Genomic DNA, 57,671 nt, shown 5'->3' on the forward strand with positions numbered 1-57,671 from the left:
GACCCTGTTGTTAATGTAACTGCTAAGTCATTAACAGTTTTGGCTTCATTGACACAAAAGGTCTGAGATGAAGCAGTTGGAGCTCCTGGCACATTATTAATTGTCACAGCGACTAAAGTTCTTGCACTTTCTGCACAACTACCTGCCGTTTGACTTACATAATAATTCCTTGTAACTAATATTTCAGTTCCTAAATATTGTGTTCCTCCTGTGGATTGATTATACCATTTTAAGTTACTTCCTGAAACAATTAAATCGCTAATTTTTTTATTCTCAGCAGCACAAAATGTCTGAGCTGAAGCAACTGGTGCAGAAGAAGAACTTATTGTTACTTGCACAGAGCTTCTATCACTTTCACATCCATTTACACTAGTTTGACTCACATAATAGGTGCCTGCACTTAGAGCTGTATTTGCATTATATTGTGTTCCTCCTGTGGATTGATTATACCATTTTAAATTGCTTCCACTTGCTACCAAATCACTCACTTTTTTATTTTCAGAAGCACAAAACGATTGATTAGTGACCACAGTTGGAGATGCTGGCTTAACAGTCACTGCTATTGCATTAGAGCTATCACTAATACATCCCGAACTATTAATTATTTTTAAAGAATAAGTTCCATCATTTGTAATTGTAATACTTCTTGTATTCTCTCCTGTTGACCATAAGTAAGTACTTCCAGTCCCTCCAAGTGTGTTTGCAGAACTAGTCGATCTCAAAACTATATTTCCTGAAGTCCCACAAGTCGCTTGGCCTGAATTTACATTAATTGTTGGAGTGGTTGGTTTAGGGTTTTGATTCACCACAACAGGTTTTACAAACACACATCCTTCAGACGAAACTGCCTTTATATAATAAGTTCCAGCACTTGCTGTAGTTGGTGTTGAATATGATGTTGTTGCCAATGAATCTGTCCAATACGAAAGAGTTAAATTCGTACTACTTCCAGCCGTAATAGCTGAAGCTGTCAAATCAACTGTAGACGGTGAACAAACTGCTGCAGGATTTATGACAATAAGATTTGACACCTTTGGATTTACTGCAGCACTCGCCGAATTATTTGCCGAATTTATATCTATTGAAGCTGGCAATGACGCCGTATTTGTATAATTACCAGTTGCTTTTACAGTCGCCGTAATTTTTAATGTAACCGATGTCTGAGCATCAACATCACCAATACTCCAAGTACCCGTTGAAGAATCATAAATACCTACAGATGGAGTTGAACTTACATAAGTATATCCTGAAGGAAGCAAATCGTTTACTGAAACTCCAGAAACATTATTCCCTCCTAAATTACTCACTTTGACAGTAAATTCTACGTTGGTTCCTATACATGGCGTTGCATTATCAACTGTCTTTGTAATTCCTAAATCGGTACATAAAGTAACCGTAACTGGCTTTGATTGAGTTTGAGCACCACAAGCCAAAGTTGATGATACTGAATAATTACCCGTTTTAGTAGCTGTATAAGTTGATGAATTAGCACCACTGATAGCCGTTCCATTAAAATACCATTGGTACGGAGCAAAATTTGGTAGAGTTGTAAGTTCTGCTGTATTGTTAGTACATCCACCACCTGAAATATAAGTTAAAGTTGGTTCATCAGGCTGAGCGGCAAAATTAGAGAAAAAACCTGCCATAGAAAATCCTCCTGCCTGCTGCACGATCGAAACAGTGAGTTTGGCGTCACTGGCAATAGAAAGAACATCTGGACTTCCTATTTGTACACTATTAAAATTAATCAAATACCATCCTGTTGTACCTATTTGGTAACGAGCACCAATACCAGATATGTTTGCAATATTATTACCATTGACAGTTACAATTTCTGTAGCGCTTCTTAAAAGAATATACCCAAAGTAATCTAGTGTTCCCTCCTGGTAATTTTTAAATTTTGCAGTTTCTATAAAATTAGACCCCCCACATTCAGAGACTGGTGCAATTGTTGAAATATCAACCTCGCAAGATTGTGCTGTACCTGAATAAACTGCAACTCTCTTATCTGCAAACACACGTGATGATGTGAAACTTGTAACAGAATTACCATTATTAGGAACACCATTTTTAAAAGTATAAAACTTACCTGCTTGTGGTAAATTTACATTAATAGTAGATACTAATGCTCCTGTAGTTGAATATCCATTTATTGTTAAATTTGTATCATCTTTTGTAGCAACAACTGTAGTTTGTTCCGCTGTATCATTCCCTGTTCCTCTTACAAGAAAATATTCAGTTCCTAAAACTGCTTCGGGAGGTACTTGGTTGTATGCTCCATCTCCACATCCATCTGGCATATCTATTCCAGCAGCTGTGTTCATTACAGCAGGATTTGAAGTTTCTACGAGAGTTCCTATTGGCGCCTTAAACAAATAACTTTGTCCAGCATTTAACGTCGCTGTGATAGTATTATCTATTTTCACAGTCGTGTTGTCTACCGTAGCCATAACACTGTAAATAGGACGCTGATCACCCAAACTTCCGAAATTCCCTAAAGAACCATCTCTATAATAACCTACTCTAAAACGAATACCTAAACCGGCATCACCAAAACTAGTTAATGCTGCATTTCCTTTAATATTAGCATCGGCATTTTCTCCTCTTATATAATCATCTGAGGCAACATTCCTTAAGTTCACAGCAGTAGGACCAGTACTTGTAATAATTAGACCTGCACCATTTAGAACGGTATTTAAAGCATTCATCGGAAGAGTAGATGCATTAAGTTTAAACCTATAAACAGCAGGAGCTCCTTTTGTCGCTTTCAAAGTAGCTTCAAAAGTACCGTCGCTTTTGGTTAAAGTTATAGTTACTTCGGTAAGCGAATTGGTAGAAATTACAATTTCGTTTGCCTTGCTAAAATACTGCCAAGGTGCTGGTGCTATATAATGTTTTGTATAGAACTGAGCCGAAGCACTGAAACTAATCAGGAATAAAAATGCAATAAAAAAGGTTAGTCTAGAAAATCTAGACTGATTAGAAGTAGAGTTACGCATACGCAAGTGAGATTTGAGAAGTGCAAATATTGCAAGCTGAAAAAACTACCACAGTTTTCAGCATATAGGACAAATACGAAAAAATATAGGGATTGGATTTTGAAAAGAAAATAAAATCTTCCTTAAGATTTTTATCAAAATCAAAATTCATTTGAACCTTTTTTAGTTCAAGACATAAAAATTGTGTCATAGGTTTTTGGGTAGTTTTGGTGTCGCGAAAATATATAAACACCTAGTAACTAGCTACATTAGTCGACAAACTACCTATAAAAACGTTGAATAAAACCTTTTTTCGACAAAAATCAATTTCAAAAAACATCAAAACTGCTTATTTCGCAACAAAATAGAAGAATTTTCTTAAATTGTTATAAATAAATCACTAATATCAACCATTTAAAAGAAAAACATTAAAAAATCTTACAAAACAAGCAACAATAGAATATCATATGAGTTCTTAACATTTGTTTGTTCTTTTTCGAAGGTCCAAATTGCAAAAATTTAATTTTTCTAAATCTATTTTCACAATAGAACATTTTTCTTTAAAACTATTTTTATCTAACAAAGAAAGCAGTGTCGATTTTTAGATTTATTTTATTTTTAAATCTGTTTTTAAAATAAAATATTTGATTATCAGTATTTTAAAATAGTTAAATAAATAATATTATAAGTCAAAACATTTTCTACATAATTTTAAATTCCATTTTATCTGTAGAAAACTAATTCAATCTTAGATATATTAATACAAGACAAAGCTTACAATTATTCTAATGCTAATAATAACTGAAAAATTAGATTTAAAAATATACAATGAAACAAATCATGAACTAACGTGTCATTAGTCGATAATTATTATCGACAAACTACATTAAGCGTATTTTATTTCTTACAGCTACAAAAAGACACACGTATCAAACTAAAACATAGTGTCTTACAAAAAAATGTGTCATCTACAGGTGGAAATTTATAAATGAAAAAGAAGTATAATTAGAGCAAATTTTAATCTTAATACAGATTTCATTTTATTCTAAAAAAGAGATATTTCTTTTTAACCCTTCAAACTTTGTTCTTTTAATGGGAGAATTTTTAAAAACGGCACGAAAAGTTTCTTCTGTAATTTCAGTCCAATCTTTTTTAGAGAAAGAAAGCAAATCAGGATTCGGGTTAAATAAAGGTTCTGAATGAGGTTTTGAAAAACGATTCCAAGGACAAACATCTTGACAGGTATCACAGCCAAACATCCATTCATCAAATTTCCCCTTCATCTCATACGGAAGATTTTCTTTTAACTCAATCGTGTAATAAGATATACATTTACTACCATCAACAATATATGGCGCTACTATTGCTTGAGTAGGACAGGCATCAATACAAGCAGTACATGAACCACAATGGTCTGTTGTTTTGTAGTCGTATTCTAAATCAAGATCTAAAATAAGTTCTGCAATAAAATAAAAAGAGCCTACTTTTTGTGTTAGTAAATTACTGTTTTTCCCAATCCAACCTAAACCACTTTTCGCTGCCCAAGCTTTATCCAAAACTGGGGCCGAATCTACAAAAGCACGGCCTGAAACTTCTCCAATATTTTCTTCAATAGAATAAAGCAGTTCTTTTAATTTTTCTTTTATAACAAAATGATAGTCTTGTCCATACGCATATTTTGAGATTTTAAAACTGTCTTCATTTTGAGATTCCGATGGAAAATAATTAAGAAGAAGAGAAACAACGCTTTTAGCATCATCAACAAGTAAAGTTGGATCTAGACGTTTATCAAAATGATTTTCCATATAAGCCATTTGGCCATTATGGTTGTTATTTAACCACTTTTCAAGTCGAGGAGCTTCTTCTTCCAGAAATCCAGCTTTCGAAATTCCACAAGAAAGAAAACCAAGCCTTTTAGCTTCGTCTTTTATGAATTTTGAATATGTTTCTTTCGAATTTATGCTCATCTTTTAGAAAATGAAACTTCAATATTAACAGGTTTTAAAGTCACTAATGGATTAAATTCAACTTTATCTGTATTTGATTTTACAACATAACGTTTTACAATTTGTGAAATTGCCAAGCACATTTCATAAATTGCAAAACCGGCTCCAATACACATTCGTGGTCCTGCCCCAAAAGGGTAAAAGTATTGCATCGACTGCTTCTTTTGTTCTCCAAGAAATCGTTCAGGAATAAACTCATCTGGATTTTGCCAATATTTGGGATTTCGATGGAGTTCATAAAACGAAACTCCAATCAAAGTTCCTTTTTTTATTTTATATGAACCTACAATATCATCTTCCACATTTTGTCTATCTGTTATCCAAGCCGGAGGATATAATCGCATCGATTCACTCAAAACTGCGTTTATATAGGTCATTTTTTGAAGTTGTTCAATAACATTATCCGTCTGCGATTCAATTTCTGTAATTTCATCAAAGACCTTTTGCTGCACTTCAGGATATTTTCCCAAAAAGTGAAGTGTAAAAGTCAAGGCATTTGCTGTTGTTTCGTGTCCAGCAATAAATAATACTTTTATTTCGTCTATTAATTGTTGCATAGACATGCTTTCTCCGGTATCTTCATAACGAGTTTCCATTAGCATGTTAAGCAAATCATTAAAATCTTCATTGGAAACATTTCGTTCTTCAATGATTTCCTGTATGATTTGATTATTTTCTTGTGCTAATTTTAAATGCGTTTTGACTTGACCACTTAATGAAAACCATAAAGCTTTGTGAGGAAGTCTAATTTCTTTAACCAAAAATTTTTGGACTTCTTCTATAATAAATTTAATACGATGTAGTTTTTCTTCTGAAATAGAAAACTCAAATAAAGATTTTGCAACAACATTAAACGCAAGCTGGCTCATTGCTGGAAAAGCATTAACAATCTCGTTCTCTGTTAAATTGTCAATTTCAGAACTAATTGTATTATTCATATTCTCGACCAGCATATTCATTTTCTGTTTATGAAATGCAGGCTGAATAAGCCTTCTTTGCTTCAGCCAAAAATCACCATCGCTAGTTAAAAGCCCTTTTCCTAAATACTTAGAAAGATAAACCGATTGGAATTTTGACTTGTGATAATTCTTCTGATTTTTAACTAAAATATACTGAACAATTTCATTATCCCGAGACAAGATCAAATGCTTAGAAAAACCGATCTTCAAAGAAAATGAATCACCCAACTTGTCAAAATATCTTTTATGAAACGGTATAGGATTTCTTCGGACTCCTTCTGCATCTAAAAGAATCTTGCAATTGAGAGCTTATTCGGGTAATTATATTTTTTGCTATTAGACATTTTGAATAAAAGTTAAACAAACCGCCTTAATTATGGTGCTCATTTTTCCTTGTTAATAAAGTTTACTTATTGTGTTGCAGAATCCAATCTGTAATATCTTTTATATTCTGAATTTCAGTTTCAGGTGTATTCATTCCAACATCATGTCCCTTACCTTCTCTAATAATCAATTTTGTTTCTATGCCTTTTCTTTTTAATTCATTATAAAGATTTTGCGATTGACTGACATCAACTACATTATCAGCGTTACCATGAATTAATAATGTTGGTATATTTGAAATATTGCTAAACGGACTTATCTTAGTTACTGCAACATTATTCCCACTCGGATTAATTTTGGCACCAGCTAATTTTTCAATAATATCCAAATGTCCACTATTTTTTCTAAGTTCCAATACTTCAGGAGAATCCAACTTCGAAGGCGCACACAAAGCAGTAATAGACTTCATATTTCTCTTAGTGTAACCATATAATAATGCCAAATGAGCACCTGCACTAATTCCAACAATATGATATTCTTTTTTAGCATAACCATATTTACCAGAAGTTTTCGAAACATACTTAATAGCAGCACCGATATCAGTCAACAAATCTTTAGCCGAAATAGTATCATTAATATAACGGTAATCTACATTAGCAACTACAAAACCTTTATTAGCAATATCTAGAGCATGTTTGTTTGTGTATTCAAGTCCACCCATCGACCAAGAACCTCCATGTAGAAGAATAACAACTGGCACATCCTTTAAATTTCCATTCGGAACATAAAGATCCAAAATTTGTTGAGATGATTTTCCATAAGAAAGATGCGGAAAATAATTTGTCTGTCCAAAAGAGCTACAAAAAGCAAATAGCAAAAATAAAAAGTAATGCTTCATAAAATGTTTTTAAAATAATCCTCCTTGAATATTTGTATTAACCTTTCCCAAATGTTTATATGCTTTCTCTGTAACTTCGCGACCACGAGGAGTACGCATAATAAACCCTTCCTGAATTAAAAACGGCTCATAAACTTCCTCTATTGTTTCACTACTTTCAGATACAGCAGTTGCCAAAGTAGAAAGTCCAACAGGGCCTCCTTTGAATTTATTGATAATAGTTAATAGAATTTTATTATCCATTTCGTCAAGGCCATGCGCATCAACATTTAATGCTTTTAAGGCATACTTCGAAATTTCTATATCAATTCTTCCATTCCCTTTTATTTGAGCAAAATCACGTACTCTTCTCAACAATGCATTTGCAATACGAGGAGTTCCGCGACTACGTCCAGCAATTTCAATTGCCGCTTCAAGATCAATAGGCATTTTTAAAATAGAAGCACTTCTTTCAACAATTGTAGTTAAAAGTTCAGTAGTATAATATTGTAAACGAGATGAAATTCCAAAACGAGCTCTCATTGGAGCCGTCAATAATCCTGAGCGAGTAGTTGCTCCAATTAAAGTAAAAGGATTTAAATTGATTTGAACTGTTCGCGCATTTGGACCAGATTCAATCATAATATCAATTTTAAAGTCCTCCATTGCCGAATACAAATATTCTTCAACAACGGGACTTAATCGATGAATCTCATCTATAAACAAAACATCTCTTTCATCCAAATTAGTCAATAATCCAGCTAAATCGCCTGGCTTGTCTAATACCGGTCCAGAAGTTATTTTAATTCCCACTTGAAGTTCATTGGCCAAAATATTAGCTAATGTTGTTTTACCAAGTCCTGGAGGCCCATGAAAAAGAGCATGATCAAGTGCTTCACCACGTTGATTAGCCGCTGCAACAAAGACTTTTAAATTTTCCAAAACCTGATCTTGTCCGGCAAAATCATCAAATGAGAGCGGACGCAATCTTTTTTCAAGATCTAATTCTTCTGGGTTATATCCTTTTGTAGTAGGATCAAGATTTTCATTCATCCTACAAAGATAGAGAAAGTAATTAGTTTGTAAAATAGTAAAACTGAACGTTTAAAATTTTAACTAAACAAAAAAAGACTATCATTTCTGATAGTCTTTTTTGAAATATTTTAGTGGTGTAAAACTTCTTCACCTTCTTTCATTGGTACATTTTGAGGAACAAAATCTACATCATGATTTGGGTTACTATAGTCATACGGCCAACGATATACATGAGGAATTTCACCTGGCCAGTTTCCGTGAATATGTTCAACTGGTGTAGTCCATTCTAATGTTGTTGATCTCCATGGATTCTGAACTGCTTTCTTACCGTAGAAAATACTACTAAAGAAGTTGTATAAGAATACTAATTGGAACGCACCTCCTACAAGAGCAAATGTTGTAATTAAAACATTCACATTTTGCAAATCATCAAATAATGGGAAGTTTGTATTTGTATAATAACGTCTTGGTAAACCAGCTAATCCAATAAAGTGCATTGGGAAGAAAACTCCATAAGCACAAACTGCAGTTACCCAGAAGTGAATATAACCTAAGTTTTTATTTAACATTCTTCCGTACATTTTAGGGAACCAGTGGTAAATACCAGCAAACATTCCGTAAAGCGCAGAGATACCCATTACTAAGTGAAAGTGAGCAATAACGAAGTAAGTATCGTGAACGTTAATATCTAAAGTACTATCTCCTAAAATGATTCCAGTTAAACCTCCAGTGATGAAAGTAGAAACCATTCCAATAGAGAATAACATTGCAGGGTTAAACTGTAAGTTACCTTTCCATAAAGTTGTAATCCAGTTGAATGCTTTTACGGCAGATGGAATTGCAATCAATAAAGTTGTAAAAGTAAATACAGATCCTAAGAAAGGATTCATACCAGAGATAAACATGTGGTGACCCCATACAATAGTTGATAAGAATGCAATTGCAAGAACTGACATAATCATCGCTCTGTATCCGAAGATTGGTTTACGAGAGTTCGTAGCCATAATTTCAGAAACAAGACCCATCGCTGGTAAGATTACGATATAAACCTCAGGGTGACCTAAGAACCAGAATAAGTGCTCAAACAATACTGGAGAACCTCCTTGGTAATGTAAAACCTCTCCAGCAATGTAGATATCTGACAAGAAGAATGAAGTACCAAAACTTCTATCGAAAATCAACAATAAAGCTGCAGATAATAATACTGGGAATGAAATAACACCAATAATAGCTGTTACAAAAAATGTCCAGATTGTAAGAGGAAGTCTAGTCATAGACATTCCTTTAGTTCTTAAATTAATAACAGTTACAATGTAGTTTAATGATCCCATTAAAGAAGATGCAATAAAGATAGCCATCGAAACTAACCATAAAGTCATACCTGTTCCAGATCCAGGGATCGCTTGAGGTAAAGCACTTAATGGAGGATAAATTGTCCAACCTGCAGAAGCTGGTCCAGCTTCAACAAATAAAGAACATAACATTACTACAGCAGATAAGAAGAACAACCAATATGAAATCATGTTCATAAATCCAGAAGCCATATCTCGTGCTCCAATTTGAAGTGGAATAAGTAAGTTACTAAAAGTTCCACTCAAACCAGCTGTAAGTACAAAGAATACCATGATGGTACCATGAATTGTAACTAAAGCCAGATAAATATCATTAGCCATTACACCATCAGGTGCAAATTTATCTCCTAATAAAACATTGAATATTTTAAAAGACTCTTCTGGCCACGCCAATTGCATTCTGAAAAGCAAAGACATTACAATACCAATAATCCCCATAATAATACCTGTAATCAAGTATTGCTTAGCGATCATTTTGTGATCAATACTAAATATATATTTAGTAATGAATGTGTCTTTATGATGATGTTCGTGCTCGTGATCGTGTCCGTGATCGTGACCGTGCGCTTCTGCTGACATATATGTGTACTTTAAATTTTCTTAATAATATTATTTAACCGCAACTTTAGCTACAGCTGCTTTTACAGTATCAATAACTGCTTTAACAGTATCAATTACTTTTGAAGTTGAATCTGCCGTCGGTGCAGTTGCTTCAGCTGCTTTTTCTTTTTCAGCAGCTGCCGCTGCTTTAATATCTTGAGCTAAAGTAGTTTTCTCACTTAACCATTTTTTATAATCTTCAGGAGTATCTACAACAACTTTCATTTGCATATTGTAATGAGAAGCTCCACAAATTTTATTACATAATAATAAATAATCAAATGTATAAGGATCTAAAGCTGTACCACCTTTAGCAACTAATTCTACACTTTTTTCTGCTCTCAGTTTATTGATGTTAGCCACTTTTTCTTTCATAAAGTCTAACTCTCTATATTCAGCAGTTGTGTAAGTAGGAACAAAAGCAAATTCAGTAACCATTCCAGGAACACAATTCATTTGCGCTCTAAAATGAGGCATGTAAGCCGAGTGCAATACATCTTGAGAACGCATTTTGAAATGCACTTTTTTTCCTTTTGGAATATGTAATTCAGTAACTACAATATCATCTTGAGCATTAGGATCAGACATATCAACACCTAAAGTATTAACACCTTCAATCAAACGAACGTTTGCTTTTCCTAAAACATTATCCTGACCAGCATATCTTGCTGTCCATTTAAATTGCTGAGCATATAATTCAATTTCAACTACATCTTCATCTTTATCAACAAACATAATATTGTTCCAAGCATATAATCCGTAAAGAATTAAACAAGCTAAAACTACAGATGGAATAATACTCCAGATTGCTTCAAGTTTATTACTATCAGCAAAAAACAAAGCCTTTCTATCTTTATGCCCTCTGTTTTTAAAAGAGAACCAATATAATAAACCTTGAGTAATAACTTGAACTGTGAAAATCAAAACCCAAGTAATATTCATTAAGTTATCTACTAAAAGTCCATGCTCAGAAGCAGGAGTATGAAGTGCTAAATTACCCCATTTCAGTAAACCATAAATCGTAAATATATAAATGAAAGCCAAAAAGCCAAACATAATATATCCTTGAACATTATTATCATTATCTGATGCAACTTGCGAATCGTCCGAAGATGAACCTACCTGAGTAAGGTCAAATATCTTCGTCAATTGCCATAATGCAACTGCTAATAAAACTACAACTATAATTACCAACAAACTTGTCATCTGTTTACTTCTTTAAATATTAATAATGAAAATGTTTACTTTCTTCAATGAAAGGATTTCTTTTTGCTAACAAAGGAGCTTTAGTTAATGCAGTAAATACAACAAAAATAAATAAACCTAAGAAGAAAAGAATAGATGCAATTTCAGGAATACCAATAAACCATTTATCTCCAACTGTACCAGGCATAATCATATTAAAGAAATCAACATAGTGACCTAATAAAATAACAGTACCAGCCATTACAATTACCCAATTTAAACGTTTGAAATCTGTATTGATTAATATCAACAATGGAAAAACAAAGTTCATAACTACAGCACCAAAGAATGGCAAGTTATATAATTGAATTCTTGTTACAAAGTAAGTTACCTCTTCTGGAATGTTAGCATACCAGATTAACATGAATTGAGAGAACCATAAATAAGTCCAGAAAACACTAATACCAAACATAAATTTAGCTAAATCGTGAATGTGACTTGTATTTACATATTCTAAATATCCTTTTGATTTCAAGTAAATTGTTACCAATGCAATACTTGTAATACCACTTACAAAGAAAGAAGCAAATACATACCATCCGAACAATGTACTGAACCAGTGTGGATCAAATGACATAATCCAATCCCAAGACATAATTGATTCTGACACGATAAAGAATACTAGAAATCCAGCAGAGATTTTGAAATTCTTTTTGTAGTAAAGATCATCATTAGCCTCATCTTGAGCTAAACAATTTTTTCTAGAATAAATTCTGTAAAGATTCCATCCTAATAAGAATACAAATGCTCTAGCTATCCAAAAAGGAAAATTCAAATAACCAGATTTTCCAGCAATAATTGCATCATAATTTGCACTACCTTTTTCTGTAACTCCTTCTCCAAGCCAAACAAAAATGTGGTTAAAATGCAATCCGCATAAAACTAAAATTATAAAGAAAATTATTGAACCAGCTGGTAAATAAGCTGTAATACCTTGCATCACTCTAAATAATACTGGAGACCAGCCTGCTTGAGCCACTTGTTGGATAGCATAAAATGCTAAAACCCCCATTGAAAGCAGTAAAAAGAAAATACAAGCTACATATAATGCAGACCAAGGCTTATTTTGCAATTGGTGTAAAACATGCTCTAAATGTTTTTCGTGTTCATCAGCACCAGAAACTTCTGCATGCTTTGCACCTTTATGTTCTTCATGTGAAGCTTCAGCAGCTTCATGATGACCTGCCTCTTTATGTGAAGCCTCTGCAGACTCCTCATGTGCAGCTCCATGAGAACCATGAGCATCTGCTGCTAGTATTTTTTCAACTTCTTGAATATCTTTAGGTGCACTTAAAAAACCATACCCAATTCCTAATAGTCCTAGAACCATTAAGATGATAGAAAAAGTTTTTAATTTACTTGAAAATGTATACATATCTATTACGATCAGTTTGTTCAACAATTATAATTGGCTTTTTAGTTTTAGAACATAGTCAGCAACTAACCAACGTTCGTGGGCACTTAATTGATTTGCGTGTGAACCCATTGCATTTAAACCATAAGTTTCAACATGGAATACACTTCCTTCAGTGATAACCCTGTCTTTATAACTAGGTACCCCAAGAAATTTTTCTCTTTCAACCAATTTACCTTTACCGTTACCAGCCGCACCATGACAACTGATACAATAAATTTCGAAAAGCTCTTTTCCTTTTCCAGAATTTCTTTCTGCTTCAGTCAAAGGTGATTTTAAATTAGCTTTTGCTAATTCATAACCTGCAGTCGAATTTTCATACTCATAAGGCTCAAAACCTCTATTAATAGTTCCTTCAACAGGAAGCTGACCTTCTTTTCCTCCTTTAAATACTTTTGCTTCTGCGTAAGGCTCATAACCTACAGATTCATACATATTTGGGAAATACTGATAGTTTGGTGCCGAATTATTGTGGCAAGATGAAACTAAAATAGTTATACCAACTAAAAGTGTTATTTTATATATCCTTTTCATAGCTACAATTAATTCTTTTCAATTACTTTAACTTCAACAGCTCCTGTACCTTCGAAGAAAGAAACTAATTCAGCTTCATTATCTTTTACAGCAACTTCCATTAAAAAATGGTCATCTGTTGTTCTTACATCAGGATTTTCAGCTTGCTTAAATGGCCACAATCTACTTCTCATATAAAAAGTAATAACCATTAAGTGAGCAGCAAAAAATACAGTCATCTCAAACATAATTGGCACAAAAGATGGCATATTTTGAATGAAACTGAAACTTGGCTTACCACCAATATCTTGTGGCCAGTCATGAATCATAATATAACTCATCATTGTAGTGGCAACAGAAATACCAACACATCCATATAAGAAAGCACAAATTGCTAATCTTGTTGGCGCTAAGCCCATTGCTTTATCCAATCCGTGAACAGGAAATGGAGTAAAAACCTCTTCAATATGATGGTGAGCAGCTCTGGTTTTCTTTACTGCATCCATCAAAATATCATCGTCATTATAAATGGCGTATATTACTTTATTACTCATGATGTGAATCTTTACTATTTGCTCTTTCTCTAATGTAATTATCTCCTGTTCCTTTCAAAATTGTTTTTACCTCTGCCTGAGCAATTACAGGGAATGTTCTAGAGTATAATAAAAACAATACGAAGAAGAAACCAATTGTTCCAATGAAGATTCCAATATCAACAAATGTTGGCGAGAACATTGTCCAAGAAGATGGAAGGTAATCTCTATGTAAAGAAGTAACAATAATTACGAATCTTTCAAACCACATTCCGATGTTTACAACAATCGAAATAATAAATGAAAACATGATACTTGTTCTTAATTTTTTGAACCACATAAATTGTGGAGAGAAAACGTTACAAGTCATCATTGACCAATATGCCCACCAGTAAGGTCCAGTAGCTCTGTTTAAGAATGCATATTGCTCATACTCTACACCTGAATACCAAGCTACGAATAACTCAGTGATGTAAGCCACACCTACGATCGAACCAGTAATCATAATAATGATGTTCATTAATTCGATATGTTGTAATGTGATGTACGCTTCAAGGTTAGAAACTTTTCTCATAACGATCAACAATGTGTTTACCATTGCAAATCCTGAGAATACAGCTCCAGCAACGAAGTATGGAGGGAAGATAGTTGTATGCCATCCTGGAATTACAGAAGTAGCAAAGTCCATAGATACAATCGTGTGTACAGAAAGTACAAGAGGAGTAGCTAAACCAGCTAATACCAAAGATACTTCTTCAAAACGTTGCCAGTCTTTTGCTCTACCGCTCCATCCAAAACTTAAAATAGAATAAACTCTTTTGTTAAATGGAGTTATAGCTCTATCACGAAGCATAGCAAAATCAGGTAATAAACCAGTCCACCAGAAAACTAATGAAACTGAAAGATAAGTAGAAATTGCAAATACGTCCCAAAGTAATGGAGAGTTAAAGTTCACCCATAAAGATCCAAATTGGTTTGGAATAGGTAACACCCAGTAAGCCAACCATGGACGTCCCATGTGAATAATTGGGAATAAACCTGCTTGAACTACTGAAAAAATAGTCATAGCTTCCGCAGAACGGTTAATAGCCATTCTCCAACGTTGACGGAAAAGTAATAGTACTGCAGAAATTAATGTTCCGGCGTGACCAATACCAACCCACCAAACGAAGTTCGTGATATCCCAAGCCCAACCAACTGTTTTATTTAATCCCCATGTTCCAATACCGGTAGATACGGTGTAAATGATACAACCTAACCCCCAAAGGAAGGCTGTTAATGCGATTGAAAATACAATCCACCATTGTTTATTTGCAGGTCCTTCAACAGGCGCTGCCACATCTACAGTTACATCGTGATAAGATTTATCACCTATAACTAAAGGTTTTCTAATGGGTGCTTCGTAGTGAGACGACATAATCCTTTATATTGTTTCTTAATTAATAATTTACTAAGTATTTCTAACTTTAACATGGTAAACCACATTAGGTTTTGTTCCTACATGCTCTAATAAATGGTAAGATCTTTCGTCAGCAGCTAATTTAGCAACTTTACTTTCTTTATCATTTACATCACCAAATATCATTGCTCCTGAAGAACAAGCACTAGAACAAGCAGTTTGGAATTCACCATCTCTAACTGGGCGACCTTCGTTTTTAGCTTTCAATTTAGTAGCTTGTGTCATTTGAATACACATAGAACATTTTTCCATTACTCCACGAGAACGAACGTTTACGTCAGGGTTTAATACCATACGACCTAAATCATCATTCATGTGATAATCGAATTCACTGTTTTTGTTATACAAGAACCAGTTAAAACGACGAACTTTATATGGACAGTTATTTGCACAGTAACGAGTACCAACACATCTGTTATATGCCATGTGGTTTTGACCTTCACGTCCGTGAGAAGTCGCAGCAACTGGACAAACTGTTTCACAAGGTGCGTGATTACAGTGCTGACACATTACTGGTTGGAATGCTACTTGTGGATTCTCTCCAGCTTTTTCCATTTCATTGAATGTAGACAATGAACTAGATAAACCAGCGATTCCTTCTTTTCTTTTGTTATCACCTTCAAAAGTGCTTTCAGAAGAATAATATCTGTCAATACGCAACCAATGCATATCACGGCTTCTTCTAACTTCAGCTTTACCAACTACAGGTACATTGTTCTCTGCGTGACATGCAATAACACATGCTCCACATCCAGTACAAGCATTTAAATCAATAGAAAGATTAAAATGATGACCTGTTGTACGATCAAATGATTCCCATAAGTCAACAGTTGTAGCTTCAACTTCTTGGTGATCCAAAGATACCATTGGTTTTTCATTCCAATGCTCAGCATCTTTAGAATTAAATATTTCTAGAGTAGTTTCCTTAATGATATCTCCTCTACCCATTAATGTTTTTTGTCCTTGAACACAAGCAAACTCATGAACACCATTAGCTTTAGCTAAAGTTATAGACTGAACATTATTAAAGTTTTTATATAAAGAGTATGCATTTAAACCTACTTGCATTTCTTCTTTTAAAGCCGCTTTACGACCATAACCAACTGCAAATCCAATTGTTCCAACAGCTTGTCCAGGCTGAACAATAACCGGAACATTTTCAATTTTCACACCATCTGCAGTTGTGATTGTAGCATAACTACCATTCAAACCTCCATTAGCAACAATCTCATTTGATAAATCGTACTTTTTAGCATCTGCGTTTGAAACAGTGATGTAGTTATCCCAAGAAACTCTAGTGATTGGATCTGGAAACTCTTGCAACCAAGGATTGTTTGCATGTTGACCATCACCCATACCTGTTTTAGTATATAATACTAATTCAAGACCTCCAGCAGATTTTGATTTAGAAAGCGCACTTGCAGCACCAGCCGAATCAAAAGCTCCACCAGATAAAGCAGCTGAACCAGTTACTAAAACACCATCATGTAATACTTTATTCCAAGAAGAACCAGCAATTAAACTAGAAGAATTAGCTTTTAGATAATCGTAGAAAGTTCCACCAACACCATTTAAAGACAATAAAACGTCTTGAAATTGTTTTGTATTAAAGATTGGACGGATAGTTGGCTGAGTTAAGCTATAAGTTCCGCTTGTGATTTCAACATCTCCCCAAGACTCTAAATAGTGAGGAGCTGGAGCAGCAATTTTAACTATTGATGCAGTTTCATCTTCTTTCAATGAAAAAGCAACAGATTCTTTTACTTTTTTCAATCCAGATACAAAAGAAGCTGATTCAGCTAAAGTGTAAGCAGGATTAACACCACTCATAATTAAAGTATGAACACTTCCAGCATTCATATCTTTTAACAATTGAGCAACAACTGCATTAGAACCTTTTCTAATTTGTCTAGTACCAACAGTACTAAAAGCCTCACTTGCTAATTTTTGATTAATAGCCAAAACTAACAACTGAGCATTTTTATCTTCAATTCCAGATACTAAAACTCCTTTTGAACCAGCAGCGTTTAATTGCTGAGCAGCTTTTACTACTTCAGCTTTAAAAGCGCCATCCAAAGAAACAGGAATAGAAGCACCTACAATTATATTGTAAATTTGAACTAATGCTTGTTTTTGATCAGCAGTAGTCATTGGAACACGCTTATCAGCAGCCGCTCCAGATAATGTCATATTTGATTCAAACTGAAAATGGCGAGACATTTTTCCGTTTTGTGGAATACGTCCTTTTGCATATCCAGAATCATATCCTCCACCTTGCCAGTCTCCTAAGAAATCAGCACCAACAGATACAATTAATGAAGCTTTTGAAAAATCATAATCAACTAAAGCTCTTTGACCATAAACAGATTCAAATGCATCTAAAGCTTCAGATGAAGAAACTGCATCATAAACAACGTGTTTAGCGTTTGGATTTTTTGCAATAAATTCAGCAATTAATTTTTCTGAAGATGGACTTGCTAAAGTATTTGTTAACAATACTACTTGTCCACCTTTAGCTTTTGCTTCAGCTAAACTTGATTTGATTCTCAAATCAACAGCTGACCAAGTAGAATTTTTACCATCTATCTTTGGCTCTTTTAAACGAGCACTATCATACAATCCTAAAATAGAAGCATGAATTCTTGCATTAGCTGCAAATTTAGCTCCTTCAATAGTATTGTTTTCAACTTTAATTGGACGACCCTCACGAGTTTTTACCAAAAGATTTGCAAAATCAAAACCATCAAAAACAGTTGTTGCATAATAATCTGCAACACCAGGAATGATTTGCTCTGGTTGTAAAACATAAGGGATAGACTTGTGCACAGGACCCTCACAAGCAGCAAGTGTAACAGCAGCTGTACTAAATCCTACGTACTTTAAAAAGTCACGACGTGAAGTTCCAGATGAAGCTAAAGCTTCAGCATTTCCTAAGAATTCATCAGTAGGAATTTCTTCAACAAATTCGTTATTTCTAAGCGCCTCAACAATAGAACCATTCTCTAGTTCTTCAACACTTTTCCAGTATTTTTTGTTTGATGACATTGTATATAAATATTAAAATCTTAATAATTCGATTAATAGTGGCATTTACCGCATTCTAAGCCTCCCATTTGCGCTGCAGTTAATTTCTCTACACCGTATTTTTTAGAAAGTTCAGCATGAATTTTATCATAGTAAGCGTTTCCTTCCATCTTAACATCAGTTTTTCTGTGGCAATCAATACACCATCCCATTGTTAATTTAGAATATTGCTTCATGATTTCAAATTCTTGTACCGGACCATGACAAGTCTGACACTCAATTCCTGCAACAGAAACGTGTTGTGAGTGATTGAAATATACAAAATCAGGAAGATTATGAATACGAACCCATTTTACAGGTTGTGTTTTCCCAGTATATGCTTGTTTAGTTTTATCCCAACCAACAGCATCGTATAATTTTTGAATTTGAGCATCATAGAAAGCTTTGCTGTACTCAGGAGTAGCAGTAGTTTCAGCAACTTCAGAAATATTTTTATGACAGTTCATACAAACATTTAAAGAAGGAATACCTGCAGTTTTACTAACACGAGCAGCAGAGTGACAATATTTACAATTGATCTCGTTATCTCCAGCGTGAATTTTATGAGAATAATGGATTGGCTGAATTGGCTCATAGTTTTGATCTACACCAACTTGCATTAAATATCCATAAACAAAATAACCACTTGCCAACAATAAGAAAATTGAAGTAACCAATACTAAAAATTGATTTCTAGCAAATGCTTTCCAAATTGGCAATCTGCCTTTTTTAGGAGCAACTTCAATACCGTTATTACTTGCTACTTTAGTCAACACTTTGTTCACCATGAACAACATCACAACTAAAATAGCCATTACAAGAGCAAGAGCTCCTAAAATAACATTATTAGAAATAGCACCGCTCTCTACAGCTGTACCTGGAGGAGTAGCCGGCCCACCTGGAGTCGCAGCAACTTCAACTTTTTTCTCAGAAGTATAAGCAATAATATTATCGATATCACCCTCAGATAATTGAGGAAAAGCAGTCATTACCGCCTTGTTGTTTTCTTCAAAAAGCTTAACAGCAGCAGCATCTCCTGATTTAATCATATCAGAACTGTTGTGCACCCACTTGTAAATCCAAGCCATTTCATGCCTGTCAGCAACCCCTCTTAATGCAGGACCTGTTGATTTAGCATCTAATTTGTGACATGCAGCGCAATTTGCATTAAATAGTTCTTTCCCTTTTGCTGGATCACCACCTGTAGTTGCAGCTGGAGCAGCAGCAGCTTCAGGCGCCGCAGGAGCAGCAGCATCTTGAGCAAATGAAGTTAGGGAGAAAATCAGCGTTAGCGATAAGCTAAGGAGCAATTTTCTTGAGATCGAATTATGGTTACCCACCTTTTTCATATAGTATAATAATTATCTACTAATTTTTGGTATGATTTTTACTGTATTAAAGCTGTAAAAATAAATACCCTCTTTTAAAACTTGCACAAAAATACGACTTATGAACTATTCTCAAAACCTTAAAATAGTCTTAAATATCAATTTATATCAATTCTAAATAATATTAAAATTTTCCATACAAACTTTAAATACTATTTTTGCATAAAAACCATCACATTATGAGAATTTTAACCCCTTCAAAAAGAGTTTTCTTAACGCTGACTGTATTCATGTTAGCATATAACATTCATGCTCAGGATCAAAATTTAACAGTAAATCAGGACCCGAAATTTGAGCAGTTACTAACTGAAAAACGAAAAATTAACACATCAATAAGTACAAACGATACGTACCGAATTCAAATTTTTAGCGGAAAAAGCGAAGAGGCAAAAAAAACGTTATCGGATTTTAAAAGAGAATACAGCAATATTGATGGAACAATCATTTTTAACACTCCAAACTACAAAGTAATAGTTGGAAATTTTAAAACCAGAATTGAAGCAGAGCGAAATTTAGCCGATATAAAAAATAGATACAAAAGTGTCTTTTTACTTAAACCAGGCAAATAAGAAACACTGCATTGCACATAAAAAAAGCGAGATTAAAATCTCGCTTTTTTTATGTGATAAACTTTGCTGTAACATTTATTTAAGCCTAATTTACCACCTTAATTCCACTTGCAACAAATCGAATTTCTTCTTTTGGCAAAGTTATCGCATTTATTTCTGCTTGGGATTTTTTAGCATCTTTAGCATAATGCTTCAACTCATCAATAGAAGTGATTTTTTTCTCAGCAGTACCTTCCAAAACAACATTTTTTCCTTTCAGCGCACTTGGCACAAAAAAAGCATAATCTTTCATCTTTACAAAAAAAGAAGAACCATTTTCCGTTTTAATAGTCACCCAACATCCTCTCTTTTCGCAAACATCTGTCACTTCTCCTTTGATCGCAATATTCTCAACTTTCTTCTGATCATTAAATTTATTCTCTAAATTTTCAACCGAGACCGCTTTTTCAACTGCAATGCTAGAAACGTCTGCCCCATAATAATCTCCCACTACGGCGTTACCCGCTGGCGGAGCACTTTTTTCTACAGCTTCCTGAGCAAAAGAGAAAGCAGAAACACAAATCGAAAAAACAGCCGTGTATAGTAATTGTTTCATAATTAAATAATTTTACTCAAAAATAATAAATTTCCAACAATTATGACACAGCCAAAAATCACACTTCTCTTACTATAATTACAAAAAAAAGCCTCAATTTTCATTGAGGCTTTTTAATATATTTATTGAAAATTATTTCAATTTCTTTTTGATTGCAACTTCATGGTATGCTTCAATAACATCTCTTTCTTCAATATCATTAAATCCTTTAATCTGAATACCACAATCATATCCTTTCGTTACTTCTTTAACATCATCTTTGAATCGTTTTAAAGCAACAAGTTCACCTGTATGAACAACAACTCCTTCTCTGATAACTCTAATTTTAGAAGTCCTCAAGATCTTACCATCTGTTACCATACAACCAGCGATTGAACCCACTTTAGAAATTTTGAAAATCTCACGAATTTCAGCAGTCCCTAAAACTTCTTCTTTCATTTCAGGAGCTAACATTCCTTCCATTGCATCTTTCAAGTCATCAATTGCCGCATAAATAATAGAATAGTAACGGATATCGATTTCTTCTTTATCTGCAAGCTGTCTTGCATTTCCAGCAGGACGAACATTAAATCCAATAATAATCGCATCTGATGCAGAAGCCAAGTTAACATCGGTTTCAGTAATCGCACCAACTCCTTTATGGATAATATTAATTTGAACTTCTTCAGTAGAAAGTTTAGAGAATGAATCTGATAATGCTTCAACAGATCCATCAACGTCTCCTTTAAGGATTACATTTAATTCTTTAAACTGACCAAGAGCGATACGACGTCCAATTTCATCAAGCGTAATATGTCTTTGAGTACGTACAGACTGCTCACGCATTAATTGAGAACGTTTAGATGCAATTTGTTTTGCTTCTTTTTCATCTTCAAAAACATTGAACTTATCCCCCGCTGTAGCAGCTCCATCTAAACCTAAAACAGATACTGGAGTTGAAGGTCCTGCCTCTAATACAGTATGCCCACGCTCATCATGCATTGCTTTAACTTTTCCATGGTGTTTTCCGGCCAACATATAATCTCCAATTTTCAAAGTACCTTGTTGTACTAAAATTGTAGAAACATATCCTTTTCCTTTATCTAAGAACGCCTCAACAACAGTTCCCTGAGCTGCTTTATTTGGATTCGCTTTCAAATCTAAAATTTCAGCTTCCAATAAAACTTTCTCTAATAATTCTTTTACTCCTGTTCCAACTTTTGCAGAAATATCATGTGATTGAATTTTTCCACCCCAGTCTTCAACAAGTAAATTCATACCAGCCAAACGCTCTTTGATTTTATCAACGTTTGCATTTGGTTTATCAATTTTATTGATCGCAAATATAATTGGTACCCCCGCAGCTTGTGCGTGAGAAATTGCTTCTTTTGTTTGTGGCATGATATCATCATCAGCCGCAACAACGATAATTGCGATATCTGTAACCTGAGCTCCACGTGCACGCATTGCGGTAAACGCCTCGTGACCCGGAGTATCTAAAAACGCAATTTTTTGTCCATTATCAAGAGTCACTCCGTAAGCTCCAATGTGCTGTGTAATACCTCCAGATTCACCAGCGATAACATTTTCTTTACGAATATAATCCAGTAAAGATGTTTTACCGTGATCAACGTGTCCCATTACCGTAACAATTGGCGCTCTAACTACTAAGTCCTCTTCTCTATCTTCAACTACCGCAATAGCTTCTTCGATATCGACAGTAATAAATTCAACTTCGTAACCAAACTCATCAGCAACGATTGTTAATGTTTCAGCATCTAAACGCTGATTCATCGTTACCATGATTCCAAGAGACATACAAGTTCCAATTACTTTTGTAATAGGCACATCCATCATGATAGCAATTTCACCTACAGTAACAAATTCAGTAACTTTAATTGTTTTACTTCCTTCATCAAGTGCTCTTTGCTCGTCATCAGATTTCTGACGGTGCGTCTCTCTTTTATCTCTTCTATATTTAGCCGCTTTAGATTTACCTCCTTTACCTTGAAGTTTTTCAAGAGTTTCTCTAATTTGGTTTTTTACTTCTTCTTCTGTAGGCTCAACTTTAGCTACAATTGCAGGACGGTTTCCTTTTACGAAACCAGGTCTTTGACTTCTGTTAGCATTAAAACCTCCACCACCAGTATTTGGAGTAATTTTATTAGGATTTGGTGTTCCCGGTGCATTTCCTGTAGCAGGTTTTGGCGCGCCTGGCGCACCTGGTTTAGGAGCAATTCTTTTACGCTTATTTTTATTAGCGTTATTATTATTGTTTCCTGCTCCTGGAACTCCTGGTTTATTTGGAGTAATTTTCGGATCTTCTTTTTTCTTCTTAGGTTTATTAAATTGAGATAAATCAATTGTTTGCCCAGTAAGAGTCGTTCCGGATAATTTTTGATATTGAGTAGTGATTGTTTCCTCTGCAGTTGCAGGATCAGTCGAAACGATTGGTTCCTGTGCCGTTTTAGAATTTTCAGCTTTTACTTCTTTTTTCTCAGTAATAATAGGCGTTTCAACCTTTTTTTCTTCCGAAACTACAGGAGCAACAACTGGCTCAGGCTGTACAATTTCTTTTTCAACAGGTTTTTCTGGCTGAGCAGGAGTAACAACTGCTTTTGGTTCACTGGCTTTAACCGGCTCCTCAACAGGGGCAGCAACTGCAGGTTTCTTTGGATTCAAATCAATTTTTCCGACTTGAACTGGTCCGCTTACAACAGCTCTAGCTTTTATAATCTCTTGCTGTTTCTGACGTTCTTCGTCTTGTCTGCGTTTGTCTTCAATTTCTTTCTCACGTTCAACACGCAATGCTTCTTTTTCTTTTCTTTTCTCTTCCCCTACCTCTTTAGAAGCTTCCTTATTCCCCTTATCGCCCGCAAATTGGCTTTGCAGAATATTAAATTCACTGTCAGAAATTTTAGCGTTCGGATTTGCATCAATAGCAATTCCCTTATCTTTTAGATAATCAACAGCTCTTTCTAACGAGATATTTAATTCCCTTAAAACCTTGTTTATTCTTATTACTCTCTCTTCAGACATATAACCTTTTTATTATTACCTTTTTCGTTGTGTTGTTAGAGCAGATATCCAGCTATTTTCTAGCTATCAAACTCTTCTTTTAGTATTTTCATAACGTCTAGAATTGTTTCCTCTTCTAAATCTGTTCTTCTTACTAAATCTTCTACTTCTTGTTTCAAGATACTTTTTGCAGTATCTAAACCTATTTTAGCAAATTCTTCGATAACCCATTCTTCGATTTCATCTGAAAACTCTGTTAATTCAACATCGTCTTCATCAGCAACTGTACCAGCAACATCACCTTCACGAATAACATCTAATTCATAACCTGTCAATTGACCCGCTAATTTGATGTTGTGACCTCCTCTACCGATTGCTTTAGAAACCTCTTCTAATTTCAAGAAAACTTCAGCTCTTTTACTTTCTTCATCAATTTTGATTGAAGAAACTTTTGCAGGGCTCAAAGCTCTTGTAATAAACAATTGAATATTATTTGTATAGTTGATTACGTCAATATTTTCGTTTCCTAATTCACGAACAATTCCATGAATACGAGAACCTTTCATACCAACACAAGCTCCAACAGGATCAATTCTATCATCATAAGAATCTACCGCTACTTTTGCTTTTTCACCAGGAATACGAACTACGTTTTTAACCGTAATTAATCCGTCGAAAACTTCAGGAATTTCTTGTTCAAATAATTTCTCCAAGAACTTCTCAGAAGTTCTAGACATAATAATTTGAGGTTTATTTCCTTTTAATTCAACACTTTCAATAATTCCACGAACGTTATCTCCTTTACGAAAAAAGTCAGATGGAATTTGTTTTTCCTTTGGAAGTACAATTTCATTTCCTTCATCATCAACTAAGATAACTACTCTAGGACGTACGTGGTGTACTTCGGCAGTATAAATATCACCGATAATATCTTTAAACTGCTTGTAAAGATTTGTATTATCGTGTTCGTGAATTTTAGATATTAAGTTTTGACGCAAAGCCAAAATAGCTCTTCTTCCTAAATCAATCAGTTTAACTTCTTCAGAAACTTCTTCACCAATTTCAAAATCCGCTTCGATCATTCTTGCTTCAGTCAAAGTAATTTCTTCATTTTCAAAATCAAGATCTTCGTCAGCAACGATAACTCTTCTTCTCCAAATCTCCATATCTCCTTTATCAGGATTTATAATGATATCGAAATTATCATCAGAACCGTATTTTTTCTTCAATGCATTTCTAAACACGTCCTCTAAAATTGCCATAAGCGTTACACGATCAATAAGTTTATTGTCTTTAAACTCTGAGAATGAATCGATTAATGCTAAATTTTCCATGCGAATTCTTTAATTAAAATGTTACTGTAACAATTGCCTCTTTAATTTCTGTATAAGGTATTTGTTGCTCTTTTTGAACTGTTTCTTTTCCTTTTCCTACTTTTTTCGGTTCTCTTGCTTCCCAAGACAAAATTATAAAAACATCGTTAGCTTCTACCAATTCTGCTTCAATTTTTTCAGTATTTGTAGTAACAATCAATGTTCTACCAATATTTTTAATGTATTGTCTAGTAAATTTCAAAGGCGATCCTACTCCAACCGATGCTACTTCAAGCGAAAAATCTTGCTCTTCACGATCCAGATTATTCTCGATTGCACGACTTATATCGATACAATCCTGTAGCGCCACTCCATTATCTCCGTCTAAACCAACACTAATCTTGAAAGAATCCGAAATAGACAAATCAATCAAAAAGATTGAAGGCTTTTCCAGAAGAGCTTCTGTAATTAATCCGTTTACTTTTTCTTTAAATGTCATAATTTTATAAAAAGAGGGGACACTTAGTCCCCTCATTATTTAGATTTTAATAAATAACGGTGCAAATATAGTGATTTTTTTATAAACCAAATAAAATTGATTGCTCTAAAAATATTTCTTATCTTTATAGTAGCATTAAAACAACAAAATGTCTAAATAATTTAACCCAAAGAATTATGAAACGAATTTTAGTTCCTACTGACTTTTCAGAACATGCCGAAGATGCCCTAAAAGTTGCTGCGCAAATTGCTAAAAAAAATGATTCAGAAATTATCATTTTACACATGCTTGAGCTGCCGCACCAAATGAATGACGCTATACTTGGCGGCGCAAGTATTCCTGAAACTATGCTTTTTATGAAAAAAGCAAATGAAATGCTTGACGAAATATCATCAAAACCATATCTGGACGGGATTTCAATTACCGAAATTGTAAAAATGGATAAACCAATCCATGGAATTACACAAGTAAGCAAAGACTACGAGGTAGACTTAATCATAATGGGATCGCATGGCTCTTCTGGCGTTGAGGAACTTTTAATTGGTTCAAATACTGAAAAAGTAGTCCGAAATTCTGAAATTCCTGTTTTAGTTATCAAAAAAGACATCACTAATTTCAAGGTTGAAGATATTGTCTTTGCTTCTGATTTCTCAGACGAAACTAAAGCACCATTTGACAGACTGCTAAATTTCACCAAATTCTTTGATGCAAAAATTCATCTCGTTACAATTTGTACACCAAACAGCTTCAAACCAACACAAGTTGTACAAAAAGCAATGAACAACTTTGTAACTCATTTTAATATTAAAAATTATTCCACTCATATTTACAACGACACCAATATCGAGAAAGGAATTATCAATTTTGCAAACAGTATTAACGCTGATCTAATCGGAATGTGCACGCACGGAAGAACAGGTTTTGCTCACTTTTTCAATGGAAGCATAAGCGAGGGATTAGTCAATCACACCGTGAGACCCGTCATCACATTAAAGATTTAAAACCCAAATAATTTATTTTACAAAATAGCTTCTCATTCAGAAGCTATTTTTTTTATCAAAAATATGAGCTTTTCAACAAAGTTTATTTGAGCTTTATAACAAAGTTCTACACCTCATTAATCCTGAAATTTGTCAAATAAAAATTCATTAAATCTTACAACATGAAAACAATAGACAAAATTTACATTAATGGGGAATTTGTTTCTCCAAAAGGAACTGAATATTTCAATCTAATTAGCCCAACAACAAATGAACAACTAGGAAAAGTTCTTTTAGGAAACACAGAGGACACGCAAAATGCAATAAAAGCCGCTAAAAATGCTTTTAAAACTTTCTCCAAAACTACAACTTCAGAAAGAATCCAATATTTAAAAAACATAAAAACCGCTGTCGAAAAAAGAAAAACAGACTTCATCAACATAATGATTGAAGAATACGGAGGCACATTTCAATTTGCATCAGTAAGCTACGAGTACATGCTTAAAGGTTTTGACTCAGCAATCAATTTATTAAACTCTTATGATTTTATTAAAACCATGGGCGAATCTGAAGTTCAAATGACCCCAATTGGCGTAGTTGGCATCATTATTCCATGGAATTCAAGCAATGGTTTTATCAGTAGTAAATTATCTACCGTCATAGTTGCCGGATGCACAACCGTTATAAAACCAAGCGAAATGAGCGCGCAACAAACACAATTAATGATGGAATGCCTACATGACGCAAATCTCCCAAAAGGATTAGTCAACATTGTTAACGGATTAGGAGAAGTTGTAGGCGCTGAAATAAGCCGCAATCCTGATATTGCAAAAATCTCTTTTACCGGTTCAACAACTGTTGGGAAAATTATAGCAAAAGAAGCTGTCGACACAATGAAACGAGTTACTTTGGAACTTGGAGGAAAATCGCCAAATATCATTTTAGATGATGCTGATTTCTCAAAAGCCATTCCACTTGCCATAAGCGCCGCTTTTATGAATAACGGCCAAGCCTGTATTGCCGGGACAAGATTACTAATCCCAGAAAGCAAACTAGACGAAACAAAACTAATCATCAAAGAAACCCTAACAAACATCGAAGTTGGCGACCCAAAAAACAACACTACAGCCGTAGGACCAATGGTCAGCACAAAACAATTTCAGCGCGTTCAGGACTATATTCAAATTGGAATCAATGAAGGTGCCGAAATTCTAGCTGGCGGATTAGGAAAACCAGAAGGCCTAGAAAATGGAAACTTTGTAAAACCAACTGTTTTCATCAATGCAAACAATCAAATGCGCATTGCACGAGAAGAAATATTTGGTCCCGTTTTAACCGTCATCACTTATAAAACAGATGAAGAAGCAATTGAAATTGCCAATGACACTACTTATGGCCTGCAAGCTTATGTAAGTTCAGCCAACAACGAAAGAGCACACAAAATCGCTTCACAAATTAATGCCGGAAGAGTTCAAATAAATGGAATTGGCCACGACCCAATGGCTCCTTTTGGCGGATTCAAACAATCTGGCATAGGCCGAGAATTTGGAACAATCGGACTCGAAGCTTATCTAGAACCAAAGGCATTAATCCAACCAAAATAATCATTTGAGATCCGGACTCTTTTCACAAAAAGATTTTCCGGATCTTTTAGTATTTTTACAATATGACTACAAAAGCAAATCCAAAACCCAAAATACTTTACTCCTGCTATTACGCACGCAGCCGAGAAGGAGAACATTTTATTCCGGAACATGTTTTTAGCTATCAAATTTCAGGCGAAATGATTGCTTCTGATAGCAAAAACACTTACCATACAAAAGCTGGAGATTTTCGATTCAGCAAAAGAAATCATTTAGCAAAATTCACTAAGATTCCACCAGAAGAAGGGGAGTTCAAAACAATATCACTTTTTTTAGATCAGGAAATACTTCGCGAAGTAAGCAAAGAATACGATTTTAAAATAACAAAAAAAGCAGATACCGAAGCCATGATTACTCTTGCTCCAAATCCGCTTTACAAATCTTTCATGGAATCATTGATTTCTTACCTTGAAATTGAACAAGAAAATAATGAAGCTTTATTTAATTTAAAAATAAAAGAAGCCGTCCATCTTTTATTAAAAGTAAACCCAGAATTAAAAGATATTTTATTCGACTTTAATGAACCCGGAAAAATTGACATCGAAGCTTTTATGAACAAAAATTTTCATTTTAATGTTCACCTGCATCGTTTTGCTTATCTAACAGGACGAAGTTTAGCAACATTTAAAAGAGATTTTCAAAAAACATTTCAACAAACGCCTGGAAAATGGCTATTAAACAAAAGACTTCAGGAAGCCTATTATTTAATTAGTCAAGGAAATCCGCCATCAGAAGTCTATATTGGCGTTGGTTTTGAGGATTTATCCCATTTTTCATTTTCATTTAAAAAGAAATTCGGAATAGCACCTTCGTCTTTAAAAGAAAAGTAAAAACCTTTATTTCAATTTATTGCATAAAAAAAGCCTCTCATTTCTGAGAGGCTTTATGTTGGTCTACTAGGACTCGAACCTAGAAAGACGGCACCAAAAACCGTAGTGTTACCATTACACCATAGACCAGCAGTGCGGTTAAGCGGGTGCAAAATTAAAACTTTATTTAATTTATGCAAATTTTTTAAGAAATCTTTTTTAAATAAAAAAAGCCTCTCATTTCTGAGAGGCTTTTCTGTTGGTCTACTAGGACTCGAACCTAGAAAGACGGCACCAAAAACCGTAGTGTTACCATTACACCATAGACCAGCAGTGCGGTTAAGCGAGTGCAAATTTAAGGCTTTATTTAGTTTCTGCAAACTTTTTGCTCAAAAAAAATCACTTTTTTGCTTTTTTCCCATTTAAAAAAACGTATCACTACCAGAAGCACCTCATAAACAACATATTACTTTTCAAACATAGATTTATAGAATTTTTTGTTAATGCTCGTTTCTTTACATAAAAAAACATTTTCTTTGTAGGATAGAAAACATACAAAATTTTAACACCTAAATATGGCACAATTCAATTTCAATAAATGGAATACAATTATTGGTTGGTTTGCATTTGCAATCGCTTTAATTACCTACACATTAACTGTCGAACCTACAATGAGCTTTTGGGATTGTGGCGAATATATTGCCACAGCAGCTAAACTTGAAGTTGGCCACCCACCAGGAGCACCTTTATTCCAGATGATGGGCGCTTTTTTTGCCATGTTTGCCATAGATGCACAACATGTTGCGGTAATGGTTAATATGATGTCTGTTTTTTCTAGCGCATTTACAATCTTATTTATGTTTTGGTCTTCTTCTATGATTTTGAAAAAAATTGTAGCACGTTTTGCCGAAATTGATCAAAACAATTCAGTTGTTATTTTAGGAAGTTCCTTTGTTGGAGCATTAGCTTATACTTTCTCTGATAGTTTTTGGTTTAATGCAGTTGAAGCCGAAGTTTATGCAATGGCTTCTTTATTAATTGCATTGCTTTTCTGGCTTGGCCTTCGTTGGGAACAAGACATGGACAAACCAAAAGGAAACAAATGGCTTTTGTTAATTTCATTAGTTGTCGGACTTTCATTTGGTGTGCACTTTATGGCACTATTGACAATTCCTTCAATAGGTTTTCTATACTATTTTAAACACTACGAAAAAGTTACCATAAAAAACTTCTTGATTGCTAACGTAGTTGTTATTGGAATCTTATTATTCATTTTTAAATTATTACTGCCTTTGACTATGGCATTTTTTGGTAAAACCGAAATATACATGGTTAACAGTTTAGGACTTCCTTTCAATTCAGGAACCATTTTTGTGGCATTGCTTTTTATCGCTTTCTTTTATTTTGGTTTAAAATTCACCAAACAAAAAGGTCTAATTTTTTACAACACTATTATTCTTTGTATTTTATTCATCCTGATTGGTTTCTCTACTTGGATGATGCTTCCTGTCCGCGCAAATGCAAATACAGTAATTAACGAAAATAAGCCATCAGATGCTATTGAAGTTTTAGCTTATTATAATCGTGAACAATATGGTGTGAATCCTTTATTTTACGGCCCGCAATACACCGAATTTTTTGCTGGTCTTGATGAGAAAACACCTTATTTAGACAAAAAACCAAACTACGAAAGAGATTACAAAACAGGTAAATATATCATTACCAATAATTATAAAAACGCAGATCAAAACTCTGATGACAATCAAAAAACGATTCTGCCAAGAATGTGGAGCACCGAAATGGGTCACATTCAAAACTATATCAACTTTACAAATCCGCCTAAATTCAAAATCAACCCAAATTACAATTACGAAGAAGATTTAGGAGAATACGGGATTGACGTAAGCCAATTAAGTGAAGATGAATACAATAAAGCCACAGCTCAATTAAGAAATGAAGTTGAAAAAACGGTTTCTGAGTTCAGAAAAGCATATGCTCAAAAACAAATTGACAACGAAGGTTATGTAAAATTCTTAAAGAGCTATGGAAAATACTTAACAATTGAGAAACCAACAACTGTAGATAATTTCAGTTTTATGTTCGAATATCAATTTGGATATATGTACTGGAGATACTTGATGTGGAATTTTGTTGGACGTCAAAGTGATGTTCAAGGAAAGTATGATAATTTAGATGGAAACTGGATCAGCGGAATCAAACCACTTGATTCTGTGCATTTAGGTTCTCAAGATAATCTTCCATCAGATGTTTTAAACAATAAAGGTCGAAATGTTTACTACTTTCTTCCTTTTATCTTAGGTCTTATCGGAATAATGTATCACGCAAACAAAGACCTTAAAAGCTTTTACGTGCTTTTAGCATTATTCTTATTTACTGGAATTGCCTTAAAAATTTACTTGAACGAAAGGCCATTTGAACCTCGCGAGAGAGATTATGCGCTTGTAGGATCATTTTATGTTTTTGCGATTTGGATTGGTTTTGGAGTTTACTCTTTATATGAAAGTATTCAAAAATATATTGCACCAAAAATTGCCGGACCAGTAATTATTGCTGGAAGTTTATTAGCTGCTCCTATTTTAATGGCTTCTCAAAACTGGGATGACCACGACAGATCAGGAAGATATACAGCGGTTGCAATGGCAAAAGCGTACTTAAGTTCTTGCGATAAAGATGCTATTCTCTTTACTATTGGTGATAACGATACATTCCCTCTTTGGTATGCTAAGGAAATTGAGCATTTTAGAACCGATGTGAAAATCGTAAATACAAGTTTATTCATGACGGATTGGTACATTGACCAAATGAAAGCCAAAGCATATGAATCTGATCCATTGCCAATATCTTTCACACATGATGATTATGTGGGAGATAAATTGGATTATGTTGCTCATATTCAAAAAATAGACACTAGATGGAACATCACTGATTTTATCAATTTTATTAAAAATCCAAAATCAACTGTTGGCCTTCAAAATGGTCAAACAATTCATTTTTATCCAACAAATAAAATCAGAGTTCCTGTTGATAAAAATATTATTATTAAAAATAAGGTCGTAAATCCAAAATACAATGACTCTATTGTTCCTTATTTAGATATTGACATCAAAGGAAGCGCATTGTACAAAAACCGTTTAATGATGCTTGATATCTTGGCTAATAACAATTGGAAACGTCCTATTTATTTCAGCGGAGGTGCATTTGACGATGAAGATTACTTATGGTTAAAAGATTATTTGCAATTAGACGGAATGGTTTACAAATTAGTTCCTGTTAAAAATGTTCCTTCAAAAGATGGCGGACCAATGGATATGGGACAAATTGATGCCGATAAAATGTACGATATCGTAATGAAATGGGACTGGGGCAATAGTGAAAGTGATAAAATCTATCACGATCCTGAAACCAGAAGAAATAGCATTACTTACCGCACTAACCTATCTCGTTTAATGGATCAGCTTATTGCTGAAGGCAAAATTGACAAAGCTAAAAATGTTATCAATTTAGCAATGACAAAACTGCCATTGGATAAATTTGGTTATTATTCATTAGTAGAACCTTTTACAAATGGATATTACAAAGTAGGAGAAACTGCAAAAGCACAGGATTTGCTTAATAAGCTTGTAAAAAAATACAATGAAAACCTAAACTATTACGCAACATTGCCTCCTGGCGATCAAACTGATCTTGCAATGGATATTATTACTGATATCGAGCGTTACAGAAGTCTTTTACAAGTAATGAAGCACAATCACGATGAAGCTTTTTATGAAAAACACAAAAAGACTTTCAATACGTATGTAAATGTCTTCGAACGTTTTGGACGTGAAAAAGAATAATAATATACGAAAAATATACTAATTAAAAAAATGCAGTGCTGTTAGATAAATAGCACTGCATTTTTTAATTTTACAGTATATGTAAATCCATTTCAAAATGAGCTTTTATTGGGTAAAAACAAATTCTTTTATCAAAAGGGTATTTTCTAAATATTGTTGGGATATTCCAAACAAGGAAAAGAAAATATACCTCACTTTTGATGACGGCCCTACGCCAGAAATCACAGACTGGGTTTTATCTGAATTGAAAAAATTTGATGCAAAAGCCACTTTCTTCTGTATTGGAAAAAATATAAATGCAAACTCAACTTTATTCGAAAGGCTAATTGCCGAAGGACATGCCATTGGAAACCATACCATGAACCATATTAATGGATGGAAAAGCCAAACTAATGATTATATTGAAAATGTAAAAAACTGTGCTTCGATTTTAGCAAATGAAAAAAAACTGAACAGCTTATTATTTCGTCCTCCATACGGAAAAATAAAAAAAGCACAGTCTAAAATTCTGCGAAATCTTGGTTATAAAATAGTAATGTGGGATGTTTTAAGCGCCGATTTTGACCAATCAATCACGCCTGAAAAATGTCTTGAGAATGTGACTAAAAATGTAACTTCGGGAAGCGTCATTGTTTTTCATGACAGTATTAAAGCATCACAAAATTTAAAATTTGCTTTACCTAAAACTTTACATTTTTTAAAAGAAAATGGATATGCTTTTGATGTTATTCATTAAAAAACAACATCAACAAAAGTTTTATTATTGATTAAATTGCTCTTGAACAATTCCTATTATTGTATTCGCATCAAGTTCTCCTGATTGTCTCCAAATCATTTGACCTTCTTTATAAATCATAAGTGTCGGAAGTCCTTTAATACGAAGAGCCTCAGCTAGTTCCTGATTCTTATCTACATCAATTTTGATTACTTTGGCTTTATCACCAAGTGCAGCCGCAACATCTTTAATTACAGGATGCATTGATACTGACGATTCATTCCAATCTGTGTAAAAGTCAATTAACACAGGGACTTGAGCATTTATTAGTTCTCCAAATTTTGACATAAAACCAAAAATTTAAATTTTTTAATTTACTACAAAGAGGCAAATATTCTACAAATGTAGCATTTTTAACGAATTAAGCCACATTCTTGCCCTTTTTTAGTTCTATCACTGTTATTTCAGGCATAATACCAACTCGGCCTGGATAAGCATGAAAACCAAATCCGCGGTTAACATAAACATATCTTCCGGCTGTTTCGTACAAGCCCGCCCACTGTTTGTAAATGTATTGTGCCAAACTCCATTTAAAATAACCTGGAATTTCGATTCCAAACTGCATTCCATGTGTATGTCCTGCCAATGTCAAATGGAAGTTTTTAGGATGATCTTTAATTTCGGCATCCCAATGGCTTGGATCGTGACTCATTAAGACTTTAAAATCCTCTTTCGCTACATTTTGAGAAGCTTTATTTAAATCGCCGGCTTTCTTGAAATTAACGCCCCAGTTCTCTACTCCAACTAAAGCAATTTTATCATCGCCTTTTTGAATGTATGTATGTTCATTCAATAACAATTTGAATCCTATTTGGCCATAAAGACTCTTGATTTCCTGGAAGTTTTCATCTTTTTCTTTTTCTGATGGCCAAGTCACATATTCGCCATAATCGTGATTTCCTAAAACTGAAAATTTACCGTATTTATAATTTTTAATTCGGCTAAAAGTTTCTAGCCACGGATGCATCTCTTTTGCATGTGTATTTACGATATCTCCGGTAAATAAAATCATATCTGATTCTTGTTCATTGATCAAATCAATGGCGTAATTTATCTTTTCGGGATTGTCAAAACTTCCGCTGTGAACGTCTGAAATCTGAGTAATTTTGAAACCATCAAAAGCATCTGGAAGATCTGGAAAAAAGATCGTTTGCTTAATGACTTTAAAGTTATATTTTCCTTCAAAAATTCCATATATCAAAGATAAAAAAGGAACTGCTGCCAATCCTAATGCAATCTGGCTGATAAACTTTCTTCTATCTGGCATCATTTCTTTTCTCGGAGCATTATACATGAAATAATTCAAAAGACTGGCGCCAATTCTAAAAATGTCTTCACCAAACATTACTAACGTAAGAACAATTTTTGGAACATAAACCAACAACATTAGCCCCATTGTAAACATGGTTTGCTTGGTTTGTCCTACTGAGCGGTCAAATTGAGTAAATGAATAAATGATAAATGCTAAAAGCAGGAAACTTATAATCTGATAACTTATTAAAGCCCATCTTACTTTGATAAGGGTTCGGAAAGCTTGATAGGAATAAAATTCAATAAACAGAAAAAGGGCACAAAGAATTACAAAACGAAGGATCATTAGTTTTAGTTTTAAGCAAAGTAACAAAGAATGAAAATTTTATTGCTTTTTATTATCAAAAATTTAACTCAAAAATAAAGAACAAAAAGCTGGCAGATTTCTCTGCCAGCTTTTTCTCTACCAAATTTTTTAAAACCTTTTATAAACCAAAACAACGTTTGCTGAGCAAACTTGTGCTTTTTATTTTTGAGTTTTTGCGGCTTCTGGCTTAGCTGCCTCTGCTTTTTTAGCTTTTTTATCCGCTTTTTTCTCTTTTTTAGGAGCTTTTGCTTCTTTTGCTGGAGCGGTTTGAGCTGGAGTTGTTTGAGCGTTTACCATAGCCACTGTTCCTAGAACAGCTACTGCTAACATTATTACTTTTTTCATAATTAAAATTTTTTGCTGATTTGTTAATTACTTCATTATTATACTTCAAAGATAAAATCACAAAATGAAGATTAAATGAAGATTAAACCTGTTAGAAAAAATTAACTTTTAATTGTGTTTTACAGCTTCCGGAAGCACTAATGTGAAGGTTGTTCCTTCATTTATTTTTGAAACAACTTTGATTTCGATGTGGTGAAAAGAGGCAATACTTTCAGCAATAGCAAGTCCCAAGCCTTGACCTTCCTGATCTGAATTGATTCTGGCAAATCGGTTAAATATTTTTTCCAAATGAGCTTCACTCATTCCCAATCCTGAATCGGCAATTGAAATAAAATAACGTTCTTTTTCAAATCCATCTGAAATTATAATATTTCCTTTTGGGCGATTATACTTTATGGCATTGGTTACCAAATTATAAATCAAAATATGAATCAGTGTTTTATTTCCGATAAAAACATAATCAAACTCCATCTGATTTACAAAATCAATTTCACGATCCTCCATACGATCCTGAAAATCTTCCTGCAGATCATCTATAATTTCATGAAAATTAATATTCTCGGTTGCTTCATACTGATTGTTTTCAATTCGGGAAATCAAAAGCAAATTATTGATGATTTTTTTCAGCATATCCAGCGTCTTCAATGAACCTGCAATTTTATCAACAGCATTATCATCTAGAGAATCATTCTGAAGTAAGTTTTCAAATTTGTTTTTCAGTAGCGCAATTGGTGTTAACAATTCGTGTGAAACATTAGAAATAAATTGTTTTTCTTTTTTGAAAAGCTCGGAGATTCGATCCATCATTTGATTCAAAACCAAATCTAATTCTCTAAAATCTCTGGAATTTGCTTTTATCGGAGTATGATCAAAAGCTTCCGGTTCGTTAACGCGCCTTATTTTTGTATCGATTATTTTATAAAAAGGTTTCAGCAGATATTCAATATAAACGGTATCTGCCAAAAAAGTAACCAGCAAAATAACAACCAAAACAATAATTATAAAAAATCGGATAATAAAAGTAAGGTCATTTACTTCACTCAAACTACTCCCTATTTCCAGTTGATAACCCTGATTTTCGTAGGTAAAATGATATTGCAGAATTCTATATTCATTTTCTTCTCCTTCAATAATTCTGTATTCATTCGTAAAAATCGCTTTTTTATCTTTTTCTTTTACTCGGATTTTAGATAACACTAAGAATTCACTGTGAAGTGTAGAAAATTGAGAATACGTTTCGGTTGAATCATCGGCATTTTGAATAAAATCGTCAATTTCTTTTTTATTCAAATGATCAATAAATTTTTTCTTTTTTTCAACCAAACCATTGTTAATGTGTCGATAAACAACATTTTCAACTAAAATAGGCAGCATTAACCATAAAATCAAAATCACCAACAATCGTGTCAGTGCATTAAAAATAGCTAACTGATGTTTTATCTTCACAAATTTATTTTTATTCGTTTATACGATAACCTACATTTCGAACGGTTTCAAACCAATCTATAGATCGATGTTTGTCTAATTTTTTTCGAAGATTTCGAACATGAACATCTATAAAATTGGAATCGGAATTAACTTCAAGAATATCGCCCCAAATATGTTCCGTTAACTGAAGTCGAGTGATAACTCTGTTTTTATTCAAAACCAAATACTGAAAAATATCAAATTCTTTTTTAGTCAGACTAAGTGGTATCTCATTATAACTGACTTTATAATCCTGCAATTGAAGCAAAAAACCGTGAATGCTTAAATTATTTAATGTGAAACCATGAATTCTGCGAATCACGGCAAACAATCTGGCACTAAGTTCTGTCAATGCAAAAGGTTTTGTCAAATAATCATCGGCACCTAAATGAAGACCATTTATTCTGTCGTCTAATTCTCCTCGGGCTGTGAGAACAATTACAGCCATTTTTGATTGTGTTTTTCGTACGGCTTTCAAAACCTCAAAACCGTCTCCGTCTGGCAAGCCAAGATCAAGCAGCATGGCATCATAATCATTACTGCTAACTTCTTCCAAAGCATCATTACAACTATGGGCAATTTTACAGACATAACCCGCATTGCACAGAAAATCATAAACTTCTACTGCAAGCTCTCTATTATCTTCAACAATTAAAATATTCATAAAAACAGCTATTAAGCGCAATTAAATTTAAGCAATTTTAAAAAATCCTGTTACGCATTATTAAAAAATTAACGAATAAAAAAAGCTGATAAATTTCTTCATCAGCCTTTCCAACCGCATTCTCCATAATCATTATTCCTGTTTTGTTTTTGTTTACCATGATAAAAAACAAAACTCAAACAATCTTTATTTTACTTTTTTGCAGCTTCTGCTTTTGGAGCTTCACTTTTTTCTGATTTTTCTTTTTTACCAGATTTGTGATTATGGTGTTTAGTTGCTTTTACCTCTTTTGCCGGTGCAGCCTGAGTTGGTGCAGTTTGAGCATTTACCATTGCACTTGTTCCTAAAATCAATACTGCGGCCATCAATAAATTTTTCATGATTTCTAATTTTTTAAATTAATGTTTTTATTCTCTTAAATTCTTTTTCTTATTTTTTTACTTTTGTTGTCTCTGCTTTTGGAGCTTCAGTTTTTTCTGATTTCGCTTTTTTATCAGATTTGTGTTTCGGGTGTTTTGTTGCAGTAACTTCTTTGGCTGGAACTGTTTTACCATCTTTTGCAGGAAACGCATGAACCATTGCGCTTGTTCCTAAAACTGCTACTAATAACATCAATAAATTTCTCATGATTTCTAAGATTTAAAAATTAATTACCTTTTATTTTACAGATCAAAATTACCTCTGCAAAATGAAGCCAAAATGAAGAAATCCCTGAATAAAAATTTTTAACTTGATATTAACTTTTGCTGTTTTTCTATCATATATGTAGAGGCGCACAGCAGTGCGTCTCCGCATATGAGATAGACGCACTGCTGTGCGCCTCTACAATGCGCGTTTCTATAAAAATGAACTTACATAACTTATATAGTGGAAAAAAAATCTTGAGAGTCTAATTTTTGAGACCTCAATTGTTTATTTTTACAGACTAATATTTTTTATATGTCAACTCAAAAACGCCTTTTTCTTCTAGATGCTTACGCATTAATTTTCCGTGGTTATTATGCTTTTATAAAAAACCCGAGAATCAACTCAAAAGGAATGGATACATCTGCAATTATGGGTTTTATGAACTCGCTTCTGGATGTTATCAAAAGAGAAAAACCAGACCACTTGGCCGTTGCTTTTGACAAAGGCGGAAGTCAGCTACGAAATGAAATATTTCCAGAATACAAAGCCAATCGTGATGTAACGCCTGAAGCTATAAAAATTGCAGTACCTTATATATGCGAATTGCTAAAAGCAATGCACATTCCGATTATTGAAGTTGAAGGTTTTGAAGCCGACGATTTGATTGGAACTATTGCCAAACAAGCAGAAAAACAGAATTACAAAGTTTTTATGGTAACGCCCGATAAAGATTTTGCTCAGTTAGTTTCTGAAAATATCTTTATGTACAAACCGGCCCGAATGGGTAACGGAATCGAAATATGGGGTGTTCCTGAAGTTTTGGCAAAATTTGAAATCGACAGACCAGAACAAGTAATTGATTTTCTTGGAATGATGGGCGATGCTGCCGATAATATTCCTGGACTTCCCGGAGTTGGAGAAGTTACAGCCAAAAAACTTTTGAAAGAATTTGGTACAATGGAAAACCTTTTGGCAAATACTGACAAGCTAAAAGGCAAAATGAAAGAAAACATTGAAGCGAATAAAGAAAAAGGTCTTCTTTCTAAAACATTGGCAACTATATTATTAGACTGTCCGGTAACTTTTGATGAAACTGATTACGAATTAACACGTCCGGATATTGAAAAAACGGATGCTATTTTTCAGGAATTAGAATTCAGAAGAATGGCAGAACAGTTTGACAATTTATTCAAAACAGACGGAACTCAAACTGCAGCTCCAGAAGTTTCTGATGCTAAATTGTACAAAAAACCACAACCTAAAAATGACGATCAATTTGATCTTTTTGGAAGCGCTTCCGCAGATGAAAATGCCGAAACTCCAAGAACTTCTTTTTACAATACATTATTAGATACACCTCACTCCTACCAGATTATCCAAGGAGATTTGGGTGTAAAATTGCTTTTGCAGAATTTACAAAACCAGACTTCGGTTTGTTTTGATACCGAAACAACTGGAATTGATGCTTTGCATGCAGAATTAGTAGGAATGTCTTTTGCTTTTGAAAAAGGAAAAGCATATTACGTTCCGTTTCCGGAAAGTCAGAAAGAAGCTCAAGTTTTAGTCGATAAATTTGTTCCATTTTTTGAAAATGAAAACATCGAAAAAATTGGACAGAATTTAAAATACGATCTAAAAATCCTTGCTAATTATGGAGTTACCGTAAAAGGAAAGCTTTTTGACACTATGATTGCGCATTATTTAATCAATCCAGATATGCGTCATAATATGGATATTTTGGCCGAAACATATTTGAAATATTCTCCAAAATCAATTGAAGACTTGATTGGAAAAAAAGGAAAAAATCAGCTTTCTATGCGCGATGTTCCTTTAGAAGACATCAAAGAATATGCTGCCGAAGATGCTGATATTACTTTACAATTAAAAGAAATCTTCACGACCGAATTAGACAAAACCGAAACCAAAAAGTTATTTGATGAAATCGAAATTCCATTAGTAAGCGTTTTGGCCGCAATGGAAACCGAAGGAATTCGTTTGGATGTTGATTTCTTAAAAGGAATGTCATCTGAAATGGATGTCGAAATCAAATCTTTGGAACAGCAAATTTATGAAACTGCTGGGGAGAAATTCAATTTAGCTTCTCCAAAGCAGTTGGGAGATATTTTATTTGACAAAATGAAAATTGGCGGTGCCAAACAAAAGAAAACCAAAACCGGACAATATGCAACCGGAGAAGAAGTCTTGACTTATTTGGCCAATGACAATCCGATTGTAAAACAAATTCTGGACTGGCGCCAAATGGTGAAATTGCAAAGCACTTATATTTTGGCTTTGCCAGAACAAGTAGACAAAAAAACATTGCGTGTTCATACCGATTATATGCAAACAGTTGCTGCAACAGGACGTTTGAGCTCCAATAATCCTAACTTGCAAAACATTCCAATTCGTACCGAAAGAGGACGCCAGATTCGTAAAGCTTTTGTTGCACGCGATGAAAATCACACTTTAATCTCTGCCGATTACTCGCAAATTGAATTACGAATTATTGCTGCTTTAAGCGGTGAAGAAAATATGATTAAGGCTTTCCAGGATGGAGAAGACATCCATAAAGCAACAGCTGCGAAAGTATTTAATGTAGCTTTAGATGAAGTTTCACGTGAACAAAGAAGCAATGCCAAAACAGTAAACTTCGGAATTATATATGGTGTTTCTGCTTTTGGTTTGAGTAGTCAAACTTCATTGTCAAGAAGCGAAAGCGCCGCTTTGATCGAAGCGTATTATAAAACCTATCCGAGATTAAGATCATATATTAATGAGCAAATAGAATTTGCACGCGAAAAAGGATATGTACAAACTATTTTAGGAAGACGTCGTTATTTAAAAGATATTAATTCAGCAAATGCTGTAGTAAGAAGTGCCGCCGAACGAAATGCAGTAAATGCACCAATTCAGGGAAGTGCTGCCGATGTGATCAAAATTGCGATGATCAACATTCATAAAAAATTACAAGACGAAAACTGGAAATCTAAAATGTTACTTCAAGTACATGATGAGCTTGTGTTCGATGTTCATAATGATGAACTCGAAAAAATTCAGCCAATGATCAAACATGAAATGGAAAATGCTTTTAAAATGGCAGTTCCGTTGGAAGTTGAACTTGGCTTGGGTAAAGATTGGTTAGAAGCGCATTAATTTTTTGATTTTCTAATAACATTAAAGCATAAAAAAACCACCAGAACAAACTGGTGGTTTTTTAATTATTTTACTTTTCTAGTCGATTCTCTTTCTTTCAAAACTGTCTTGATAACGATTGTTTCATAATCTGAAGTTTCTTCTTCGCTTTCTTCCAATCTTTTGATTAATCGTTTTGCGGCAACTTCACCAATTTCGATTCCGTGCTGGCTTACTGTTGTCAAACTTGGAGACAAACGTCTTGAAGCTAAAATTCCGTCAGCAAAACCAATAATTGAAATATCTTCAGGAACTCTGTATCCTTTTTTCAAACTCACTCTTAAAGCAGCAACCGAATCATTTTCATCTAAAGCAAAAATTGCATCTACTTTATTATCAAAAATAGCATCGATTTTAGCTTTCATATCATCTTCAGAATCAGTTCGAAGAATGATATTTTCATTAACCGGAATATTATTGTCTTTTAAAGCTTTCAAATATCCATCAGCTCTTAATTTTCCAACACTTAAATTATCGACTGACGAAATCAGTGCAATATTTTTACATCCTAAATTAATTAAATGCTGTGTTGAGTTTAAAGCAGAGTCAAAATCATCAACCACAACTTTATCACAATCAACTTCATCAGCAATACGGTCGAACATTACAATTGGAGTTCCGTCATTAATAATTTCTGAAAAGTGATTGTAATCCTGAAGCTTTTGTGCTTCTTCAGAAACTGAAAGAATAAAACCATCAATAGTTCCGTTGCTCAACATTTCAAGCGTATGAATTTCTTTTTCCAAAGATTCATTAGAAATACAAGTAATTACATTATATCCTTTTTTGTCGGCTACTTTTTCGATTCCACTAAAAACTTTAGCAAAAAAAGAGTTCAATATATTAGGTATAATTACACCAATAGTTTTGGTTTTTCTATTCTTTAAATTCAGACCAATAACATTCGGTTTATAATTTTTGAGTTTGGCATACTCCTTAATCTTCACCTTCGTCTGCTCACTAATTTCCGGACTATCGTTCAATGCTTTAGACACTGTAGACACAGAAACACCTAGTTCTTTCGCAATTTGTTTAAGAGTTGCTTTAGCTTTCATCTATTAAAATTTTATGTAATTAATACAAATATAGTAGAATTACCTAAAATAAAACAAAAAAGCCCTACCACTTATTAAAAATATAAGGTCTTTTGAAAATAAAAGCAAGATAACACTGATTTTTAAAACCGTATCTCCTTAAATCTCGTTAATACTCTAATATACGCTTTATTAACCTTATAAAAGACCTTGATTATGAAAAACGAAGTTAAAATTCATGAAGTTGACCCTTCACTGAATAACAGAAGGAGCTTTCTAAAGCTCAGTGGCTTAACGCTAGTTAGTGCAGGTTTGGTTCTGGCTGGCTGCAGCAACAATGATGATGATAACGATATGCAGGATAATACCCTGCCAGGCATAAAGAATGGAGTGTTTGATTTAGGTTCAGGAGACTTTGGCGTATTAACGTACGCATATGCACTTGAGCAATTAGAAGCCGACTTTTACACGAAAGTCGTAAACGCCTCAAACTTTAATTCTACTTTTAATGATATTGAACGTCAGGTTTTAACCGATTTATATCATCACGAAGTAATTCACAGAGATTTTTTCAAAGCCGTTTTGACTGGAGCACTTCCAGATCCTAGCTCACAACTGCTTCCCTCCTTGGCATTTAACTATGGCTCCATGAATTTCAATAGCCGTAACGATGTTCTTGCTACTGCAAAAGCACTGGAAGACACGGGAGTTGCAGCATACAACGGTGCTGGAAAACTAATTAAAAGCGCCGATTATTTATTATTAGCCGGAAAAATTGTTTCTGTTGAAGCGAGACATGCCTCAGCAATAAGAAGCTTGATCAACCCTAATTCTAAAGATTTTGCAGGTGACGATATTGTAAATACATCAACAGGATTAGATGTTGCAAAAGATCCTTCCAAAATTCTGCCAATTGCTGGAGGATTTATTACTACAAAATTTACTGCCAACTATTTACCTTAATCTTAACTAGCTAAAACTTAGAAATTATGAATATTTTAAAATTTATAGAAACCTTTACTGATGATAGTTTAATGGCAAGAACCGGCTCAAGAAGAGACAGTTTTAATCAGTTTGGAAATATAGGAAGAAACCTGGCATTGGCATCAATCCCATTCGGATTATCAGCAATGGCAAACAAAGCGCTTGCAAAAGACATTACTGCAACACCAGCAACTCCTATTGGAGCATTACAATTTGCACTGACTTTAGAATATCTTGAAAACGAATTTTACGCTATGGCATTAGATTCTGGAGTAATTCCCGCTTCTGAAAATGGCGGACGCGATTTGAAAGTTTTTCAGCAAATCGCAGATCACGAAGCCGATCACGTAAAATTCTTAATTGCAGGATTGGGCGGAACAATGAGTCCAAACTTTGTTGCAAAACCTACTTTTGATTTTACCGTTGGAGGCGCATTTGATCCTTTTCATGATTATCCAACCTTTTTAGCATTAGCGCAGGCTTTTGAAGATACAGGCGTTAGAGCTTACAAAGGTCAAGCTGCGAATTTAATTTCAACTCCCGATTTATTGACAGCTGCATTGCAAATTCATTCTGTCGAAGCTCGACATGCATCTGAAGTTCGACGCTTGCGCGGATTAAAAGGCTGGATTTCAAATGCCGAAAGAGGTGCAGGAATGCCAGCAGCCACACAGGCCGTTTATGATGGTGAAGGTGTCACTATGCAGGCCGGCTACAATACTGCCAGTTTGTTTGGAGCGGCCGCAGGATCAGAAGCTTATGACGAACCGCTGAATACACAACAAGTTGTTGACATTGCCAATTTATTTATTGTTTAACACAAAAAAAGTCAAAATATTGAACCACCTTCGCGTTATTGTGAAGGTGGTTTTTTTTTAATGATTTAAATACAAAACTGAGAGCCTGATTTTCAGGATATAAAATATTCTTTTCAGGTATTTGGTTTTAAAATAATTAATTGTACTTTTGCATCCCCTTTATTGGGGATGGAATGTTTAATTAAAATAATATTATGGACGCATTAAGCTACAAAACAGTTTCAGCTAGCAAAGCCACTGTAACTAAAGAGTGGATTGTTGTTGACGCTGAAGGTCATAACTTAGGACGTCTTGCTTCTAAAGTTGCAATGATTTTAAGAGGTAAGTACAAGCCAAGTTACACACCGCACGTTGACTGTGGAGATAACGTAATTGTTATCAACTCAGAGAAAATTAACCTTACAGGTACAAAAATGAATGACAAAATTTACATGCGTCATACAGGTTACCCAGGAGGACAAAGAACTTTAACTGCTAAAGTATTGCAATCTAAAAACCCTGCATTATTAGTAGAAAAAGCTGTAAAAGGAATGTTACCTAAAAACAAATTAGGAGCTGAACTTTTTAGAAATCTAAATGTTGTTGTAGGTGCTGAGCATACTCACGGAGCTCAAAAACCTAGAACTGTTAACCTAAATGATCTTAAGTAATGGGAGTTATTCACAAAATCGGTAGAAGAAAAACCGCTGTTGCACGTGTATACGTTTCTGAGGGAACTGGAAACATCACTGTAAACAAAAAAGAATTCGCAACTTACTTTCCAACTGCAACTTTACAATACAAAGTTTTACAACCGCTTTCTATGACAGAAAACGCTGGTAACTTTGATGTAAAAGTAAACGTTTACGGAGGTGGTACAACTGGTCAGGCAGAAGCTGTAAGAATGGCATTAGCACGCGTAATGTGTGAAGTTAACGCTGAAAACAGAGGAATCCTTAAACCAGAAGGTTTATTAACAAGAGACCCAAGAATGGTTGAACGTAAGAAATTCGGTCAGAAGAAAGCTCGTAAGAGATTCCAGTTCTCTAAACGTTAATATTACCTGTCTTGTTCAGATGGAACAAGACATTATCAATTATTTATTGAAATTAAAAAACACAGTTATTGTTGCTCTCCTATCGAGGTAGGATATAGTTTAGCATCTAAATGTATAAAGCCAGAGAAATCGCCATTTATACATTGCTAATCAACAGAACGTAAACTAGTACAAAAATGGCAAACAAAATAGAAGTAAAAGAATTACTAGAAGCAGGTGTTCACTTCGGACACATGACTAGAAAATGGGACCCAAACATGGCTCCTTACATTTATATGGAGCGTAATGGTATTCACATTATCAATCTATATAAAACTGCAGCTAAAATTGAAGAGGCTAATGAAGCTTTGAAAAAAATCGCTGCATCAGGTAGAAAAATCTTATTCGTAGCTACCAAAAAACAAGCAAAAGACATCGTTGCTGATAAAGCAAAAGCTGCAAACATGCCTTACATCACTGAAAGATGGCCAGGTGGAATGCTAACTAACTTTGTAACTATCAGAAAGGCAGTTAAAAAAATGTCTTCTATTGATAAAATGAAGAAAGATGGTACTTTCATGACGTTATCTAAAAAAGAGCGTTTGCAAGTTGATCGTCTACGTGCTAAATTAGAGAAAAACTTAGGTTCAATCGCTGACATGTCTAGACTACCAGCTGCATTGTTCGTAGTAGATATCAAAGCTGAACACATCGCAATAAAAGAAGCTCAAAAATTAAACATTCCAGTTTTCGCAATGGTTGATACGAATTCTGACCCAAGAGAGGTTGATTACGTGATTCCTGCAAATGATGACGCTTCTAAATCAATTGACAAAATTTTATCTTTAGTGACTACTGCAGTAATCGAAGGTCTTTCTGACAGAGGTGCTGAAAAAGAAGTTGAAGCTGCTGAAGAAGCTCCTGCTGTTGAGGCTGAAGCTGCTCCTGCAACTGAAGAATAAATCAAATTTTAAATTCCAAATTTTAAATTCCAAATTCCAAATACAAAATTAAAAACGTTATGTTGATAATTTAATAAAATTGGAGTTTGGGATTTAGAAGATGGAATTTTTACTTTTAACATTAAAATTCAAAATATTATGGCAACAATTACTGCTGCAGACGTAAATAAATTAAGACAATCTACAGGTGCCGGAATGATGGACTGTAAAAAAGCTTTAGTTGAAGCTGAAGGAGATTTCGATAAAGCTATACAAATCCTTAGAGAAAAAGGACAAAAAGTTGCTGCTAACCGTTCTGACCGTGAGTCTGCTGAAGGAGCTGCTGTTTCTTTTATCAATGCTGACAATACTAAAGGAGCTATCATCACTTTAAACTGTGAAACTGACTTCGTAGGTAAAAATGAAGCTTTCGTTGCTTTAGCTAAAGATTTAGTTGAAAGAGCTATCAACTTCTCTTCTAAAGAAGAATTCTTAGCTTCTGATTTCAACGGAATCACTGTTGCTGAAAAATTAATCGAACAAACAGGTGTTATCGGTGAGAAAATCGAAATCGGTGGTTTTGAAATCTTAGAAGGTGCTTTCGTTGGATCTTATGTTCACGTTAACAAAATTGCTGCTTTAACTGCAATTTCTGCTGCAATTCCTAACGCTGACGTTTTAACTAAAGATGTTTCTATGCAAGTTGCTTCTATGGGAGCTGATACATTATCTTACAAAGATTTTGATCCTGCTTTCGTTGAATCTGAACTTGCTGCTCGTATTGCTGTAATCGAAAAAGACAATGAAGAAGCAAAACGTTTAGGAAAAACTTTGAAAAATGTTCCTAAATACATCTCTTTCTCTCAATTAACTCCTGAAGTTATCAAACAAGCTGAAGAAGATGCTAAAGCTGAATTAAAAGCTGAAGGTAAACCAGAGCAAATCTGGGACAAAATCCTTCCAGGAAAAGTGCAACGTTTCATCTCTGACAACACTACTTTAGATCAAGAGAAAGCTTTATTAGATCAAAACTTCATTAAAGATGATAGCAAAAAAGTTGGTGATTATGTTAAAGGATTCAATGTTGAAATCACTGGTTTCAAAAGAGTTACTTTAGGTTAATCCAATTCTTTTTTGATATTTTAAATATCATTACTTTATTATATAAGCCCATTTGTTTGACACAAATGGGCTTTTTTTATGGATAATTGTTTTAGATGGTACAAAAAAAGACTGCCATTTCTGACAGTCTTGATTTTATAAATAATTCCGAATTATTTTTTACTCTTAATTGGGAAGTTTCTTGCACGCATCAAAGCATCTGATTTCGGAGCTCTTCCTCTGAAGTTTTCATACGCTTTCTCCTGATCAATAGTGTTTCCTACACTAAATACAGTATCATAAAGTCTTTTTGCAACAGCTTTATCGTAAGCACCTTTTCCTTCTGTAAAAGCTTCCCACGCATCTGCATTGATAACATCAGCCCATAAATAACTGTAATATCCTGCAGCATATCCATCGCTTGAGAAAATATGTCCAAATTGTGGAATACGGTGACGCATTACAATTTCTGAAGGCATATGAAGCGCATCTAACGTTTCTTTTTCAAATTTATGTGGATCAATAGGCTGTGTAGCCAAATGAAGCTTCATATCAACTAAAGAACTAGAAATCGTTTCAACTGTAGAAAAGCCTTCTCCAAAGTTCGCCGCTTTTTCTATTCTGTCAACTAAAGCCTGAGGCAATGGCTGGTTTGTTTTATAATGCACAGCAAATTTGTTCAACACTTCTGGAGTTGCCAACCAGTGCTCTAATAATTGAGATGGGAACTCAACATAATCTCTTGCAACAGCTGTTCCTGCTAAACTTGGGTATGTTACATTTGAACATAATCCGTGAAGTGCATGACCAAATTCATGGAATAAAGTCGAAGCATCTTCCCAAGAAATTAAAATTGGCTCATTTGGAGCACCTTTAACAAAATTACAGTTATTAGAAACAATTGTAAGTACATCTTTATCAAGTTTCTGTTGATCGCGGTAAGCATTCATCCAAGCTCCAGAACGTTTTCCTGCGCGAGCATAAGGATCAAAATACCATAAACCTACAACTTTACCCGTTACTTTATTGCTTACTTCCCAAACACGTACATCTGGGTGATAAACTGGAACATTTGTAATTTGTTTGAAGCTTAAATTGAATAATTCTCCAGCAACCCAAAACATACCTTCACGTAAATTCTCTAATTGAAGATATGGTTTCACTTCGTTTTGATCTAAATCGTATTTTGCTTTTCTAACTTTTTCAGCATAAAAACGGTAATCCCAAGGCTGGATTTTAAAATTTCCTCCTTCAGCATCAACGATTTTTTGCATTTCAGCAACATCTTTATGAACTTGCTCAACAGCTGGCTCCCAAACTGATTCCATTAAAGCCAAAGTCTTTTTAGGATCTTTTGCCATTTTGTTAGACAAACTCCAATCAGCAAATGTTGGATAACCTAATAGTTTTGCTTTTTGAGTACGCAACTGTAAAATAGAAACAAGTGTTGCATTATTGTCATTTTCGTTTCCGTTATCTCCTCGTTTCACAAAAATATCAAATGCTTTTTCTCTTAAATCTCTGCGAGTTGAAAAAGTCAAAAATGGCTCAATTGAAGAACGTGTATTTGCAATACAACCTAAAACATCTAATTTTCTTTCTTTTGCTTCAGCTATAGCTGCATTTTTAACTTCTTGTGGCAAACCATCAAAATCGCTTTCTGTTTTTAAAGCTACGTATTGATTGTGCTCTTCTGCTAATAAATTTTGGCTAAAACGTGTAAAAAGTGTTGCCAATTCTTTATTTATTCCTGCAACTTTAGCTTTATCAGCCTCGTTTAACTGAGCGCCCTGACGTACAAAATTGGTGTAATACAACCAAATTAAACGTTGTTGCTCACCTGTAAGTTTGCTTTTTTCTTTTGAATTATAAACCGTTTCTATTCTGGTAAATAATTTTTTGTTTTGATTGATTTTATCTGAAAATTCAGAAAATTTAGGTGACAATTCTCTATCAATTGCACTAAATTCAGGGCTACTTAAGTTTGATCTGTAAATCCCATAAACAGTCAGAATTCGTTCAATTGTCCCTCCCGAACGCTCTAAAGCAACAATAGTATTTTCGAAAGTAGCTGGTTTTGGATTATTCGCAATAACATCTATTTCGTTTAATTTTTCCTGAATAGCAAATTGAATTGCTGGTTTAAAGTCGGAAACTTTGTACTCATTGAAGGCAGGAACTCCTCCGTAAGGACCTGACCAAGGTTTTAGCAACGGATTATCAGAATTGCTTTGTGCGGAAGCCGCAAAAAAAGTTGTACTCATGATAAAAATTGACATTAATTTTTTCATTCTCGTTAATTTGATTATAAATAATAGAAACTTGTTCTTCTCCAAAAATACCTAAAATTTACCAATCACAAACTATTCACAGAATGTTAAAAAAAATGATTTCTTCTAAAACACCTTTAATCTGGAAAAGCATTCGGGGTTGTTCAGAAAATCCTTTATAAAAAAAACGTATAAAAACGGGAAACCGTAAACATCCGAGTCTATTCTGTTTTATATTTGTTTACCAAAACCTTTAATCGTTTTCTCTTGAAAAAATTACTTTATATCTCATTATTAATAACTTCAGTTATTCAGGCACAAAATAAAAGTCTTTTTTGGGAAATATCCGGCAACGGTTTAACCAAAAATTCTTATTTGTACGGAACCATGCATGTCAATGAAAAAGTATCTTTTCATTTGTCAGATTCTTTCTTCAAAAATCTTTTAGGATCAGATATCGTGGCAAACGAAAGCAATCCGGAAACCTGGGGAGAACTGAACGGTTTAATGAAAAATGATGACTATAATTTCTCACCAAGTTTTTATTCGGAGTTTTATTTGTTTCCTGCAAGCAAAGAAAATATTAAGACTCTTTTTGTAAACGATAATGCGAAATATTTCAAAAACATGTTGTCAGGAGCCGAAGGAGATCAGGCTGATTTTCAGGAAAACACCGTTCTTGACATGTTTATTTTTCAGACCGGAAAAAAATACAAAAAGAAAATCGCCGGACTTGAAGACGCAAAACAATCTATGCTTTCTATACTTAATATAATGGATGAAGATGCTGTTGCGAAAGACGAAAACAAGACAGCTTTATTGAAAATTTTAAAAAACAGAAACCCAACAGAAGTACTCAAAGAATATTATAGGGAAAAAGATATTGTTATGCTCGACTCTATTTATAAACTTATGTTTTCTAAAAAGGCGCATGATGCTCTTATTGTAAATCGCAATAAAGTAATGACCAAAAGTATTGATTCTATTGCAAAAACCGGGAGTTTATTCTCTGCTGTAGGCGCAGCGCATCTTGGTGGAAACGAAGGCATTATTGCACTTTTAAGACAAAAGGGTTATACTGTAAAACCTATAATTGACACTTTTACTGAAAGTGGAAAAAATCAGAAAAAGACAATTGAAGCGTATTTTCCAAATCCAAATTTCAGCGTTACAACTACAAAAGACAAAATGCTGCAATTGCCTTTGTATAAAACAACTATTGACGAAAATGAAAATTTAGGTTCGCCAGATTTTACAAATGGCGGCGCCATTACAATCAAAAGAATTCCGTTAAATTATTTTTTGAAAAAAAATGATATTCCGTACCATATAAAATCTTTAGACAGTTTATTTTTCGAAAACATAGCCGGTGATATTATTGAGAAAAAATATTTTGAACAAAATAATTACGCTGGTTATGACATAAAAAATGTGACCAAAACAGGAAATAGTCAGCATTCTAAATTCTTTGTTACGCCTCTTGAAATTATTTCGGTTTCAATGACGGGTCCTGCAAATTATGTTCGTCAATATGAAAATGAAGTTTTTGAAAACATCAAAATAAAGTCTTTTAAAAATGAATGGGAAATAATAAAACCATTAAAAGGCGGATTTGAAGCTGAAATTCCTTCCTTCAATTTTGTCTTTGGAAACAATACTGAAAAGGCTATCGATATTAATATTCAGGCTTTTGACAATCAAGAAAAAGGATATTATTTTTTAAGAGAAAAAACCTTAAATGATATTGAAACTTTAGAAAATTCAGAGTATGAACAACGACAAATTCATTATGAATTTTATTTACAACAAGATCAGGATTCGACAAATGTTCAGTATAATAAAACAGAAAACTCTTTGGTTTCTTCCTCAAAAATAGGAAACAGAAATATGAGGCTAAAAACGGTAATTGCCGGAAATAAATATTATTTACTTGGAACCGTAAATGCATCCGAAGAAAATACAAATCGATTTTTTAAATCGTTTTCAATTTCGCCTTTTGTCTATTCGTCAAAATCAAAAATCTATGTTGATTCAATTGCGAACTACAAAATAGAAATTCCGGAAAAAGAAAACGAAAACTTGTTTTTAAATCTTAATCCTGATAAAAAAACACGAAAAAACACTTTTAATTCGTCTATAAAATTTCAGCATTTTAATTCTGAAACGGGTCAGAAAATTATTCTGAAATATTATAAATATCCAAAATATGAGCGTAATCTGCCTATTGATTCCATTCAGAATAAATTCAGAAAAGAATTTTTAAAACAAGATTATGAAGATTTCACTGAAACCTATTTTGACGATGAAAATTTCACTGATAATCTGACTTCTTTATTGAGTGCTGAAGTTTATACAAAAAATGGTTTTTCAGCATCGCTTTGGAACAAAATGCTTTTGAACAAAAAAGACAATTATGAGTTTATAACTGAAAATACAACTTATAACAAAGAGGATAAAAGCTATATTATAAACGCAACAGTTTCTAAACCAAATGCCGCTCAAGCCATAAAATATAAAGTTTTATACAAGGACAATACAACGTATTTGTTGAGCACTCTTGTGGGCAAAAATTATAAAAATGAAGATGCTTTTATTGAAAAAACTTTTAATTCACTCTCTTTTGTAAAAAACAATCAAACTGAAAGCAGTGAGGATAAAGTGAAACTTTTTATTGAAGATGCAAAAAGCAAAAGCGATACAATTCGTTACTCGGCTTTAAAATCAATAAACACGCTGGATGTTTCAGAAAATGATTTTGAAAGTCTGACCAATTTCATCGATACTTTCAGTTTTAAAGAAAATGAAACTGACGCCATTACTACTCTTTTAGAAAAAATAGGCGGAATGAAAGACGAAAGAGTTATTTCGTATTTGGTAAATTATTACAAAAAAGAAGCCGTTAAAACAGATATTCAAATTAGTATTCTAAAAGCGCTTTCGAATCAAAAATCAAAAACGGCTTACAAAAAAATAAATGAATTGTTCGATTACGATTTGCCAATTCCGGATAATCAATACGCGATTGCAAACTTGTTTTCGGCATTTGAAGAAGATTCAGAAAACAGCAAAGAATTGTTTCCTAATGTTTTTCAGTATTACAGCATTAAGGAATATCACAATCCTGTAATAACTTTTTGCAACTCGCTTTTTGAACAAAAATTAATCTCGGTTAAAAAATTAAAAGCGTTTAAAAAATTAATTCTGACCAATACAAAACTAGAATACAAAAGAGTCGCAAGTTGGAATCAGAAAAATAAAGCAAAACAAAACAATGATAATCTGGAAGCAACAGCAGTTTATTTTGATACTAATGAATCTCTGGCTGATTTGCTTACTTATACAACTTTAATCTACAATTATCCTGAAGAGAAACCAGTTAAAGATATTTTGGACAAAATCAGAAAGCTTGATATTCTGGAATTGAATATTGAATTGGCCCGATTAGGAATTGTAAACAACAAACTAAATTCAACAGAAATTGAAAGCTTCTTAAAAGACCCAAAAATACAATTTGCTACAATTAATCTTTTATTAAATCAGAATAAAAAAGAACTGATTCATTTTTCGGATGAAGAAATTTCAAAAGCTGCCGCAATTAATCTTCTGAACCTTTATGAAAAAGACAGCATTTCATTGATGAAAAAGAAAATAATTGAGAAAGATGGTCACGAGATTTCACTTTTCTATTACAAAGTAAAAGCAAAAGATCTGGAAAAAAACCAGCTGTACACAATTGGTTTTATAAACGAAAACGGAAAAATAAATCCGCTTGCTTTCAATATAATCGATTCAAAACAACTTAATGACGAAGAAGATTTAGAAAAGAAATACGATTTAATAGCCACAGAATATTTAAACAAAGAGCATTTGAGATCGAGTTTTGAAAAACAAAAGATCGAAGATGAGAATATTCTTGATGTAGAATATTAATTTATTATAAGCTTAAAATAATTAACTTTGAAAAAACAGATTTTATAATAAGCTTATATGTTTAAAACCAAAAAAGAAATTGTCTTTGTAATTCTGGCAGGTATATTTATAACAAATGCAGTCGTAGCCGAATTAATTGGCGGAAAACTCATTCAGATTGGTCCTTTTGTAATGAGCATCGGGATTTTACCCTGGCCAGTTGTCTTTTTAACAACCGATTTGATAAATGAATATTTTGGTGAAAAAGGAGTAAAAAAACTCTCCTTTATTACGGCCTGTTTGATTGCTTATGCTTTTCTAATTTTGTTTATGGCTATTGTAATTCCGGCTGCAAAAGGAATAAGTCCTGTAAATGATGAACAATTTCAAGCTGTTTTTGGTCAAAGTATGTGGATTATTGTTGGAAGTTTGATTGCTTTTATGGCATCTCAATTAATTGATGTCTGGATTTTTTGGTTTTTCAAAAGACGCACAGGCGAAAGAAAAATATGGCTCAGAACAACAGGATCAACAGTAATTTCGCAATTATTTGATTCGTTTATTGTTCTTGGAATTGCATTTTGGCTACCTGGAAAAATCAATTTTGATACCTTTATATCTTCTGCTTTAATTGGATATACTTTTAAATTATCGATTGCCATATTGCTGACACCTTTAATATATGCCGGACATCATTTGATTAAAAAATATTTAGACGAAGATCCTCATCATCAAGAATAAAAAATAATCGGGTTATGAAAAATGTTAGCTTACTTATTTTATTCGTATTAACATGTTTCTTTTTTAGTTGTGGCCGTGACGAAAAAAAGCCACCTAAAAAAATAATCATGCCCGTCAATATGCTGAAACCAGCTCCTGTTAAAACTGGTGTAAAAATAGCATCAAAAAATATCAAGGCACCGCAGGAAATTGGAACGAAAAAAACTGCTGCAAATCAAAAAACTTTTGCTGTAAAAAACACCATTGCCATAACTCCAGCTCTTACTCTTGAAAGTAAGCCCAAAAATGCAAATATTGATATCAAAAAAGAAGCAAACGACAAATTGCTGAATTTCGTTAATATCAGAAAGATTCTCAACAACTGTAAAACGGGGCAAACAATGACGCAAGAACAGCTCACACAAAACTTTGAAATTCCTGAAGAAGCAGTTAAACTAGTTAAAAGCGTTACGAAAACTGCTGAAAATGAGTTATCCGTGAAATGGAAGTCAACTTGGCTTGTCGAAAAAGTATCAGATGCCGAACTTGAAGACGGCAAAATGAAAGTGAAATTCAAAGCTAATAAAATGTATATGTCCGGCAATGCTATCGGTATTAAATACAATCGAAAAATCTATACTAATTTAGTAATTGTTGGTCGTTCGGCATATATTCCGAGCGTAAAAGGATACAGCTGGCAAATAGGGCGATAAGCAGATTTTCTTAATACATCCATTAGATAGTAAAACGTAAAAAATAATAATTAATCATCGATATCATAATTAAAAATAAGAAAAAACTTACAATTTTATTGTTTTAACAAGTAAATACTTTGTATTTTTACAACTTGTTTAACAATAAATTTTTAATAAAATGAAAAAATTAGCTTTTTTATTTGTTTCAGTTGGTTTACTACTATCATCATGCAGTAGTAATGATAATGATGAAAATAACCCTGAAGCAAAAGCATCAATCGTTGGTAAATGGGAACTTACAAAAGGAGGAAACATTTTAAATGGCAATCAACTTCTCTTACCTATTACTCCACAAGGCGGATGTAGCAATAACCAAATTGAATTTTTAGAAAATGGAAATTACAAAGAACTACAATATGAATATACTAATTCAAAATGTAAAGAATATAATAATGATGGGACATGGTCAAAATCAGATAATACCTTAAAAACTAAAGACATATTAAACAATGAAGTTACTTATGAGATATTGAAGTTAGACGAAACAACTTTAAGACTAAAAATCACTAAAGGAAATGACAATGCCATTTATGCTTTAACCGAGTTTACAAGAAAGTAAATTATTACTAATTAAATTAAGTCTCACTTCATTTTGAAATGAGGCTTTTTTTATACCTTTAAAATAAAAAGATGGAAAACAAAATTCGATGCAGCTGGTGTACTTCCAGTGATTTATATAAAAAATACCATGACGAAGAATGGGGCGTTCCAGTTTATGATGACCCTACTCTATTTGAATTTTTAATTCTTGAAACTTTTCAAGCCGGTTTAAGCTGGATTACGATTTTGAACAAAAGAGAAAATTTTAGAGCTGCTTTCGATTATTTCGATTATAAAAAAGTAGCCCAATATTCTGAAGACAAAATCGAAGAATTGATGCAGAATACCGGAATTATCCGAAACAAACTAAAAATTAAAGCTGCAGTTTCAAATGCTCATGCCTTTATGAAAGTACAGGAAGAATTTGGCACTTTCTCTGATTATATCTGGAAATATACAGATGGAAAACCCATTATAAACAATTTAAAAACTTCAAAAGAAGCGCCAGCCACTACTCCACTTTCAGATGAAATCAGTAAAGATTTGAAAAAAAGAGGCTTTAAATTTGTCGGTTCAACTGTAATATATGCGCACATGCAAGCCACCGGAATGGTCAATGATCATGCGGAAGATTGCTGGACAAGAACGAAATAAAAAGCCACAGTTTTCAGTCTTAGTTTTTAGTTTTTCGAAAACTTGAAACCTGAAACTTGAAACTTTTTTAACCAAACAAACAAAAAATTACTACATTTGCTTCACACTTTAGGGGTGTCTACAACATTGTAGGCTGAGATTTTACCCTCTGAACCTGATCTAGTTCATACTAGCGTAGGGAAAAGTAAGATGACTTCTTGAACGTATTTATATGCGTCATTGTAGCCATTCCTAAAGTATAACTATATACTAAACTAGAAGGAATGGAACTAAAAATCAATCAACAAACCAAACAATTCAATGCTGAATCGCTAAGCGTTCAATCATTGCTCGATCTCGAAATTCCGCATAAACAAAACGGAATTGCTGTTGCTATCAACAATACCGTTGTTCCAAAAACCAAATGGAACGAATTCCTCGTACAAGAAACTGACGAGATTTTGATTATTTCTGCTACTCAAGGCGGGTGAAATTTAAATTCTAAATCCAATTACATACTAGACGTAGACGCACTGCTGTGCGCCTCTACAATAACTCATAATCCATAACTCATAACTTCTTTTTCCTATGACAAACGAAGAACAAATATCCAGAACCCCATTTCCGAATTCTAAAAAAGTATATATCGACGGAGAAATTCATCCAATAAAAGTGGCGATGCGTGAGATTCATCTTAGTGATACTAAACTTTCAAACGGTGGAATCGAAAAAAATCCTCCTGTAACAGTTTATGATACTTCTGGTCCTTACACCGATCCAAATATTGAAATTGATATTCGAAAAGGTTTGCCACGCTTACGCGAAAGCTGGATTCTTAACCGAAATGATGTTGAAATTTTAAACGAAATAACTTCAGATTACGGTCAAAGCCGATTGAAGGACGAAAGTCTGAATCATCTTCGTTTTGAATATTTACATCAGCCAAAAAGAGCTAAAAAAGGTGCAAACGTAACGCAATTATACTACGCAAAACAAGGAATTATTACTCCCGAAATGGAATATATTGCGATTCGTGAAAACCAGAGAATTGAACTTTTAAACGAACAAACCAAAGCCATGCAATGCCAACACAACGGTCATAGTTTTGGAGCTAATACACCAAAAAGCAAAATTACTCCAGAATTTGTTCGTTCTGAAGTTGCCTGCGGAAGAGCCATAATTCCAAACAACATCAACCACCCAGAAAGTGAACCGATGATTGTGGGAAGAAACTTTTTAGTAAAAATCAATGCTA

46 protein-coding genes, 2 tRNA genes and 1 riboswitch (2 of these 49 cut by a window edge) are annotated in these 57,671 nt (G+C 33.7%); of the genes, 20 read left to right on the plus strand and 28 right to left on the minus strand.

Annotation, left to right across the window (positions count from 1 at the left end):
* The 13 genes from ACNFIH_RS09410 to ACNFIH_RS09470 form a co-directional block, all read right to left on the minus strand.
* Positions 1 to 2,999, minus strand: the 5' portion of a protein-coding gene (locus tag ACNFIH_RS09410; RefSeq protein ID WP_426486415.1) for a gliding motility-associated C-terminal domain-containing protein. 10,030 nt of this gene lie to the left of the window's left edge; only the first 2,999 of its 13,029 coding nucleotides appear in the window; it begins with the start codon at positions 2,997 to 2,999; its stop codon lies beyond the left edge, outside the window.
* 1,019 nt (positions 3,000 to 4,018) lie between these two features.
* The gene (queG, locus tag ACNFIH_RS09415) at positions 4,019 to 4,945 is read right to left on the minus strand and encodes a tRNA epoxyqueuosine(34) reductase QueG (protein ID WP_426486416.1); all 927 of its coding nucleotides are present in this window, start codon (positions 4,943 to 4,945) and stop codon (positions 4,019 to 4,021) included.
* On the minus strand, positions 4,942 to 6,171 hold the full coding sequence (locus ACNFIH_RS09420) for a cytochrome P450 (RefSeq protein WP_426486417.1): 1,230 nt from the start codon (positions 6,169 to 6,171) through the stop codon (positions 4,942 to 4,944). Before ACNFIH_RS09420 ends, queG begins: the two co-directional genes overlap by 4 nt.
* Positions 6,172 to 6,349: 178 nt before the next feature.
* Complete coding sequence (locus ACNFIH_RS09425) at positions 6,350 to 7,165, minus strand: prolyl oligopeptidase family serine peptidase (protein WP_426486418.1); 816 nt, start codon at positions 7,163 to 7,165, stop codon at positions 6,350 to 6,352.
* A gap of 9 nt (positions 7,166 to 7,174) precedes the next feature.
* Positions 7,175 to 8,197, minus strand: coding sequence for a Holliday junction branch migration DNA helicase RuvB (ruvB, locus tag ACNFIH_RS09430; RefSeq protein WP_035645260.1), 1,023 nt, complete (start codon positions 8,195 to 8,197; stop codon positions 7,175 to 7,177).
* Between the two features lie 110 nt (positions 8,198 to 8,307).
* Positions 8,308 to 10,110 (minus strand): cytochrome c oxidase subunit I, encoded by a 1,803-nt coding sequence (locus tag ACNFIH_RS09435; RefSeq protein ID WP_035645262.1) that lies wholly within the window; start codon positions 10,108 to 10,110, stop codon positions 8,308 to 8,310.
* Positions 10,111 to 10,140: 30 nt separating this feature from the next.
* Entirely contained in the window at positions 10,141 to 11,337 is a 1,197-nt protein-coding gene (locus ACNFIH_RS09440; RefSeq protein WP_426486419.1) for a cytochrome c oxidase subunit II, read from the minus strand.
* Between the two features lie 19 nt (positions 11,338 to 11,356).
* Positions 11,357 to 12,751 (minus strand): quinol:cytochrome C oxidoreductase, encoded by a 1,395-nt coding sequence (locus ACNFIH_RS09445; protein WP_426486420.1) that lies wholly within the window; start codon positions 12,749 to 12,751, stop codon positions 11,357 to 11,359.
* A 27-nt stretch (positions 12,752 to 12,778) separates the two neighbouring features.
* Positions 12,779 to 13,324 (minus strand): c-type cytochrome, encoded by a 546-nt coding sequence (locus ACNFIH_RS09450; protein ID WP_035645270.1) that lies wholly within the window; start codon positions 13,322 to 13,324, stop codon positions 12,779 to 12,781.
* A gap of 8 nt (positions 13,325 to 13,332) precedes the next feature.
* Positions 13,333 to 13,857 (minus strand): DUF3341 domain-containing protein, encoded by a 525-nt coding sequence (locus ACNFIH_RS09455; RefSeq protein WP_426486421.1) that lies wholly within the window; start codon positions 13,855 to 13,857, stop codon positions 13,333 to 13,335.
* On the minus strand, positions 13,850 to 15,253 hold the full coding sequence (nrfD, locus tag ACNFIH_RS09460; RefSeq protein WP_035645274.1) for an NrfD/PsrC family molybdoenzyme membrane anchor subunit: 1,404 nt from the start codon (positions 15,251 to 15,253) through the stop codon (positions 13,850 to 13,852). The genes ACNFIH_RS09455 and nrfD overlap by 8 nt, the downstream gene beginning before the upstream one ends.
* 33 nt (positions 15,254 to 15,286) lie before the next feature.
* Complete coding sequence (locus ACNFIH_RS09465; protein ID WP_426486422.1) at positions 15,287 to 18,340, minus strand: TAT-variant-translocated molybdopterin oxidoreductase; 3,054 nt, start codon at positions 18,338 to 18,340, stop codon at positions 15,287 to 15,289.
* Between the two features lie 32 nt (positions 18,341 to 18,372).
* Positions 18,373 to 19,707 (minus strand): c-type cytochrome, encoded by a 1,335-nt coding sequence (locus tag ACNFIH_RS09470; protein WP_426486423.1) that lies wholly within the window; start codon positions 19,705 to 19,707, stop codon positions 18,373 to 18,375.
* Between the two features lie 218 nt (positions 19,708 to 19,925).
* On the opposite strand from ACNFIH_RS09470, the gene ACNFIH_RS09475 reads away from it, so the two are divergent.
* A complete protein-coding gene (locus tag ACNFIH_RS09475) occupies positions 19,926 to 20,315 on the plus strand; it encodes an SPOR domain-containing protein (RefSeq protein WP_426486424.1) in 390 nt (129 codons plus the stop codon).
* A gap of 85 nt (positions 20,316 to 20,400) precedes the next feature.
* Here the strand turns inward: ACNFIH_RS09475 and ACNFIH_RS09480 are convergent, their stop codons facing one another.
* The 4 genes from ACNFIH_RS09480 to rimP all read right to left on the minus strand — a co-directional run bounded on the left by ACNFIH_RS09480 (position 20,401) and on the right by rimP (position 25,719).
* Entirely contained in the window at positions 20,401 to 20,910 is a 510-nt protein-coding gene (locus ACNFIH_RS09480; protein ID WP_426486425.1) for a DUF4920 domain-containing protein, read from the minus strand.
* A gap of 132 nt (positions 20,911 to 21,042) precedes the next feature.
* The gene (infB, locus tag ACNFIH_RS09485; protein ID WP_035645283.1) at positions 21,043 to 23,928 is read right to left on the minus strand and encodes a translation initiation factor IF-2; all 2,886 of its coding nucleotides are present in this window, start codon (positions 23,926 to 23,928) and stop codon (positions 21,043 to 21,045) included.
* A 59-nt stretch (positions 23,929 to 23,987) separates the two neighbouring features.
* Positions 23,988 to 25,241 carry a transcription termination factor NusA gene (gene nusA / locus ACNFIH_RS09490; RefSeq protein WP_035645285.1) on the minus strand — a complete coding sequence of 418 codons (1,254 nt, stop codon included), beginning with the start codon at positions 25,239 to 25,241 and terminating at the stop codon, positions 23,988 to 23,990.
* 13 nt (positions 25,242 to 25,254) lie between these two features.
* Positions 25,255 to 25,719: a ribosome assembly cofactor RimP gene (rimP, locus tag ACNFIH_RS09495; protein ID WP_426486426.1), complete on the minus strand. Its 465-nt coding sequence runs from the start codon at positions 25,717 to 25,719 to the stop codon at positions 25,255 to 25,257.
* A 176-nt stretch (positions 25,720 to 25,895) separates the two neighbouring features.
* Here rimP and ACNFIH_RS09500 point away from each other — a divergent pair, with 176 nt between their 5' ends.
* The 3 genes from ACNFIH_RS09500 to ACNFIH_RS09510 all read left to right on the plus strand — a co-directional run bounded on the left by ACNFIH_RS09500 (position 25,896) and on the right by ACNFIH_RS09510 (position 29,172).
* On the plus strand, positions 25,896 to 26,720 hold the full coding sequence (locus ACNFIH_RS09500; RefSeq protein ID WP_426486427.1) for a universal stress protein: 825 nt from the start codon (positions 25,896 to 25,898) through the stop codon (positions 26,718 to 26,720).
* Positions 26,721 to 26,881: 161 nt separating this feature from the next.
* Positions 26,882 to 28,303 carry an aldehyde dehydrogenase family protein gene (locus ACNFIH_RS09505; RefSeq protein ID WP_426486428.1) on the plus strand — a complete coding sequence of 474 codons (1,422 nt, stop codon included), beginning with the start codon at positions 26,882 to 26,884 and terminating at the stop codon, positions 28,301 to 28,303.
* Positions 28,304 to 28,365: 62 nt separating this feature from the next.
* Positions 28,366 to 29,172 carry a helix-turn-helix domain-containing protein gene (locus ACNFIH_RS09510; RefSeq protein ID WP_426486429.1) on the plus strand — a complete coding sequence of 269 codons (807 nt, stop codon included), beginning with the start codon at positions 28,366 to 28,368 and terminating at the stop codon, positions 29,170 to 29,172.
* A 58-nt stretch (positions 29,173 to 29,230) separates the two neighbouring features.
* Here the strand turns inward: ACNFIH_RS09510 and ACNFIH_RS09515 are convergent.
* Positions 29,231 to 29,301 (minus strand) — tRNA-Gln (locus tag ACNFIH_RS09515).
* Positions 29,302 to 29,410: 109 nt separating this feature from the next.
* Positions 29,411 to 29,481: transfer RNA gene (locus tag ACNFIH_RS09520), tRNA-Gln, on the minus strand.
* A 245-nt stretch (positions 29,482 to 29,726) separates the two neighbouring features.
* On the opposite strand from ACNFIH_RS09520, the gene ACNFIH_RS09525 reads away from it, so the two are divergent.
* The gene (locus ACNFIH_RS09525; protein ID WP_426486430.1) at positions 29,727 to 33,008 is read left to right on the plus strand and encodes a glycosyltransferase family 117 protein; all 3,282 of its coding nucleotides are present in this window, start codon (positions 29,727 to 29,729) and stop codon (positions 33,006 to 33,008) included.
* Positions 33,009 to 33,105: 97 nt separating this feature from the next.
* Positions 33,106 to 33,744: a polysaccharide deacetylase family protein gene (locus ACNFIH_RS09530; protein WP_426486431.1), complete on the plus strand. Its 639-nt coding sequence runs from the start codon at positions 33,106 to 33,108 to the stop codon at positions 33,742 to 33,744.
* A gap of 24 nt (positions 33,745 to 33,768) precedes the next feature.
* Here ACNFIH_RS09530 and ACNFIH_RS09535 read toward each other — a convergent pair whose 3' ends face one another.
* The 7 genes from ACNFIH_RS09535 to ACNFIH_RS09565 form a co-directional block, all read right to left on the minus strand.
* Complete coding sequence (locus ACNFIH_RS09535) at positions 33,769 to 34,071, minus strand: thioredoxin family protein (protein ID WP_026728605.1); 303 nt, start codon at positions 34,069 to 34,071, stop codon at positions 33,769 to 33,771.
* Positions 34,072 to 34,144: 73 nt separating this feature from the next.
* Positions 34,145 to 35,380, minus strand: coding sequence for a metallophosphoesterase (locus tag ACNFIH_RS09540; RefSeq protein ID WP_426486432.1), 1,236 nt, complete (start codon positions 35,378 to 35,380; stop codon positions 34,145 to 34,147).
* Between the two features lie 180 nt (positions 35,381 to 35,560).
* The gene (locus ACNFIH_RS09545; protein ID WP_035645306.1) at positions 35,561 to 35,746 is read right to left on the minus strand and encodes a hypothetical protein; all 186 of its coding nucleotides are present in this window, start codon (positions 35,744 to 35,746) and stop codon (positions 35,561 to 35,563) included.
* A gap of 108 nt (positions 35,747 to 35,854) precedes the next feature.
* Positions 35,855 to 37,192 (minus strand): sensor histidine kinase, encoded by a 1,338-nt coding sequence (locus ACNFIH_RS09550; RefSeq protein ID WP_426486433.1) that lies wholly within the window; start codon positions 37,190 to 37,192, stop codon positions 35,855 to 35,857.
* A 10-nt stretch (positions 37,193 to 37,202) separates the two neighbouring features.
* A complete protein-coding gene (locus ACNFIH_RS09555; protein WP_426486434.1) occupies positions 37,203 to 37,877 on the minus strand; it encodes a response regulator transcription factor in 675 nt (224 codons plus the stop codon).
* 191 nt (positions 37,878 to 38,068) lie between these two features.
* Positions 38,069 to 38,257 (minus strand): hypothetical protein, encoded by a 189-nt coding sequence (locus ACNFIH_RS09560; protein ID WP_035645311.1) that lies wholly within the window; start codon positions 38,255 to 38,257, stop codon positions 38,069 to 38,071.
* A gap of 49 nt (positions 38,258 to 38,306) precedes the next feature.
* Entirely contained in the window at positions 38,307 to 38,504 is a 198-nt protein-coding gene (locus ACNFIH_RS09565) for a hypothetical protein (protein ID WP_426486435.1), read from the minus strand.
* 312 nt (positions 38,505 to 38,816) lie between these two features.
* Between ACNFIH_RS09565 and polA the strand changes: the two genes are divergently transcribed.
* Positions 38,817 to 41,657: a DNA polymerase I gene (gene polA / locus ACNFIH_RS09570; protein ID WP_426486436.1), complete on the plus strand. Its 2,841-nt coding sequence runs from the start codon at positions 38,817 to 38,819 to the stop codon at positions 41,655 to 41,657.
* Between the two features lie 65 nt (positions 41,658 to 41,722).
* Here the strand turns inward: polA and ACNFIH_RS09575 are convergent, their stop codons facing one another.
* Positions 41,723 to 42,751 (minus strand): LacI family DNA-binding transcriptional regulator, encoded by a 1,029-nt coding sequence (locus ACNFIH_RS09575; RefSeq protein ID WP_426486437.1) that lies wholly within the window; start codon positions 42,749 to 42,751, stop codon positions 41,723 to 41,725.
* A 195-nt stretch (positions 42,752 to 42,946) separates the two neighbouring features.
* Here ACNFIH_RS09575 and ACNFIH_RS09580 point away from each other — a divergent pair, with 195 nt between their 5' ends.
* The 6 genes from ACNFIH_RS09580 to tsf all read left to right on the plus strand — a co-directional run bounded on the left by ACNFIH_RS09580 (position 42,947) and on the right by tsf (position 47,610).
* The gene (locus tag ACNFIH_RS09580) at positions 42,947 to 43,693 is read left to right on the plus strand and encodes a ferritin-like domain-containing protein (RefSeq protein WP_426486438.1); all 747 of its coding nucleotides are present in this window, start codon (positions 42,947 to 42,949) and stop codon (positions 43,691 to 43,693) included.
* 26 nt (positions 43,694 to 43,719) lie between these two features.
* Positions 43,720 to 44,532, plus strand: coding sequence for a ferritin-like domain-containing protein (locus ACNFIH_RS09585; protein ID WP_426486439.1), 813 nt, complete (start codon positions 43,720 to 43,722; stop codon positions 44,530 to 44,532).
* A gap of 194 nt (positions 44,533 to 44,726) precedes the next feature.
* Complete coding sequence (gene rplM, locus ACNFIH_RS09590) at positions 44,727 to 45,182, plus strand: 50S ribosomal protein L13 (RefSeq protein WP_035645324.1); 456 nt, start codon at positions 44,727 to 44,729, stop codon at positions 45,180 to 45,182.
* On the plus strand, positions 45,182 to 45,568 hold the full coding sequence (rpsI, locus tag ACNFIH_RS09595; protein WP_035645327.1) for a 30S ribosomal protein S9: 387 nt from the start codon (positions 45,182 to 45,184) through the stop codon (positions 45,566 to 45,568). Before rplM ends, rpsI begins: the two co-directional genes overlap by 1 nt.
* A gap of 176 nt (positions 45,569 to 45,744) precedes the next feature.
* Positions 45,745 to 46,509, plus strand: coding sequence for a 30S ribosomal protein S2 (gene rpsB / locus ACNFIH_RS09600; RefSeq protein ID WP_035645329.1), 765 nt, complete (start codon positions 45,745 to 45,747; stop codon positions 46,507 to 46,509).
* Between the two features lie 138 nt (positions 46,510 to 46,647).
* Positions 46,648 to 47,610 (plus strand): translation elongation factor Ts, encoded by a 963-nt coding sequence (gene tsf, locus ACNFIH_RS09605; RefSeq protein WP_426486440.1) that lies wholly within the window; start codon positions 46,648 to 46,650, stop codon positions 47,608 to 47,610.
* A gap of 152 nt (positions 47,611 to 47,762) precedes the next feature.
* Here tsf and ACNFIH_RS09610 read toward each other — a convergent pair whose 3' ends face one another.
* Positions 47,763 to 49,880, minus strand: a complete 2,118-nt coding sequence (locus ACNFIH_RS09610; protein WP_426486441.1) for a M3 family metallopeptidase — start codon at positions 49,878 to 49,880, stop codon at positions 47,763 to 47,765.
* A 246-nt stretch (positions 49,881 to 50,126) separates the two neighbouring features.
* Here ACNFIH_RS09610 and ACNFIH_RS09615 point away from each other — a divergent pair, with 246 nt between their 5' ends.
* The 7 genes from ACNFIH_RS09615 to thiC all read left to right on the plus strand — a co-directional run.
* Positions 50,127 to 53,789, plus strand: coding sequence for a TraB/GumN family protein (locus ACNFIH_RS09615; protein WP_426486442.1), 3,663 nt, complete (start codon positions 50,127 to 50,129; stop codon positions 53,787 to 53,789).
* 57 nt (positions 53,790 to 53,846) lie between these two features.
* Positions 53,847 to 54,509 carry a queuosine precursor transporter gene (locus ACNFIH_RS09620; RefSeq protein ID WP_426486443.1) on the plus strand — a complete coding sequence of 221 codons (663 nt, stop codon included), beginning with the start codon at positions 53,847 to 53,849 and terminating at the stop codon, positions 54,507 to 54,509.
* A gap of 107 nt (positions 54,510 to 54,616) precedes the next feature.
* A complete protein-coding gene (locus ACNFIH_RS09625; protein ID WP_426486444.1) occupies positions 54,617 to 55,201 on the plus strand; it encodes a hypothetical protein in 585 nt (194 codons plus the stop codon).
* A gap of 160 nt (positions 55,202 to 55,361) precedes the next feature.
* Positions 55,362 to 55,802, plus strand: coding sequence for a lipocalin family protein (locus ACNFIH_RS09630; protein ID WP_426486445.1), 441 nt, complete (start codon positions 55,362 to 55,364; stop codon positions 55,800 to 55,802).
* A gap of 71 nt (positions 55,803 to 55,873) precedes the next feature.
* Positions 55,874 to 56,437, plus strand: a complete 564-nt coding sequence (locus ACNFIH_RS09635; RefSeq protein WP_426486446.1) for a DNA-3-methyladenine glycosylase I — start codon at positions 55,874 to 55,876, stop codon at positions 56,435 to 56,437.
* 100 nt (positions 56,438 to 56,537) lie between these two features.
* A riboswitch (TPP riboswitch) is annotated at positions 56,538 to 56,635 on the plus strand.
* A 65-nt stretch (positions 56,636 to 56,700) separates the two neighbouring features.
* Positions 56,701 to 56,907, plus strand: a complete 207-nt coding sequence (gene thiS, locus ACNFIH_RS09640) for a sulfur carrier protein ThiS (protein ID WP_426486447.1) — start codon at positions 56,701 to 56,703, stop codon at positions 56,905 to 56,907.
* 97 nt (positions 56,908 to 57,004) lie between these two features.
* On the plus strand, positions 57,005 to 57,671 hold the 5' end (the start) of the coding sequence (gene thiC / locus ACNFIH_RS09645) for a phosphomethylpyrimidine synthase ThiC (RefSeq protein ID WP_426486448.1). Its footprint extends 1,157 nt past the window's final position; only the first 667 of its 1,824 coding nucleotides appear in the window; it begins with the start codon at positions 57,005 to 57,007; its stop codon lies off the right edge, out of view.

It is taken from the genome of Flavobacterium sp. 2, assembly GCF_049949195.1.
Classification (GTDB): domain Bacteria; phylum Bacteroidota; class Bacteroidia; order Flavobacteriales; family Flavobacteriaceae; genus Flavobacterium.

Coding starts and splice junctions, on each gene's coding strand:
- thiS (WP_426486447.1), top strand. CDS start 56,701: ATGGAACTAAAAATCAATCAACAAACCAAACAATTCAATGCTGAATCG.
- ACNFIH_RS09610 (WP_426486441.1), bottom strand. CDS start 49,880: ATGAAAAAATTAATGTCAATTTTTATCATGAGTACAACTTTTTTTGCG.
- ACNFIH_RS09470 (WP_426486423.1), bottom strand. CDS start 19,707: ATGAAAAAGGTGGGTAACCATAATTCGATCTCAAGAAAATTGCTCCTT.
- ACNFIH_RS09505 (WP_426486428.1), top strand. CDS start 26,882: ATGAAAACAATAGACAAAATTTACATTAATGGGGAATTTGTTTCTCCA.
- ACNFIH_RS09500 (WP_426486427.1), top strand. CDS start 25,896: ATGAAACGAATTTTAGTTCCTACTGACTTTTCAGAACATGCCGAAGAT.
- ACNFIH_RS09425 (WP_426486418.1), bottom strand. CDS start 7,165: ATGAAGCATTACTTTTTATTTTTGCTATTTGCTTTTTGTAGCTCTTTT.
- ACNFIH_RS09450 (WP_035645270.1), bottom strand. CDS start 13,324: ATGAAAAGGATATATAAAATAACACTTTTAGTTGGTATAACTATTTTA.
- ACNFIH_RS09510 (WP_426486429.1), top strand. CDS start 28,366: ATGACTACAAAAGCAAATCCAAAACCCAAAATACTTTACTCCTGCTAT.
- ACNFIH_RS09445 (WP_426486420.1), bottom strand. CDS start 12,751: ATGTATACATTTTCAAGTAAATTAAAAACTTTTTCTATCATCTTAATG.
- ACNFIH_RS09480 (WP_426486425.1), bottom strand. CDS start 20,910: ATGAAACAATTACTATACACGGCTGTTTTTTCGATTTGTGTTTCTGCT.
- ACNFIH_RS09530 (WP_426486431.1), top strand. CDS start 33,106: ATGAGCTTTTATTGGGTAAAAACAAATTCTTTTATCAAAAGGGTATTT.
- ACNFIH_RS09585 (WP_426486439.1), top strand. CDS start 43,720: ATGAATATTTTAAAATTTATAGAAACCTTTACTGATGATAGTTTAATG.
- ACNFIH_RS09625 (WP_426486444.1), top strand. CDS start 54,617: ATGCCCGTCAATATGCTGAAACCAGCTCCTGTTAAAACTGGTGTAAAA.
- nrfD (WP_035645274.1), bottom strand. CDS start 15,253: ATGTCGTCTCACTACGAAGCACCCATTAGAAAACCTTTAGTTATAGGT.
- queG (WP_426486416.1), bottom strand. CDS start 4,945: ATGAGCATAAATTCGAAAGAAACATATTCAAAATTCATAAAAGACGAA.
- ACNFIH_RS09620 (WP_426486443.1), top strand. CDS start 53,847: ATGTTTAAAACCAAAAAAGAAATTGTCTTTGTAATTCTGGCAGGTATA.
- nusA (WP_035645285.1), bottom strand. CDS start 25,241: ATGGAAAATTTAGCATTAATCGATTCATTCTCAGAGTTTAAAGACAAT.
- polA (WP_426486436.1), top strand. CDS start 38,817: ATGTCAACTCAAAAACGCCTTTTTCTTCTAGATGCTTACGCATTAATT.
- ACNFIH_RS09455 (WP_426486421.1), bottom strand. CDS start 13,857: ATGAGTAATAAAGTAATATACGCCATTTATAATGACGATGATATTTTG.
- rpsI (WP_035645327.1), top strand. CDS start 45,182: ATGGGAGTTATTCACAAAATCGGTAGAAGAAAAACCGCTGTTGCACGT.
- ACNFIH_RS09475 (WP_426486424.1), top strand. CDS start 19,926: ATGAGAATTTTAACCCCTTCAAAAAGAGTTTTCTTAACGCTGACTGTA.
- ACNFIH_RS09565 (WP_426486435.1), bottom strand. CDS start 38,504: ATGAGAAATTTATTGATGTTATTAGTAGCAGTTTTAGGAACAAGCGCA.
- tsf (WP_426486440.1), top strand. CDS start 46,648: ATGGCAACAATTACTGCTGCAGACGTAAATAAATTAAGACAATCTACA.
- ACNFIH_RS09545 (WP_035645306.1), bottom strand. CDS start 35,746: ATGAAAAAAGTAATAATGTTAGCAGTAGCTGTTCTAGGAACAGTGGCT.
- ACNFIH_RS09635 (WP_426486446.1), top strand. CDS start 55,874: ATGGAAAACAAAATTCGATGCAGCTGGTGTACTTCCAGTGATTTATAT.
- ACNFIH_RS09440 (WP_426486419.1), bottom strand. CDS start 11,337: ATGACAAGTTTGTTGGTAATTATAGTTGTAGTTTTATTAGCAGTTGCA.
- ACNFIH_RS09540 (WP_426486432.1), bottom strand. CDS start 35,380: ATGATCCTTCGTTTTGTAATTCTTTGTGCCCTTTTTCTGTTTATTGAA.
- infB (WP_035645283.1), bottom strand. CDS start 23,928: ATGTCTGAAGAGAGAGTAATAAGAATAAACAAGGTTTTAAGGGAATTA.
- rpsB (WP_035645329.1), top strand. CDS start 45,745: ATGGCAAACAAAATAGAAGTAAAAGAATTACTAGAAGCAGGTGTTCAC.
- ACNFIH_RS09535 (WP_026728605.1), bottom strand. CDS start 34,071: ATGTCAAAATTTGGAGAACTAATAAATGCTCAAGTCCCTGTGTTAATT.
- ACNFIH_RS09525 (WP_426486430.1), top strand. CDS start 29,727: ATGGCACAATTCAATTTCAATAAATGGAATACAATTATTGGTTGGTTT.
- ruvB (WP_035645260.1), bottom strand. CDS start 8,197: ATGAATGAAAATCTTGATCCTACTACAAAAGGATATAACCCAGAAGAA.
- ACNFIH_RS09560 (WP_035645311.1), bottom strand. CDS start 38,257: ATGAAAAATTTATTGATGGCCGCAGTATTGATTTTAGGAACAAGTGCA.
- rimP (WP_426486426.1), bottom strand. CDS start 25,719: ATGACATTTAAAGAAAAAGTAAACGGATTAATTACAGAAGCTCTTCTG.
- ACNFIH_RS09575 (WP_426486437.1), bottom strand. CDS start 42,751: ATGAAAGCTAAAGCAACTCTTAAACAAATTGCGAAAGAACTAGGTGTT.
- ACNFIH_RS09555 (WP_426486434.1), bottom strand. CDS start 37,877: ATGAATATTTTAATTGTTGAAGATAATAGAGAGCTTGCAGTAGAAGTT.
- ACNFIH_RS09630 (WP_426486445.1), top strand. CDS start 55,362: ATGAAAAAATTAGCTTTTTTATTTGTTTCAGTTGGTTTACTACTATCA.
- ACNFIH_RS09465 (WP_426486422.1), bottom strand. CDS start 18,340: ATGTCATCAAACAAAAAATACTGGAAAAGTGTTGAAGAACTAGAGAAT.
- ACNFIH_RS09435 (WP_035645262.1), bottom strand. CDS start 10,110: ATGTCAGCAGAAGCGCACGGTCACGATCACGGACACGATCACGAGCAC.
- ACNFIH_RS09580 (WP_426486438.1), top strand. CDS start 42,947: ATGAAAAACGAAGTTAAAATTCATGAAGTTGACCCTTCACTGAATAAC.
- rplM (WP_035645324.1), top strand. CDS start 44,727: ATGGACGCATTAAGCTACAAAACAGTTTCAGCTAGCAAAGCCACTGTA.